We start from the raw sequence: 57,671 nt of genomic DNA on the forward strand, positions 1-57,671 counted from the left end.
CCTTTTCTACGCTTGTGTAGTTTTCCGTTAATCTGGATCGGTGCACGCAGCCATTTTCGGATAAGCCTCAGGGTGGTCGGGCATTTCACCCGCTGGTAGATCAATTGAAGTAAAACCGAATGGTCCACTTCGTCAAAGAATCCTTTCAGGTCGATATCCACAATGTCCTGGTAGCCATCATTCCTGCCTGTCGGCAGACAGGGATGTTTTTCAGGGCTTGTGTTAGAGCCTTATGGATGTTCTTTTCGGGACGGAAGCCATAGCTGTGATCTTCGAATGTGAGTTCATATTTTGTCATCAGTACTTGGCTTACCGCCTGTTGGAGCCATCTGTCTACCACTGTGGGAACTCCAAGTAATCTGGTCTTTCCATTACTCTTGGGAATTTCCACTCCCTTGATAGGTTTGGGTACATAACTATGGTTGAGGATGGAGGTCAGAAGGCTGTTCCTATTGCTTTCCAGAAAGGAAAACAGTTCGGTGACCATCATATCGTCCACACCTGCCGAGCCTTTGTTCTGCACCACCTTTCGGTAGGCTTTGAAGAGGTTCTTACGGTTAAGTACTTGTTCTATCATTATTAAAACTGGTAACCCTCCCCTGCATTCCGGCCCTTCGCTAAAATCTTCCACAGGAAGATTTATTAACGCTCAGTCCTGCTTAGGAAAAGGCTATTCCGCAGGACGGAACTCCTCATCGAATTTGGACGTAATCCAATGTTCAGTCCTTCGCCAGTTTCATGAGGCCTCCATAGTTCTTATGGCTCGTTTCTGCTAGCTACTATGACCTCTGCTGACTTCTCTTGAATGTTCTCGACATCCAGAGATCTCCCCAGGTAAGAGCATATTCCTTCCCCCAATCTCCACTGGATCTACCAGGCAGGCACTTGATGGTTCCCCACCCTTGGGACGTCAGTATGCTGTGCTACCTTATCCGACCTGTCAGGCCTCCTTATCCAGTTCCTGTTCGTTGGAACCGGGGTTTGCAGGCTCGCTTCCTTCAGTGCATGCCTTACGACAAACCACCTTGCGACTTGCTAATGCTTCAGGGCGTTACCCCCGCGCATAAGGGACTTTCACCCTCTGGAATAATTTGATATCTTCGATATCAGATGCCCATGCTGGGCACACACAAACACTAAAATAAATATGCGAACTGTGCCCTTTGATTTGATAGTTCAAAAGAGAAACTTTTGTGCTTCTAACAACTGAGGCGCATACTCATTTTAGTTGGACGTTGGGTGTAATTTAAAATGAAAAGGAACACATTCTTTTGCATATTTCTCATTGTAGGTATAGTAGTTTGTGAGACTAGCACGAATTCTTATCCCCAAAAAGAATACGTAATACAAGCATTTGACTCAATTGCAAAGTATTCGCTCTATAAGAAAACATTCAATTTTGACTCTCTTTAGAATGAAATATTAACACAAATTTCAGATTCCACACCGCAAAATGAAATTCACACTAAGCTCGAATATGCTCTAAGAATTATAGACAAACACAGCTACATCATCCGTAAGGAAAAATGGAAGATGATGAGGGACGGGAAAAACCCAGAAGTCCTTAAGAACCCCCCACCCGGGAATAGTAAAGCCAATTAGGACTAGGCGTATCCCGACAGCTGTACGGGAGCAACTACGCCTTTCTACCAACAAATTTGTAATTTGCTTCAATTAGAAAATTTTATTCACGGGAGAAGCCATCAGATATAAAAATCAAATGAAGATAACGCTAACAATTATACATACACTGATATGGATTTCTTTCTTTGGGCAAATTGGACAATCGGGTTTGTCATTTGACGGACTATATGAGACAAAGTGCTTTATTGAAGAAGATGACGATGAGGGATCGCAATTTTATTTACGGTTTTATCCAGACGGAAAAGTTATAAGCGTTGGAACTGACTGCGAAGGAAAATTAGACGAAATAACGGACTGGTTTCACATAAATGCAGGGCAAGTTAGTAAGGGAAATTATGTTGTCACTGGGACAAAAATCAAATTTTCAACAACTGGCCTGACTGGGACTGTTCATTATAAAGGAAGAATTACCGACAATGAAATAAAAATAACCTGGAAAAGTTCTGTAAACGGAGCGAAAGGACGTGACAATTACACGTTTGTTCGATTGACTGGACTGAAGTGAAAAAAAGCAGCTAATCAAATGTATGTGACCATTGCGGGGTGTGGTGTTAATTTGTAATTTCGGTTTCAAATAAGGTTCGGTCACGGAATACAGCTTCGGAGTAGTCGGATAAATCAGTCATTCCTCTTTCATTTGCCATCCAAGCCCTCAACGGCACATAATTAAACGGACAAAGTCCATTTTAAAATGTAGTAAAAAGGAATACTTAATTGAAAGATAAAAAATACATCTTTGGACTTACACTAATTATCCTCACCTTTTTGGTGTCAATAATCCCATTCTTAATAATTCAGGTTTTTCCTTTCTTTTTCATAGGTATTGGGTTTGTCTGGTTTAGTAGGGTAAAGGTTTTAACCAAGGTAATTTGCACAGTTTTGCCAGTAATACTTTGGTTTCCTTTTTTTAATTTATTTCTTTTTAGTACAAGCTTATTTTATAAGGAGACTGCTCAAAAGATTGATTTTAATTTTCCAGAGAATTTTGAGGGTAAAGCAATAGTTGTTCAACAAATTTCTTGTGGACAAGAGGTTTCAAAGAAAAATGGAAGGGAACAGTTAAATTTCCCTGAAAATGGAATTTTATTATATCAAGGCAGCATAGAAAAAACAGGATATAGAAACCACCATTTTTATTACATATCAAAAGGCGGAAGCAGAACGAAAATTGATGAAATAGATTACTACTCTGTTTTATTACAAGAGGATTCAATTAAAAGCGCACGAAGTTCAGAGATAGGTGCTTGGTATAAGGGCACAATTAGGGAAACAGACTCCCTGCCCTATGAAGTGACTGAGTATGAATTGGTGGAAATGTTCGTTTATTCCTTAAGCAATATGGAGAATTTCCTAAGTTTGGAATATAACAAAACGGTCGATAGTCTTATATATGAATCAATTAGGAGATGTAAATAAAGTAATTGAGCCCCTCTTGGAGTAGTAAAGTCAGTCAGGACTAGGCATAGTGTGCAATTACGCCTTCATATCATTAAGAATTTGCAATTCGCTAAACCCCACTGGGAGTAGTAAAGCCAAATAGAACTTGGCTTAGTACCCCCCATTGGAGTAGAAAAGGCAGTTAGGACTAGGCGTATCCCGACAGCTGTACGGGAGCAACTACGCCTTCATATCATTAAGAATTTGCAATTCTCTCAATCCTGAAATTCCCCTTACGTGCGGGACACTGGACTTCCCAGTTCATCGGGACCGGTTCATTGAATTGTAGGTAGTGGGAAGGCATTATTTCGTAACTTTTATTTGAACTTAGGAGGATAAGCCATAAGGAGCTTTTCACAAAAAAACTGAAATTAGCAATCAATGGGATATAAGGACATTTGCCTGACTTGTAGAAAAGCTTTCAGTAGAGGCACGGATTTCACAATACCAAGTTCTTCGAAATGTCCCGAATGCGGTGGACCAAGTATCACAGTAAGTCACCTTTTTCAACCACCAAAAAAGACAGAATTAAAAAAATGGAAAGTGGTTGAGTATTTAATCGAAAATGGATTTCGATACGATCATGCATTTAAAAAGGAGGATTCTCAGTATTATGGACGTTTTCCTGAAACCATGAAAGAGGCCATAGAATTTGTAAAGTATCAAAAGGAAAAATGATAAAGCCTGTTTCCAAACATCGCCTCGCCCGAACACAAAGCCAAAAACCATCACCTCCACCCCATTCCCCCAAAAACAAATACGGCAAATGACTTATAGCCTGATCAGGAATTGAGGGTTTATTTTGGATCAAAAATTCAGCATAGTCGTTCGAATTGATGAATCCGATGTCCTCCCAAACTGTTTCCGGAAAATACCTGCTGCTAGTATTGTTGACCTTTGCTCCGATTTCTAAGCGGATTTTTGCTCAGGAAATCATCCCGGAGGTCATCATTGGCCATCAGCTGTGGATGGGAGAAAACCTAAATGTGCACACCTTCCGAAACGGCGACTCCATCCCTCAAGCCCGATCCTACCAAGAATGGGCTCAAGCTGCCCGAAAAAGACAGCCTGCCTGGTGCTATTTTGAAAACAAGGAAGAAAATGGCGTTTCCTACGGCAAGCTCTACAACTACTTTGCGGTTTCCGATCCCAGGGGGTTGGCTCCTGAGGGTTGGCGAATCCCCTCTCAGGCAGATTGGCTGGATTTGATGGTCAGCCTGGGAGGAAAGGACTTGGTAGGAAAATTCCTAAAGCAAGAGTTTGGCTGGAACGAACAGGGCAACGGAACCAATTCCAGTGGCTTTTCAGCTTTGCCGGGGGGGATTTCGGGAGCTTTCCCTACTCAAACTAAACGAAGGCTTTGTGGCAGGAGGAAATTTCGGCTATTGGTGGAGCAGTACCGTGGATTCCCGCACCGAGTCGGTCTGGATCGTGAGTCTGAGCTTTAAAGATGATCGCCTGTTTTCCACCTTTGAGAGTTCATTCTCGGATGGATATTCGGTTCGGTGTATAAAGGACTAGATGAGATTTCTGGCTTTTGTTGATTTTTACCCCCCTCTCAAACACTCCCTCAAGGGAACAGGTTATCCAAGCAATTTAGTCCTGTCCCATGATCCCAACCGATAATTTCCAGAAAGTGGAAGTCACTTCCTCCTCCGAATTGCGCACTTGGCTGGAGCAAAATCACCAACAAAAGGAATCGGTTTGGTTGGTCACTTATCTGAAGGCTGTTCCCGAAAAGTACCTATCCCGAGAAGCTGTTCTGGATGAATTGATCTGCTTTGGCTGGATAGATGGGATTCGCAGGAAGCTGGACGATCGACGGACCATGCAGTTGATTTCTCCCCGGAGGGTGCAGCATTGGGCACAAACCTACAAGGATCGGGCGGCCAAGTTGATCGCTGAGGGAAGGATGCATGAGGCCGGTTTTCGTTCTATTGACTATTCGAAGCAAGTCGGTCTTTGGGATTTTATGGACGATGTGGATCGTCTGGAAGTGCCGAGGGATCTGCAGGATGGATTAGACCAAATCCCCGGAGCGAGTGATTTTTTTCATGGGATCAATGATTCGAGCAAGCGATTTGTGCTCCGTTGGCTTAAGCTCGCCAAGACCGAAAAGACCAGAAAGGCAAGAATTCAGCAGCTTGCCGAGTTGTCTGGGCGGGGGGAGAAATTGAAAGGGAGTTAAGGGTTTTTACCTTTTCTCCTAACCGGGGCAAAGGCACCTTAATATCCTAAACTTCCTCAATGGTTTAAAAATGATTTTACCTTCTCCGTTTCGCTGGCGATCGGCATCCTTTTCCAAATCGAAAATTATGCGCCAGCGAGGGATGATTTTGGGGTTGAACCTTTATCCAAGGGTTGAACCCTTGGCTGATATAGGACGCTCCGTTGGAGCTGCTATCACTATAAATCTAAACTCCGTTTCGCTGGCGATCTACGTCCTTTTCCAAATCGAAAATTATGCGCCAGCGAGGGATGATTTTGGGGTTCCATCTTTAACCATAGGTTGAACCCTTGGCTGAAATAGGACGCTCCGTTGGAGCTGGTATCACCATAAAATCTAAATTTCCAATATTAAAGCCAATTCAAAATTGGTTTGGATATTAGGGTGAAGTTGCAATCTTCGGCCAGCACTAGTTAATTCCCCTGACTAAAACAAAACTCTCCGATAGGGCTGATATTTCTCTTTACTTCCTACCCAACTTGATGTCATAGTTGTCCGGTGTGCCTGTCATCCGAAGGTTTACAAAGCGCACCCTGCGGTCCTCCGCCCTGCTGACGATGGCATCTTCCTGATACGGATCGATTTCGTTGCGATTTCTTCCACCAAACAAGGCCCGAAAACCCACTTGGGTGACCATACCGAGCGGAACACTTATCAGGTAATCCATCGTCAGATCCAAACCTTGCTTGCCGGACAATTCGATAAATCCCAAAGAGGAGTTGATATCCATCTTGGGAATAAAGAGGGTTCCATTTTTGAGTTCGAACGTATTACTGAGTGTATCAAACCTCACCCGGTTCAGATTTTTGTCTGCAAAATAGGACGACATGGCCTGCATGGGCGCAAAGTTGATCAAACTGCCATCATACACCCTCAGCTCCATTTTGGCTTCCGATTGATCCAAAATCGGAGTCAAGTCTGGGTAAACCTTGAATTTGCTGCTGATATTTCCGGAAATTCTTCCTTTCAGATTTTCATTGATCAAGTAATCCTGCCCAAAATTCTCCACCTTGAACAGCAGCCGATCGATGTCCATTTTTTCCGCCTTCAGGTCAGAATAAAAGTAAATATTCTCGGGGTCGGAACCGTTGAAATAGCCCTTCATTCCCAAACTCCCGTCGGCCACATTCATGGAAAGCGAATCCAGATAAAGCATATGACCGGGATCGGTTCGGGCCTGCAGGCGGATTTTCTCCAACCAATAGGTATGGTATTTCAACTTCCCGATCTCCGCGGCAAATCGCATTTCTGAAAAAGGCAGGGAAAAAATATTGAAGGCTTCCTGGTGATTCGTGTCTTTTTCGAAGCCCTCAAATCCTAACAAGGCATCCAAATCCAAGGCTTTTGCCCGAAGTCGAAATTCATTTTTCTTTTCGGTGCTGTCTTTTTCCTTTTTATACAAAAGATCGACCCTAAAGTCTGATTCGCCCATTTTCCCTCCAAAATCCCTTACATCCAGCCAACCGTTTTCCCAGTGTACCCGACCGGAGAAAGACTCCAGCTTCAGAGGATGGAGACTCAGTTTTCCCTTAAACTGCTCCAGATTAAGATCCATGGATTGAAGCCCGTTTTGGTAGTTGAGGTCAATCTTGGCTTTCAGGCTGAGGTTCTGAAGGGTCTCATCCCGATAGGATGCCGGTAGGTAATTCACCCCGTCGTAGGTCAGCAGATCGTTGACCCGAATCTGTCTGGAAATCAAATCGAGGGTAAAGCTCGATTTCCCTGACAGTTCTTCCCGAAACCACTTTCGGTAGTTTTCCACCTTGCCGGTAAAGAGGAAATCGGTCTGATCCACCTCTCCTTTAAAATCCCGAATGCTCAAATCATTCGCCCCAATCAGCACATCGGCATGAAAATCATGAAGGACATGGGGGAATTTCTCCAGCTTCATATACAGATCATCAATTAAAAAATTCCCCTTGGGCAGGTAGTCAAACCCAAACAAATCCTTGGCAATGGCATCAAAAGAAAGACTGACGGAAAGATCATGGACTATCTCTAGCGAGGAACTGTCCCCCAACACATCTTTCAGATCAAATAGCGTCGAATTGAGCTTCAACTTCGCCTCCACCGGCTCGTCCAACCGATGAAAGATGGCCGGAAAATCGCTCAGACTTCCCGACAAACTCAAATCGGAAGAGCCAATTCCCATATCAAACCGCTCAAGACTTAAGGCACCGTCTTTTAGGATTGCCCGAACATCCATTTTTTTAATCGGCTTAGCCAATCCTGGCAAAGAAAAGCTGAGATTGGAAAGAATCAGCTCGCTTTGAACGCTCTCTTTGAGCTGAATCAGGTCGGCCCGATCCATGGAGACGTCCTGAAGCTCATCAAAATCCATAGAAAGCTTGATCTCTCCAGAAATCCCCTCAAAACCCTCCAAGTCAAAAAACTCCCCCACAAAATCCAAGTCAAGCGCTGCAAGCATATTGATTTTGACATGGGGATCTTCAAAGTTTTTGATAATCAGATTGGCTTGAAAATCGCCTTTTCCGGGTTTTGCTTTGAAATTTTGTAAATGAAACTCCGAACTTCGAAGGCTCCGTTCTGCCCCGTTGGTGAAAAATCCGGTAAATCGAAGCTCGTCCAGTTTTTGGGCATTGGCTGTCTTTAGGAAAAAAGCATCCTCACACCCAAATTCAATAGTGATAGCCGGCATCTCCCCTTCACCGGCTTTTCCCAAGATAGATCCACGGAAAAAAACATCGCCCTGATTTTGATACTGCTTCAGCCCATCGGCCAATTCTTTGGGCAAGAAAGCTCCCAACAAATTAAAATCAGGCTTTCTCCCTTCGACTTTCAGGTTTAAATCCATCCCTGCATCCAGCACGGCCACTTTTCCTGCCAGTTCGAAATCAGCCTCCTCGAGTTCCAGTTGGGACTTATTCACCTGAAGCTCGCGGGATTCACTATCATAAACCAAGTCAAGTTTCAGCCCGGTTTTTTTCTGACTGAGAAAAGTTGGAAGACCTTTGGAAAGCACATCCAAGTCCATTCGGGTATCCAAACCTACCCGATAAACCGAATCCCGAAAGCTGATCGAGGCAGTGAGCTTTTCCACCTGAAGATCGGTCTCCAAGCTATCGCCAAGGTCCAGATAAGAAGCGAAGAAATCCCCCATTTGGAAGGAAGCCAAATCAAATTCCATCGACTCAGAAGCAAGCGTGTCCGATTCATCCGCCTTGACCAAAGCCTTCATCAGGTTGAGGTTTTGGTCGAGGTCTTTGACTGCGTGAAGATAGCCTCCTGAAATTTTGATTTTTTTGACGGTGTAGTCTCCTTGGAGAAGGTTCCAAAGGTTAAAGCCAAGATAAAAATCATCCACTTGGGCAATCGGTGTGCCTTTGGACTTGTCTTCGAAGAGGCGAAGACCACGTAGGTCAATGGAGATGTAAGGGAAATTCTCGAAAAACTCAGGCTGAGAAGAGTCAATTTGTATTTCTCCTGGGATACTTTGGTTGAAGGACTTCAAGGCACGGGCCACCACAAGCTCCTGATTTTGATCAACATACAGGAACAAGCCAACAATCAAAAGCATGGGCAAAAAAATCAGTCCGAGAAATATTCTTGATTTTCTGATACGCACGGGCAATAAACTTCGGGTTTGAAAAAGAGAAACTCAGTTTGGTGGATAAAGATACAACGGAAAAGTTGTCCAAATGGGACGAGAGGGAAATTGAAAAGGAGTTGAGGTTTTTTATTTATTCCCCAAACCGGGGCAATGTCACCTTAATATCCTAAACTTCCTCAATGGTTAAAAAATGATTTTACCTTCTCCGTTTCGCTGGCGGTCCACGTCCCGTTCCAAATCGAAAATTATGCGCCAGCGAGGGGTGTGAATTTGGGGTTTAATCTATATCCAAGGGTTTCACCCTTGGCTGATATAAGACGCTCCGTTGGAGCTACAATCACCAAAAATCCAAACTCCGTTTCGCTGGCGATCCACGTCCCGTTCCAAATCGAAAATTATGCGCCAGCGAGGGGGGATTTTGGGGTTGAACCTTTATCCAAGGGTTGAACCCTTGGCTGATATAGGACGCTCCGTTGGAGCTGGTATTAACATAAAATCTAAACTCCATTTCGCTGGCGATCCACGTCCTGTTCCAAATCGAAAATTATGCGCCAGCGAGGGGTGATTTTGGGGTTTAACCTATATCCAAGGGTTTCACCCTTGGCTGATATAAAACGCTCCGTTGGAGCTGCTATCACTATAAATCTAAACTCCGTTTCGCTGGCGATCTACGTCCTTTTCCAAATCGAAAACTCTGCGCCAGCGAGGGATGATTTTGGGGTTCCATCTTTAACCAAGGGTTGCACCCTTGGCTGATATAGGACGCTCCGTTGGAGCTGCTATCACTATAAATCTAAACTCCGTTTCGCTGGCGATCCACGTCCCGTTCCAAATCGAAAATTATGCGCGAGCGAGGGATGATTTTGGGATTCAACCTTTAACCAAGGGTTGAACCCTTGGCTGATATAAGACGCTCCGTTGGAGCTACAATCACCAAAAATCTAAACTCCGTTTCGCTGGCGATCTACGTCCCGTTCCAAATCGAAAACTCTGCGCCAGCGAGGGGTGATTTTGGGGTTCCATCTTTAACCAAGGGTTGCACCCTTGGCTGATATAAAACGTTCCGTTGGAGCTTGTTCTACTTGGGACATCGGACTTCAGTCATCGGTCTTTAATCAACTGTCTTCAATCCTCCACTTCAAAACACTGCTTTGCAATCTCCAACTCTTCATTGGTAGGAATAACCAGAATTTGAACGGCTGAAGTCTCGCTTTGGATAGCACGAGGGCCGAAATTGGGCAGCTTGTTCTTTTCTGAATCCAGCTTAATGCCCATAAAATCCATCTTTTCGCAGACCAAGGTTCGGGTGAGCTGGTCATTTTCCCCCACTCCTCCGGTAAAAACAATCGCATCCAGTCCATTCATCGCAGCAGCAAAGGAACCGATATACTTTTTGATCCGGTAGGCATAGAGCTGATAGGCTAAGATGGCTTCGGGCTGCCCCTGATGATACAGCTTGCCGATATCCCGCATATCGCTGTAGCCCGTCAGTCCCAGCATGCCACTCTTTTTGTTAAGCAGAGTATTGACCTCATCCAGGGTATAGCCCAGTTCATTGACCAGGTAAAAAATCACCGATTGATCGATATCCCCGGCACGGGTGCCCATAATCAGCCCATTCATCGGACCCAAACCCATGCTGGTATCCACGCATTTTCCATCCTGAATCGCCGCCATGCTGCAGCCGTTTCCAAGGTGAATGGTAATGAGTTTGCTTGACTTTTTCCCCAAGAGCTCCATCGCCGTTTCCGACACATACTTGTGGCTCGTCCCATGAAATCCATAGGCCCGAATCCCTTCTTTTTCATACAATTCATTGGGAATGGCCATGCGAAAGGCCACAGCGGGCATACTTTGATGGAAAGCAGTGTCAAACACGGCAATCTGTCTGGCCTGAGGAAAGATCGTTTCCGCCACTTCGATGCCCAAGTAATTGGCCGGATTGTGCAAAGGAGCCAAAGGGAAAAGGGACTTGATTTTGGCCTTGATCTCGGGGGTAATCACCTGAGTCGAGGCAAACTTTTCTCCCCCATGCACCACCCGATGGCCTACCACTTCCACCTCCGAAGGATCGGAAATCACGCCTACTTCCTTATCGGTCAGGAGTTGGGCTACGTTTTGAAGCCCTACCGAATGATTGGGAACTGGGATTTCCAGTACTTTTTTCAGTTCTCCTTGCTCCAAAAAGGACTTATGCTCCACTTTGGACCCTTCTAGCCCGATCCGATCCACCAAACCGGAACACAAGACCTTTGCCTCGGGCATGGAAATGAGTTGGTACTTGATCGAGCTGGAGCCGGAATTGATGACGAAGATGTTCATGTTTTGAAAGAGGGAAGACGGAAGAAGGAAGACCGGAGACAGAAGACTGGAGACGGAAGATTTTGCAGAATTATCAATTTTCAATTTTCAAGCTCAATTATCAATTGAACTTCCCTTGAAAATTGGTTTTTGATAATTGCTCATTGAAGATTACTCATTGAAAATTGCTCATTGCTTTTGCGCTTGTATCGCTGTAATCACCACAGTATTGAACACATCCACCACGGTACAGCCACGACTCAGGTCATTCACGGGTTTGTTGAGTCCTTGCAGCATCGGGCCGATGGCGATGGCACCGGTTTCCCGCTGCACGGCTTTGTAGGTATTGTTTCCGGTATTCAGATCGGGGAAAATCAACACACTCGCCTGACCGGCCACCTCGGAATTGGGCAGCTTTTGCCTGCCTACCACGGGATCCACCGCCGCGTCGTATTGAATCGGTCCTTCGATTTTCAGATCCGGTCTTCTGAGTTTGACCAAGTCGGTCGCCTTTCGGACTTTTTCCACTTCTTCTCCTTCCCCCGAAGTCCCGGAGGAATAGGAAAGCATGGCGATTTTGGGTTCTATGCCAAACATCATCGCTGATTCGGCCGAAGAAATGGCAATGTCTGCCAATTGCTCGGAAGTCGGATTGGGTACGACTGCACAGTCCCCGAAGACCGAAACCCGATTGGGAAGGCACATGAAAAAGACCGAGGATACCGTATTCACTCCCGGCTTGGTCTTCACAAACTGTAAGGCCGGACGGATGGTATGCTGAGTCGTATGCACCGCTCCCGAAACCATACCATCTGCATCTCCTCGGAAAACCATCATCGTCCCAAAATAAGACACATCCTGCATCAGGTCACGGGCCATTTCCGGGGTGATTCCCTTGCTTTTCCTTAGCTCGTAAAGCGTTTGGGCATAGGATTCATAGCGATCCGATGCCAGCGGACTTTCGATTGGTATTGCCTCCAAATCCAGAGAAAGATTCAATCTTTTAGCACTTAACTCGATAGCCTCTCGGTTACCCAAAAGAGTCAACTTCACCACGCCCTGCTTGATCAACTGATCTGCTGCCATTAGGATGCGGTCGTCCTCGCCTTCCGGCAAGACAATATGCTTGATGGCTGATTTGGCCCGCTTGACCAATTGATATTGAAACATTCTCGGAGTCAGAACTTCAGAATGGAAGCCAATCAGCTTGTCTGTCAAGGCCTTTTCGTCCACGGCCTCTTCGAAAAGCCGAATGGCAATGGCGATTTTTTCCTTGTCCTCGGCAGCAATTCTTGCCTTGATATTACTCACCTCGGTGACCACTTCGAAGGTGGCTTCTTCCACCTGCAGAATAGGCACCACCGTCTCCAGACCTTCGATCAACTGTACGATGGAATCCTCCGGAAGCATCCCTCCGGAAAGGATGAGGCCGGATATTTTACCGAAGTTTTTGGAAATATTTGCCTGCAAGGCTCCAATGATGATATCTCCCCGATCGCCCGGAGTGATCACCAGCGTATTGTTTTCTACCCGCTGAAGGAAATTTCTCAGCTGCATGGCACCCACGATGGTATGGTCGACCCGGTTGGTCAGGAGCTTTTCTCCCAAAATCACCTTGGCACCCATGGAATCCCTGATTTCCTCCATGGTTGGATTGCTCAGCTCCATGTGAGTGGGGATCGTGCTGATCAGAATGTCTTTGGACAGCACTTCTTGCAATCGGGCTTTGATCTCCCCTTCTTTTCCATGCTCTACCTTGTTGGCCACCAAAGTGAGCACCTGCACCCCTTCGGCCAGAAAAGAGTTGACCGTGGCGATGGCCTGCTCGACGATCTGCATGACCGTCTTTCGGGCACAATTGACGATAATCACCGCAGGAATTCCCAGATTTTTGGCCACCGAGACATTCCCGTCAAATTCCAGGTTGGTAGTAATCCCCGCAAAATCTGTCCCTTCCACCACGACAAAATCTGAGCTTTCCCTGATCCGCTGGAATTTATCGATTATGGTATCGATCAGGGCTGCTTCATTCTTTCGGTTGATTTCTTTAAATGCCCTTTCGATGGTAAAAGCAAACATGTCCTCGTAGGGCAATGCCAGATTAAAATGCTGCTTGATCAGCTCCAATCGTCGATCTCTATGCTCTTTTTGGACCGTGATGATGGGTTTGAAGTAGGCGATTTTATCGGTTTTGGATGCCAAAAGATTAACCAAGCCCAGGGCAAAGATGGATTTTCCTGAAAATGGCTCTGTGGTAGTGAGGTAAACTGCGTTGGTCATGATAAAAGCTGATTGGGAACTCAATGCTTACAAAAATCCGGAAAACTTCCCCCGAAAAGACTGATCAAAGTCAGTTTCCGAAAGGAAAAATATCCGAATTAATTCCGAAAAGACTGCAAATTTCCAAGCCCTAGTTGCAGGGTTTCCTGCTTCTTTCCATTTTAGCCAAAGATGAATCAAGCACCCCCTCACCTATCCCGCCAACTCGGGCTTTTGGGCTTGGCAGCCACAGGAATCTGCTCCATGATCGGGGCATCAATCTATGTGGTGCCGTTTATGATCCAGCGCAATGTCCCGGGAATCGGCCCCTACGTGCTTCCTGCTTTCCTGTTTGCTGCCATTCCGGCGGTGTTTGCCGCCTTGGCCTACACCATTTTGGCTTCAGCCATGCCCCGGGCGGGAGGATCTTACCTTTACGCCAGTCGGGCAATCCATCCCTATTTTGGATTTGCGGCTAGCTTTTCCCAGTGGTTTGGACTCTCCATCGTGATCGGAGTGATTGCCTATGTGGTGGTTCCCTTTTTTAGGGATGTGGCTCAAGCTTTGGCATGGACCGATGTGGCTGATTTTCTGGAAATAGGCAGCGTAAGGGTATTGCTCTCTCTTGCTTTACTCTGGGCTTTTGTGGGCATCAATATTTTGGGGGTGAAGTTTTATGAAAAAACCTTGATTCCGCTGATGTTGCTCATGTTTGGACTGGGAGCGATTGTGATTGTCTGCGGTTTACTTTACGATCAGGGTGATTTTCTTTTGGCCCTTCAGGAAAAAGACCAGCAAACTCAGGAACTCTATTCCGGAAGCTTCGATTGGAAAACCTTCCTCTCGGCAGCAGCCCTGCTTTTCTCCAGCTTTATCGGCTTTGATGCCATTGCTCAGGCGGGAGGAGAAGCGAAAAATCCGGAGAAAAACCTTCCCCGTGCTATTGGATTGGCCATTTTTGGGGTAGGCTTATTCTATTTTGCCTTCACCTACGCCGTGTATCATACCGTGCCTTGGCAGTTTGTGGCGGAGGAATCCCTGAAAAAGGACCTCACCGCAGCTGGATTGCTCAGCTATGTTTTGCCTTCGAGCTTGGGCGTATTAATCCTTTTGGGAGCCGCTATTGCGCTTCTGAATGACCTACCGGCAATGATTCTTTCCGTTTCCCGATTGGTTTTCTCCTGGGCTGAGGACGGGATTTTCCCTTCCCGGCTTTCCAGAGTTCATCCGAAATACCAAAGTCCCTATTTGGCAATTTTACTCAGTGGGATGATTTCTACTTTGGGGATTTTGGGGAGTCAATTTGCAGGGGATTTCTTTCTGGGGATCGACATCATGGTCACTTCCATGCTGGTAAATTTTCTCCTGATGTGCCTTTCTTTGCTGCTTTTACCCAAAGTAAATCCCACCCTTTATAAGCGGATTATCGTGCTGAAAAGCCAATTCCTTCAGCGTTTGGTGGGTTTTGCCGGGGTGATTTTCCTGAGCGGGTTTTTGATCATCCACGTGACGAAAGATTTGCAAAGTCCACTCTCGGAATGGTATTTTCACTCCACCTGGATTTGGCTGCTCGTGATGGGGCTGGCCTCCCTTTATTTTATTTTCCGATGGAAAACCAAATTCTCCCGAAATCCAGCACTCAAAAATCAATTCTCTCAATTACCTCCTGAATAAGATGTCAATTTCAACAACAATCCAACTTGCTCCCGGACTGACGATTTCCCGAGCATTGATCGGCCTCTGGCAGATCGCCGATATGGAGCGGGATGGCAAAAAAGTAGACCCCATACCAGCCGCCCAAGCCATGAAGTCCTATGTGGATGCAGGTTTTCATACCTTTGACATGGCAGACCATTACGGTTCGGCGGAGGAGATATCGGGAGTTTTCCGGAAAACTTACGGACAAAATTTGGCCCAACATTTCACCAAATGGGTGCCTTCTCCGGGCAATCTGACCAAAGCCCAAGTTCGCGAGGCGGTCCAAACTGCCCTCTCCCGCATGCAAAGCGAGCGCATCGACTTGATGCAGTTTCATGCCTGGCAATATGCCCATCCCAGCTGGCTGGATGCCTTATTTTGGCTTCAGGAACTCAAGGAAGAAGGCCTGATCGGGCATTTGGGGTTGACCAATTTTGACACAGCTCATCTGAATATCGCCCTCAATTCCGGAGTAGAAGTCGTTTCCAATCAGGTTTGCTATTCCCTTTTGGATCAGCGGGCTGCAGGAGAGATGACCGCTCTCTGCCAAAAGCACGGAGTCAAACTCCTGGCATTTGGAACTTTGGCGGGAGGATTTCTTTCCGAAAAATGGCTGGAAAAACCTGAACCTCAGCTGAATGACGCGCTGACTTGGTCACAGATGAAGTACAAGCGCTACATTGACGCAGCAGGAGGTTGGGAGAAGTTTCAAAACCTGCTCCGAGTACTCCAACCCATTGCCCAAGACCATGGAGTCAGCATTTCTACCTTGGCCAGTCATTTTATCATGACCCGCCCTGCAGTCGGTGGAGTGATTATCGGCGCAAGGCTGGGGCAAAGTCAACATCTGGAAGAAAATCGGCAACTGTTCTCTTTTTCCCTAAGTGAAAATGAAGAGGCCGCTATCCAAAACGCCTTGACCCAACTCCAGAAAATCCCCGGTGACTGTGGAGATGAGTACCGAAAACCACCTTTTCTGACTGCATCTGGAGACTTGAGTCATCATCTGGACAGTTTTCCAGCCCCCTACCCCACCAAAGCAGGTTCGGATGGAAGGACCAAAGCCCTTAGCGGAACGATCTGGGAGGATATCGCAGGATTCAGTCGGGCCATACGAAAAGGAAACCGGATTTTAGTGTCCGGCACCACCGCTACGCATGGTTCCAAAGTGATTGGAGGCAATGATCCCGCCGCACAAACCCATTTCATTTTGGACAAAATCGAAGGAGCTATCCTCTCTCTCGGGGGAAAAATGGAGGATGTGGTCCGCACCCGGATTTTTATCCGAAATGTGGAACATTGGGAGCCCATCTCCCGAGCTCATGGCAAGCGCTTTGGAGAAATCCAGCCTGCCAACACCATGGTCAAGGCGGAATTGATCGGAGATGAGTATTTGGTAGAAATTGAGGCGGAAGCTGTCGTAGAATAATCCAAAGACCAGGTAAATTTTCAGAAAAGGACCTAACTAGCAGTCTATTCCTTCCCCTCCTTTCGATGAAAAAGATCCTTACCCAAACTTTCAAAACACCGGTTGGAGAGCTGATTCTCGGAGCCTTCGAAAATCAGCTTTGCCTCTGTGATTGGAAGTACAGGAAAATGCGAAAATCCATTGATTCACGGATTCAAGCCGGGCTGAATGCAGAATTCATCGAGGAGGACTCCCCGGTTTTTTCCCAGACCAAACTTCAGCTTCAGGAATACTTTGATGGCAAAAGAAAAGTCTTTGACCTGCCTCTCATGCTGGTTGGAACCCCTTTCCAAAAACAAGTTTGGAGGGCTCTGCTTGAGATTCCTTTTGGACAAACCGCCTCCTATCTGGAACTCAGTCAGCAACTTGGCAATCCTGATGCCATTCGGGCAGTAGCCTCCGCCAATGGAGCCAATGCCATTTCCATTGTGATCCCCTGCCATCGCATCATCGGTTCGGACGGGAGCTTGGTCGGCTATGCCGGAGGGCTTGAGGCCAAGAAAAAACTGCTGCTTTTGGAAGGGGTAAAAGCAAGCTCAGCCAAAAACCAAATCCAGCTGTTTTAACTCCTAAGCAGGAAAAACTTCCGCTTTTTTGCTATCTTTTTCATGGTTTTGACCTTTTAACAAATCAAAGACAAGCATGAAAAATCTTCTTTTCTTCCTCTTTATTCTGGTTTTGGGTACGGGTACCCTTCAAGCTCAGGAAAAAATTGACCTAACCGGCACTTGGGTGGTGGATGTGAATACGGATATGGGCAGTGGCACTCCGACTTTTGTATTGAAACAAACAGGGGAAAATATCACCGGAACCTACACCGGAAGCTTGGGAGATGCCCCAGTCACAGGAACGCTCAAGGGAGATGTACTTCACTTGGAGTTTTCTATCCAAGGCAATAAAATCACCTACGACGGCACAGCTACAGCCCAGGAAATCAAGGGATCGGTGGACTTGGCAGGTATGGCCACGGGATCATTTCTGGGAAAAAGGAAATAACTCTATAATCACAAAATCAAGATCCGATGAGATATATATTAATTCTTTGCCTGAGTTTAGGAAGCCATTTGGCTTTTGCTCAATCTCAGGCTGAAGTCCTCACAGCCGTAGAAAGAATGCGTCAGGCCATGCTGGCTGAGGATGCCGAAACTCTTGCAAAACTCACCTCAAAAGACCTGAGTTATGGCCACTCAGCCGGGACAATAGAAAATCAGGAACAATTTCTCGCTGAATTCGCCTCCAAAAATGTGGACTACCAGCGCTGGGATATGTCAGGGCTGGAAGTCCGGTTTTATGGCAAGGAGCTAGCCATTGTGAGACATGAAGTGATTGGGGAAATTCTATCCAATGGAAACCTAAACACGCTAAATCTGGGACTGATGATGGTGTGGGTCATAGAGGATGGAAAATGGAAGCTCCTGGCCCGACAATCCTTTCGAAAGCCGTAATACAAAGAATCCCGGATCGCTCTCGCCATCCGGGATCTTTTCTTTAGCTGATATGCTTAGAATTTTCGATCAATGCCAGGCATTTCTACCCCACTTTCCTCCCCAGACAAAATAGCCTAGGGTAAAGCCAAAGTATTGATTGGTAGCCTCCCCGACGATATCTCCGTCAAAGTTTTGAAGGTCGCTTTTTGGAACGAAGTTGTATTCCAATCCCAATCGGAACTTACCCAATTCTACCCCAGCCCGAACCATAGGAGCCCAGGCAAAGGAAGCTCTCAGTTCCTGGAGCTCTTCCCAATCCGAGTTATTGCCTTCTACATCAAGGTTGCTGATCGTGTAGTACCCAAATCCACCCCCTACGTAAGGAGCAATACGGGAATTCCCCTTGTTGAAATAATAGTTGGCCGTAGCCGAAAAAGAGAAATTGGCGCTGAGCTCTCCCTCGTAATCCTCAGGAATTTCATAGTAGATGACGTCTTTTGCCATACCAACTGCCGCAAACCGCATCCCTAAGGCCAGGTTGTTTTTCACCAAAACCTGAGGTTCCAAATTCACCAAGGCTCCGATTCCACCGCCTTTAGGAGCTGCTGCACCCAAATCCATTTGAAACCGAAAAGAATCCGCCCGCTGGGCAAAAGCCAATTGCACAGAAGCAAAGAAGGCCACAAGAATGAATATTTTTTTCATCGTATTTGATTTTTGGGACAGCTGACCAGCCCATTTATAGGACTGATCTGACTGTCTCTGGTTTAGTTTTCAGGTATAGGACAATCGGAAAGGATTTTACCCCTATGCTTGGGTGAAAAAAAATTTCGAAATGAAGGAAATCAGAAAAAGAGAGCTTTTTTACTGATCAGAAAAAACGGAAACCGGCCCTAAACCCCATCCAAAGTTGGGACGCTAGGCCCCTTTCTGCATTTTCAGATTCATGAAAAATAGAGGGATCGGTGTAGGAAAAAAGCTCCGGATGGCCGGAAAATCCGGTATCATACCGCCTCCAATTAAGAGTAGGTCCGGCAAAAAGCCCAAAGTTCTTCTGGAGTCGAAACTCAATTCCTGCATAAGCTTTGGAAACCAGATTCAGGGCCTGGACAGAACCATTGGATATTTGGTCCGCACTTAGTTCCAGATTCAGGAAAGAATTTTTTCCCAGCCTGGGAGACGTGCCAATCCCATACCCAAAAGACCAGGTAGGTGTATCCAAACTCTCGGGTCTGAACCCTGCCTGAAAAAAGTTGTAAAGCCTCCGGGTTCCCGATCGAAAAGAAAGGTTCAGAGGAAGCATTTCATTTGCACCGAATTCCAAAGTTCGGTAGCCATTTCTCACCCAATTGATCAACCCTAAAGATACCCCCGAGAGGCTGTCTGCCACGTTGACCAACCCGAGTTGCAAACCGGAAACCTTTCTCCCCCGATTTAGAAATGCACTCATCTGTACTCCTTGGACATCCTGATGGGCGTAATTAATAAATCCTGCTGCCTGCACTCCCTGAAGCGATTCTGTAGTCAAATTGATCAAGCCGGCCGCTTGAAAAGCCTTGACTGAATCCAAAGCCATATTTACCAATCCTGACCACTGAATTCCCCGGGTCTGACCTCCCACTTGATTGTAAAGTCCCGCAAGCTGAACCCAACTGACATTACCCCGATCGATATTGAAAACCCCTCCCAGTTCTGCCACTCGGGTTCCTCCAGAATAGCCTCCGATTAGATTGAATGAAAAATCATTGACAACAGCCCCGGAGATTTTCTTGTTGCTGCCGACAAATGGAACCAAAGTAAACTGAACTTTGCGACTGAGCGTGGAGTCCAAATTTTGGGAATTCCGAACCCCTTTAGAGTCTTTTGTCCAAAACCAAACCTCCTTGGCTGACTCTGATACGCTTTTCCCCAATTTCTGCCAATCAATTTCATCGGCCTTCAGCCGGATTTTTTGAAAAGCAGATTTCCGTTCCAGCAATAAGGTGTCGGAGTAATTCTTCTTGTTTACAATGAGCTGAAAATTCTCCTCCGCAGGATTTTTCACTTCCAGCTCGAAATACCCAAACTGATCCGTAGTGGAAGACTTTAGTGTGATTGGGTCATAAATAGTGGCATTTCGGATTCCCTGCCCTTTTTCATCGACCACATAGCCACTTATAACTACTTCTTCTTTTTTTGGTTTTGGGGTAAGGATGACATAATTCCCCTTGGTCTTGAACTGCACCTCCCCACTGAAAACAGTCTCCAAAACCTCCCGAAGGGGGCGATTTTCAAAATTTCCCGAGAAATTCCGCTTGACCTCTAGGACAGAGGGACTGTAAGAAAACCTGCAAGCCGCTTCCTGTTCCAGCTTTTTCAATACAGACTCTACCGGCTCCTGATCAAAGGACACCGTCAGCTTCTTTTCCAAAAAGGGAACTTCTTGGGCCTGACTTGCAAAAGAAACCAGCCAAGCTGCCAAAACAACAAACAGCAAGCGACTGAAGCCACAAAAACTACTATTGACAGCCTTCACCCCGAATAAAAATTTGATCTGAGTCGTACACCACCTCCAGAAACAAGGTTTCGGAGATGATTCCAAGGATGGTATCCAAGTCTTCATTTTCAAAAGTCACCGTCAGCCTGCAATCAGATAAGTTAGGATCCAATAGAATCGTTTTCCCAAAGCCGGCAGACAAATCTTCCACCACTTGCTCCAAGGAACTTTCATTGAAAAAGAATTGCCTGCTTCGGAAGGCCGCCACATTCGGATTGGCTGATTCCTTGGTGAATTTTTGGGTCTTTTTGTCAAAAACCCCTTTTTCACCGGCTATCAAGTCGATTCCTTCCTTGTCCGTGAGGAAAAATCTCACTTCTCCTTCCTGTACGGAAACCTCCACGGTCTCAGCATCGGCATATCCCCTGACGTGGAACACCGTACCGATATCCAAAATCCTCAATTCACCCACTTCCACCAACCACTTAACTTTTTTGGTATCGGGGATAGATACCAGCGCCTCCCCGTCCAGTTGGATCAATCCCGTCTTTTTTCGCTCATTGTAATCCACTTTCACTTCTGTCCCCTGCTTCAGAGCCAATTCCGTCTGATCGGGCAGGATTTCGGTAAGATTTTCTCTTTCGCTGACGAAAGTGAATTCTTGGGAAGGAAGATTCTGGTAAAACACATAGGCCAAGGCAAACACCAAAATCAAGCCTGCTGCAATCCCCCATACGGGTATCAGGAAACGGGATTTCCTTTCATTTCCCCTTAATTTCTGATTGACTTTTTCCCAAGCAGCATCCACATCCACTTGCAATTCTCCCTGAACCTGTGCTTTCTCAAAAATCAAGCGGGCATTATCCAAGTATTTTTGATTTTCAGGTGAGAGGGCGCACCACTCCAATAGCTCAGACCTTTCGCTTTCTGAGGCTTCACCGACCAGGTACTTACTGATCAATTCTTCGGTAGCTTGCTCAGGAAAATTCATGGTTCCAAAAATCGATTCATTAGTAGTGCAATCAGGGGTAAGTAGTCCTTGAGTTGACCTCGCATCAGCCTCAGAGCCTTTCCCATTTGATTTTCAACAGTTTTGATGGAAATGCCCAACTGATCGGCAATTTCCTGGTATTTCAGCTCCTCAAAGCGGCTCATGGTGAAAATCAGGCGGCATTGCTCGGGAAGCTTTTCGATGGCCTGATGAATTTTCCTTTCCAATTCACCTTCCAAAGTCAGATGATCGGCAGGAGAGGAAAAGGATTCATCCATGGCCAACTGTTTGGCCTGATAAGCCTGCTTGACCCGCTCGTGTTTGAGTTCGTTCAGGCAGGAGTTGCGTACAGCCCGGTAGAGATAAGCCTTGAGGGAAGAGTCGATGCTGATTTCTGCTTTTTTCTCCCAAATACCTATAAATGCAGCCTGAACCACCTCCTCTGCCCAATCGGGGTCCTTGAGATAAGTGCCTGCAAATCGGCATAAAGAAGGGTAATGAGTTCTGAACAGCATCTCGAAAGCAGGGATTTGGCCTGACTGAATCTGAAAAAAAACCTCCTTGTCCGTGATTTGCATGGGTTCAAAAAACAATCCCTGCAAGATAGGCTTTTTGGTTTCTTTTTTCAGAAAAGACAATCAAGGAAGGCCTTACCCCTATTTGGAAAAAGACTTTTTTACAGCATGGCAAAAAAAAGGGGGAAAATCCCCCTTTGTTTAATTCCATCCCCCACCCAAGGCCCGGTACAGCTGCACGTGGGACTGCAGTCGGGAAGCTTTGAGTTCGGCCAGTTCGATAGCCGATTCCAAAGCTCGACTCTGAGCAGTGATTACCTCCAGATAGTTGGCATAGCCTACTGAAAACAGGGTATTGGAGTTTTCGATGGAGCGCTCCAAAACCGATACCTCGTATTGCTTCAGCTTGAGTTGGTTGTCATAGGTTTGAATCTGATTGACCAGATCGAGGACTTCCAGATAGGCGTTGAGGGTACGTTTTTCGTACTCGAGCAAGGCAATCTGCTGATCGGTTTTTGCCAGTTCAAATTCGGTTTTGATCACCCTGCGGTTGAAAATGGGTGCGGTCAAACCTGCTCCAAATTGGTATACAGTAGATGCCGGGCTGAAGAAGAGTTTCGAAAACTCAAAAGCATTAAATCCTGCCATACCAAATAGGGTAATGGAAGGATAAAAAGCCGCCTTGGCAGCATTCACATCAAACTTGGTCGCCTGCAGGCCGAATTCCGCTTCCCTGACATCCGGTCGGAACTGCAAAAGCTGGGCAGGCAATCCTACTTCCAGTATTCTTGGACGCTCCACAGCACTGTCCAGCTCGATCCGCTCAAGAGGAATATCAATAGAACCCACCAGGCGGGTCATTTCATATTCGGCGGACTGCTGCTCTCGGAGTTTGGCTTCCAGCTGGGACTTGGAGTTGAGCACCAAGGCCTCAAATTGATCAATAGCCAGCTGATTGGCTCGTCCGCCTTCCTTAAGCTCCACAATCAGCTGAAGTGCTAATTCCTGAAGGCGAATATTTTCATTAAGGATTCCAATTTCAGCATCTACGGCCAGCAATTGATAATAGGTAGAAGCCACCTCGGAAATCAACCAGGTCCGGACGCTTTTGGAAAACTCCTCCGAAGCTAGGTAACGGGCAGCTGCTGCTTTTTTGCGATTTCTCAGCTTGCCCCAAACATCAATTTCCCATTCAAAATTAGCCCCGATTATGAAATCCTTGTAAGGATCGGGAATCAGCTGATCCTCGGTCAAGTCTTCAGAGAGATTGGTATCGAAGTTGCCTACTCCGTCCATGGTAAAGTCGCCAAACTTACGCTGGGCGGCTCCTGCTCTTCCGGAAATTTCCGGGAGAAGACCGGCCTTGGCCCTCATCATCGATGCCCGGGCTGCTTTGATCCGCTGCAGGGTGATGAGGTTGTCTTGATTGTGAGCCAAAGCAATGCCGATCAAGCCCCTGAGTCGGGGGTCGGCAAAGTAGTTCTCCCAAGCGATTTGAGCCATGGTGGCGGTGGAGTCTGCTTCTTCTTCAGAGAATTGGTCAGGTAGCTGAAGATCAGACTCGGGATGAGTTACATTCAATGATTTGCAACCTGAGAATGCCAGCATTCCCAAGAAGCTCAAAATCAACAACTTTTTCATGCGTGTACTTCTTGGCTTGTTGTGGTAACCTGGAGTCTTTTGGCTTTCTTTTCCTTGAGTCGGGTATCGATGGTCTCAAAGACCACATACAATCCCGGAATAAGAAAGACTCCTACCAAAGTGCCGATCAGCATGCCTCCTGCTGCAGCAGTTCCGATGGTTCGGTTTCCGATCGCACCGGCACCGGAGGCTAAGGTCAGGGGAATCAATCCACAGATAAAGGCAAAGGAGGTCATCAAGATCGGACGGAGACGCTCCACCCCGCCGTTGATGGCACTTTGCAAAATGGAAAGTCCTTTGGCTCGGTTTTGAATGGCGATTTCTATGATCAGAATGGCATTTTTACCCAGCAAACCGATCAGCATCACCAAGGAAACCTGAGCATAGATGTCATTTTGCAAGCCTACCAGATTGAGAAAGAGATATGAGCCAAAGATCCCTGCAGGAAGGGAAAGAATGACAGAAAGAGGCAGCATGTAGCTTTCATACTGGGCCGAAAGGAGCAAATACACAAAGACTAAACAAATCAGGAAGATGTACACTGCCTGGTTTCCCGACGCAATCTGCTCCCGGGTAATCCCCGACCAATCGATATCAAACCCTCTTGGCAAGGTTTCCAAGGCTACTTCTTCTACTGCTTTGATGGCATCCCCTGAGGAAAAGCCGGGAGCGGCATCCCCGGAGATCAAAGCCGAGTTGAACATATTGTATCTTGTCAGCTGCTCAGGACCGTACACCCGCTCCAAGGTCACGAAGTTGGAATAAGGAACCATTTCTCCTTCCTTATTTTTGGCATACATCTCCAAGAGAGACTCAGGAGAGGTTCTGTACTCAGGTGATGCCTGTATCATTACCTTATACATCATCCCATACCTGATGAAGTTGGAGGCATAATAGGACCCAATGTAGCTTTGCAAAGTCTCCATGGCATTATCCACGGATATCCCCAGCTTTGCGGCCTTGTCGTGATCTACAGTCAATAAAAACTGGGGAAATGTTGGGTCAAAATTGGTAAATGCACCGGAAATCTCAGGTCGTTCATTGAGCGCCGCGATAAACTCCTCATTGACCAAAGCCATATTATCCAAAGTCCCCCCGGACTTATCTTGAAGTCTTAGCTCAAAGCCTGATGCATTTCCGAAACCGGGAACAGGAGGAGGAGCCAAGAATTGAATATCCGCTCCCTTAATATGGGATGTACGCTCGGTGTACTCAGCCATCAATTCGTTGACATCTTTCTCCCGCTTGTCCCAAGCTGCCAAATTAATCATCCCCATCCCGTAGGAAGCACCTGCTGTTTCGGTGAGGAGAGAATAACCAGCCAAAGTGGAGACGGTCTCTACCTCCTCCAAAGGAAGCAAAGCGGCCTGAACCTGATTCATGATTTCGGAAGTCCGGTCCACTGTAGCACCAGGAGGGGTAGTCACATTGACGTAAACCATTCCCTGATCCTCATTGGGAATGAATCCCGTCGGAGTGATCGCCAACATGCCATAAGTAAGCACGAAAAACAAAAGCAATGAACCGTAGGTGACCACTTTTCGGTTGGCAATTCCTTTGACCACCGTGGTATACTTTCCGGCAAGGGTTTCATATCGGGCATTGAAGCCATTGAAAAACTTCTGCAGCCAGCTTTCTTTTCCTTCACCGGCATGATGCATGGGTTTGAGCATCATGGCACAAAGAGCAGGTGAGAGGGTCAAGGCATTGATCCCCGAGATGACGATTGCAATTGCCAAAGTCAACGAAAACTGTCGATAAAATATCCCCACAGGACCTGAGAGAAAACTCACGGGGATAAACACCGCAGACATGACCAAAGTGATGGCCACTATGGCACCTCCGATTTCTTTCATCGCAGCAATCGTCGCATCCAAGGCATTGAGTTTCAGCTCATGCATTTTGACGTGTACGGCCTCTACCACCACAATGGCATTGTCCACCACAATCCCAATCGCCAAAACCAGTGCGAAGAGGGTCAGCAAATTGATGGAAAAGCCAAAAAGCTGCATAAAGAAGAGCGTTCCAACCAAGGATACCGGCACCGCGATCGCCGGAATAAGGGTAGAACGGAAATCCTGAAGGAAAATAAATACCACGATAAACACAAGGAGGAAAGCCTCTACCAGAGTTTTCAATACTTCGAAAATAGAGGCGTCCAAGAATCGGCTGACGTCATAAGACACATTGAAGGTCATTCCCGGAGGGAAAGAGGAACCCTCCAGCTCGGTCATTTTGGCCTTGATATTGGAAATCACATCTCTTGCATTGGAGCCGGGCCGCTGCTTGATCATGATAGAGGCGGAAGGTTTTCCATCGGTCATCGAGACCATGGAGTACTCCAACGCGTCAAACTGAATATCGGCCACATCCTTTAGTTTGAGTAAAGATCCGTCAGGAAGGGCTTTCAGGGTGATGTTTTCGTAGTTTTCTTCCTGATTAAACTTCCCGGTATATTTCAATACATACTGCAAAGCTTGGGGATCTCGATCGGAGGAAATCCCCGATTTGCCTGGAGCAGCCTCTACGTTTTGGGCACGGATAGCTTCAGTGACATCCTGAGGGGAAAGGTCATAGGCTGCCAGCCGGTCCGGCTTCAGCCAAACCCGCATTGCATAATCTTTCATCCCCATAATCTCAGCCCTGCCCACTCCATCGATCCGCTTGAGTTCGGGAAGGATATTGATGTCCGCAAAGTTGTAGACAAACTTCTCGTCCTGAGTGGAATCCGAAGTGGTCAGATTGAGGTAAAGCAGCATGGAGTTGACCTCCTTTTCCGTTTGCACACCAGCCCGGATGACCTCCTCTGGGAGTTCATCAAGCACAGTGGCCACCCGGTTTTGGACGTTTACAGCCGCCTGATCAGGATCTGTTCCTACTTTGAAGACAATATTGATCAGCGTGATCCCATCGTTGGTATTGACCGAAGTGATGTATTCCATTCCGGGAACCCCATTGATGGCTCGCTCCAAAGGAGTAGCCACTGCTTTAGCCAAAACTTCCGCATTGGCACCGGTATACCTCGCGGTGACAGTCACTGCGGGAGGTACGATATCTGGAAACTGGGTAATGGGCAAGGAGGTTAAGGCCAAAATACCCAATAGCGTGATAAACACCGAAATGACCGTAGAGAGAATCGGTCTTCGGATAAATAGCTCAAACATGTCGTGGAATTTTTTAAAGCCTCAGATCAACGGGCACTCAAAAGATTGTGGTACACGTCCGCGGCTGTAATGGCCTCAGGAACTACCTTGGATCCGTCTTTGACTTGCTGAATTCCCTCCAGAACAATCCGATCTCCCGGCTCAAATCCATCAGCGATGTAATAAATATCGTAGCGCTGAATCGGCTTGAAGCTTCTTACCTTCACCGTATTCTCCTTATCCACCACATAGACATAGGTAAAATCTTGGATCTCAAAAGTAGACTTTTGAGGGATCAGAAATACATCTTCGAGTTTGGAAAGCATTTCTATCTTTCCAGAAGCCCCATGTTTTAGTAAATTGTCCGGGTTGGGGAAGCGAACCCGGAAGCCGATCGAGCCTGTACCTGACTCGATATCCCCTTCTGTGGTTTCAAGCTTTCCTTTTTCAGGATATTTTTCCCCATCGGACAAGATGAGGGTCAATTGCTCAGAAAAGGTTTCTACGTTACCTCCTTCAATCTTGCTTCTCATGAAATTGAGGTATTCATTTTCATTCACTTTGTAGTAAGCAAATACAGAGGAAATGTCTGTGATGGAAGTCAGAAGGTCATTTTCTGTGACCAAGCTTCCGATTTTATGAGGTATTCGGTCCACGATACCATCAAAGGGAGCCTTAACGGTGGTGTAAGAAAGTCCCGTCTGGGCAGCTTTGAGTAAGGATTCCGCCTCTGCGATTTGGGAGTCGGCCACGGCTTTTTTGGATTTGGCCAGTTCCAGTTCGGAGGATGAAATAATTTTTTTATTTACCAAAGTCTGCAAGCGCTCCATCTCCACTTTTGCGGCAGTTTGCTCGGCTTTGGCACGGGCCAAACCTGCCCGGGCGGAGTTGACCATTTCATTGTATTCAGCCGAGGAAAGCTGGAAAAGCTTTTGGCCTTTGGAGACAAACTGTCCCTCATCCACGAAGATTTGATCCACAAAGCCCTCCACTTTTGATCGAACTTCGACAAATTGGATTGCTTGTATATCCGCAATATAGGTCTGGGGTACTTCTACGGCTCGAGGCTGCAGTTCCAAGACCGGAACGCTGACGGCCTCAGTTTCTTTGTTGTTTTTTGAATTTCCTTCTGTGCAGGAGGCAATGATTCCGGATCCCAGTACCAAAGAGGAAAATAGGACCAAAGAGGTATTGGCAAATGTTTTCATAGCAGAAAACACGGATGTTTTTTCAGTTTTCATGGAGTTAAGAATAGAAGATGAAGCCTAACTTCCGATCGGAAGCAGGAAAAAGAATCAGGCAAAAAAGATCAAATCAGGGTGCATTGACCTGAATGGCAAATTCAATGAATAATCTGAAATATCGCTGTAAGTGAATTTTAGAGTAGGACTTGGCAATTTTACAGGTTAAAAAGAGTAGCCCCTGAGCAGGAGAAAGATCTTCACTTCGCTCATTTTTTATTCTTTGGGAAGAAGATTGAGAAGCTCGAATGCGGGCCTCGGTAGGCACATGATCTGAAAAGTCCGACTCAAAAACACTGAAGGAATCCAGGTCCGAAATAATCGGGGAATCTGGCAAAACCTTGACCGGTGCATAGTCCCGGACGGAATAGGCGCCTAAAAACAGCAAGAAAACAATAAAACCGAATATCCTTTTCATGGTCTAGTTAAGCAGGCTGTAAACAAGGGTAAATGCTAGGCAATCCAAATTTTATACAAAGCAAAGAATAAACCGGGTATTATTTCAATAAGTTTCAAAATTATCATTATCATTTTTTATTTAAATGGTAAAAATGATTGATCATTTGAAAATGATCCTGTCCATTAGATGCGAAAATCTAAACTGATCTGGAATTCTTTTAGCAAATAGAAAATCAGGAATTAATGGCGGAATGCCTCTCCCGGGTGTGATCCTCAAATCTTTTGGTGAATCCGGCATCTTCTGTTTTCATCCACACATCCCAAAAAGTGAAGTAGAGACCATAATTGCAGCGGTATTTCAAATGGTGCTGATCGTGATGGGTAGCACCGACCATCCATCGAAAAAAAGAGTTGGATTGCGCTCCTTCAGGGTAAACCTCAATTCCGGAGTGATTAATAACGGCAGTGATCGACATGGTAAGAAGTAGGGCAATCAAAACAAAAAAGTGCATCGGCAATACCAAGATCAAGATCGGAAGGAAAATTGCCTGTAGTCCTGCTTCTATTGGATGAAAAGAAAAAGAGGTAAATGAACTGGTGTAAAGGCTATTGTGGTGGATACGGTGAAAATGCCTCAGCACTTTAGGTTGATGCATCCAACGGTGAAGCCAATAATAATAAGTCTCATGGATAAACAAGGCCAAGAAATAGGAAGCCGGAATCCAAATCAAATCCCACCAGCTCAATCGGGTGTACAACTGAGTAAGACCGGATTGCCAAAGAATAAGCAATACCACTCCTGCAAAGGCGAAGATCAATCCTCCCAAAAAGGAATACCGGATTTCCTTTTTCACCTGAGGCAGGCGAACCTGCTGATGAAGCCTCCGATAGGGCATAGTATCTCCCAACTTCTTATAAACCCACTCATGGTAAATCCAGGCCAAAGCCAAATACCGTAGAAAAATCCCTACAAATAGGATGACGAAAATCAAAAGAAAGTTTCCCGGTGCTTTGTAATCAGGAATTAGTAACCAATCGAGATTGAAGTCCATTTCTTGAAGCTACGAATGCGCAAAATTAGCAAAATAACCAGCTATGAACCTTGTGAAGAGTCTGATATTTGACCCTTGGTAAGGAAATAGAAAGTCCAGACTGATTTTTCAATCTGGACTACTCTTAAAACTCCTCGGTGGAGGTAAATCTTTTGCTGACCACCCTATTCGGAAAGAGACATTTTTCAATCAGGACTTATTGAGAAGGTCGGGAGAAAAACATCCGGGTAATAAAAATTCCCTGACCGTCTTCAGCCCCTCCATCACTTTCCACTCCGCTCGTTACAAACCGGAGATCCCAGCCTTCTGCCATCAGTTCCATGATTCGTGCCCCAATCATGGCATCGTTGCTGGCAATGTTTTGAAAGTTGATTCCTCCGATGGAAAAGAAGTTGAGCAATTTGGTTTCGTCAAATTCATCTACTTTGATATCCTTACGTCTTACTGACCCCTGATTGGATTTGGTTCCGTTAGTTCTTGAGGTCCGATAATCTTCAGTATTGATTTCAGTCATGTTTTCGATCATCCGGCTACGCCCGATTCCGGCCGGGACGATGGATTCGACCACAGTGACGACTTTCCACTCGGGAATATCCTGAGCTTGGGATTGCTGGTAAATGGCAAAAACAGCCAAAATTGCGAGCATTGTTTTTTTCATAGGATAAAATAGCTTGTTTTGATTTTTCTTGAACGAGACAAAATAAGAAAAGGCAACAAAACTGAGATTTTTCCCCATTTATTTTCTTGGACTTCTTCGAAATATTCAGGAATGATGGAGAAGAGGTTACTTTTCTTCTATCATAGTTGAAATCACCGATGCCGCTTTCTCATCAGGATACTCCAAACCCAAAAGCTTAAAAATTGTCCTTGGCAGCATGGCTGAGTACCACTGCCCGGTAGTCTTAAGCTCACCCAGTGCAGGGGTATCCGGCCCGATGGCCATCATCCAGATTTCTCCAGCGTCCGGCACTGAGGAACCATGGCTTTTCCAGCTGCTTTTATTTGTACCTCTACCATGGTCTGTAGTCAGAATTAGTGTAGTCTTTCCTGCGTAGTGAGGGTCTGCCTTTACCCAATCCCAGATTTCCCGAATATAGGCATCCGTTTGCCGGGCTGACCAGAGGTATTCATCGTATTTGCCACCATGAGCCCAATCATCCGTTTCGCCATAGCCAATATATAGGACTTTAGGACGATGCTTTTTCAAGCCTTCCAGAGCAAAATGATGGGTAAAAGGATCGAGACGAACCGAGCCCCAAGGACCTCTGATTTCACGCTGCAGGCGATTGATCATTTTCTCTGCCTCCGTGAGATTTTCTCCATCTGCCAAATCAAATCCTGCATTAACTGGAATTCCACTTCTTTCTTCATTGATGATGGAAGGAAAAACGTCCCAGCTACCAAAGGACATTACCTTTCCCCTATAGTCAGGCATTTGATTCAGGTGCTCCAAGAAAGTCACATTCGGATTGGGGATTTTATCATTCGAGTTGATCCGCTCATCATCGGCAAAACCACTCAAAAGCTCATTATATCCAGGATAGGAAAACCACATCTTGTTTTGATTATCCACCTTGTTGCCAAAAGCCCGATTTCCGTAAATCTGCCCCTCTTTGGCAATGACATCCCAAATAAAAGGAAACAGCATTTTCCGTCTGACCTGTGGATTTGGATCCCAAAAATCATCCAAAAGTGAACCTGCCGCAGAGATCATCCCTGTATCATCCACAAACAGTGAATCTGCTCCTGTGAATAGCTCCTGCCAACGCAGACCATCAAATGTAATCAGGATTATATTTTCTGTTTGGGTCTTTTTTTGAGCAAAAGAAGACCCTGTTGTAAGTAGTATAAGGCAAAGGAATCCGACAAACTTTCTCATACGGGAAAATCAAAGTGAAGGCCTGGTAGAATTCTCCTCCAAGGCTTAAGACAAGGTAAGGAGGAATAATCTGAATTTCCCTCCTTTTTATCTGGATAGCTTCTTCTTTGCACTCTGGAGAATGAATTTTTGCTACATCAAATTAAACCCACCCTTCACCAAAATCTTGGTCTCCGGAGTCATGCCCTCCACTGGCTGAATGGAAATCATTCCCTGATTTGGGGCTCCTGGATTGACCTCGATCTGCTCCAATTCATAGCCTTCCTCTGTTTTGGACTTTTGGATGAGGATAAAATATTTCCCATCCACCTCGGTGATTGCCTCCTCTGGAAGGCTCCATCCGTTTTCAGTTTCCAAGTTAATCCTGGCCTGTACAAACATCCCGGGAATCAAATTTTTCCCCAAAGACTCATCCACCAAATCCGCATGGACATTGATCTGACGCTGCTCATTTACAGTTTGACCCACCACATGAATTTCTGCTTCGTAGACTTGATCTGTCTGATCAGGGAGAGAAAAAACCAGCTTCTGACCTATGTAGACTGAGGCTGCATCCTTTTCAAACAGCACCAATTCGATATGCAGGTGATCTTTGTTCAACAGGCTGATGGCTTTCCCCGAAGCAGGCAAAAACTGACCGGGAACCACATGCACCTCCTCCACAAACCCATTGATCGGAGAGACCACAGGCACCTTGGAGCGAATGGTTTCCGGGGTCAGTTGATCGGCTGATATCCGTATCAAGCTCAGTTGCTTTTTCAGTCCCTGGCTCTTGGCTAAAGCTCCCCGGAAATCTGCCTCCGCTTTCAGCAGATTTTTTTGCGCAGAAATCTGTTCTGCAAAAAGCGTCTTCTGTCGCTCATACTCCGCTTTCAGGTAGTCCAGCTGACTGGAGGTCTCCAGATAATCCTGCTGTAGGCGGACAAAATCCGGATTTTCAAGATTGAAAAGGACCTGCCCTTGGCGCACGGCCTGCCCTTCGATCAAAGTCAAGTCGCTCACATGCCCGCCAAAGTAGGCTGAGATTTCCTGCATGCCTTCTACAGGAATTTTCACGGTTCCTTGGACAGTAAGCTGTGAAGAAAAGTCTCCCGTCTTGATGCTCCCCCATTCCATTTCCATGGTGGAAAATTGGGTATTGGAAAGGAAAATCAACTCCTTGGATTCCTTTACTTCCGTGACTTGAATTCCTTCTTCCTGGGATGATTCTTTTTCCCCACAGCTGAAAAGCATACTGACGCCAAGAGCCTGCAGAAGAAAAAAACGTGGTGTGATTGGTAGCGATTTCATCAGTTGTTGAGGTAAATGAGTTCTAATTGATTGAGTTGATAGTCCAGTTTTGCCTGGAGGTACTGTAAGGTGATCAAGCGGGAATTTTCGATTAGCTGTACATATTGGAGAAAGTCAATTTCCCCTTCTTTGAAAGAGCGAACGGCCTGTTCTCTCAGCTGCGTCGAAAGATTTTTTCCCTCCGATTCATAGTAGGAAATGACCTGCTGGTTTTGATCCAATTGTTTTTGGATTCGATCAAAATTGGTTTGAAGTCGTTGACTGTAAGCCTCAGATTCCAGCAGAATCTGTTCCTGCTGAAATTTACCGGCTTTGATTTTGGCGCCTTGACTGCCAAAGAAAAGCGGAATCCCCACACCGGCCTGAAAACCGGGATAAACCCTCGCATCCGGTCCTGGATTGGTCCCGCGAAATACATCCAATTGAAACTCCGGAAGGAGAGTTCTTCGCTCGGCTTTGGTCTGACTTTCGGCCTGAAGATACGCCGCCTGATAAAGGAGTGTAGATGGATGATTTTCCCAATCCATCGGTTCAGGAAGTGAGATCGGAGAATTTTCCAATTCAAATTCAAAATCAATATTCAAAAGCTGTCGGATTTGACCTTTGGCAATTTCAAAGTTTCGTCTTGCCTCTTCTTTTTTCAGGGCAATTTCCCTCTGCTTGCTTTCAGCAGTCAATTTCTCCAGCAAGTTACTTTCTCCTGTCTCCAACCTACGGGTGGCAGCTCGGGCAAACTCCCCATACAGACTATCCAAGAATGAATAATTTCGGGCCAGTTCCTCCCAATAAAGTGCCGTGACAAAAGCTTGGCTTACTTGTTTCTTGAGCTGCATAGTGCTTAACTGAAATCGGGCAGACTCCTGTAGCTCTGCTGCCTGAAGTACCTGCTTCTGTGCGGAATAAACGGACGGAAAAGCAAAACTTTGTCTCAATCCCCACACCCGGTTGTAAATTCCGTTTTCGGCAATGTCATTTTCATCCTGAGCGTAATACAGCTCCGTTTTACCCAGAGTCCAACCCGATTTACTCCTTGCAGCAGCTGACTCCAGACCTTTTTGAGCGGCTAGGATACCTAAGTTTTGTTCTTCGGCAAGTTGAAGAGCTTGATCCAAGCTAAGCTTTTCTTTTTCAGTTTGAGAAAAAGCAGGTAGAGTAAGAAATAAAGCCAAAATGACAAGAGTTACGCTCTTTTTGGAACCGGTAGATTCCTCCTTGGGACGATTAAACAGGATATACAGGACGGGGAGTACAATCAGGGTAAGCAGAGTAGCAGAAATCAATCCGCCCACCACCACGGTAGCCAAAGGTCTCTGAACCTCGGCACCGGCAGAAGAGGATATAGCCATAGGCAAAAAGCCCAAAGCGGCAGCTGAAGCGGTCAACAATACCGGACGAAGCCGCTCTTTGGCCCCGTGAACCACCATGTCCTGAAAAGAGCTGAATTGATTTTTCATCGATTTGAAGTGTTCAATGAGTACGATCCCATTAAGTACTGCAATCCCAAACAGCGCAATGAATCCTACTCCCGCAGAGATACTGAAGGGCATATCTCTCAGCCACAAAAGAACCACACCACCAATTGCTGAGAAAGGAATGGCGGTAAAAATCATGATAGCATCCCTAGAAGAGGAGAAGGCAAAATACAGCAGGATAAAAATCAAAATCATTGCTATGGGAACCGCAATGAGTAATCTGGAGCGGGCCTGCTGAAGATTTTCAAACTGTCCTCCGTAGTCCACCCGATATCCTTCCGGGATATCGATTTTGGCTACGATCGCCTGAATATCATCCACCACAGACTGCAGATCCCTGTTTCGCACATTCACTCCGATTACTATTCTTCGCTGGGTATTGTCCCGGGAAATCTTCGCAGGGCCTTTGGTATAGGTGATGGTCGCCAGTTCATTGAGAGGTACACTTCCTCCAGTGGGTAACTGGATGGAGGCATTTTCCAGATGAAAAATGTCCTTTCGGAAGGGCTCAGCGAATCTTACCACCAAGTCAAATTGCTTTTCCCCCTCAAAGACCGTCCCGGCACTTGACCCAGCGAAGCCCATGGTCACCACCTGATTGAGGTCTTCCACATTGAGCCCATATTTGGCGATTTTGCTCCGGTCATATTCGATTTTCATCTGAGGAAGACCATCCACTTTCTCCAATATAATGTCCGCAGCACCCTCAACTCCCTGAATGGAGGCTTCTATCTTCTCAGCCGTTTCCAAAAGCACATCCAAATCCTCCCCAAATACCTTGATGGCCAAATCAGCCCTCACTCCAGTGATCAATTCATTGAAGCGCATCTCAATAGGCTGGGTAAACTCGTAATCCAATCCCGGAATGGCCGTAAGCGCCTCCTTAAACTTCTCTGCCAATTCATCCTTGGTCTCAACTGTGGTCCATTCTGAAGGAGGATGAAGAGTCACGATCACATCACTCTCTTCCATGGACATGGGGTCGGTGGGGATTTCGGCTGCTCCGATACGCGTCACTACCTGATTGACTTCGGGAAACTGAAGCAGGATTTTCTCCATCTTGGTGATGGTCTCCACGGTTTTGGAAAGGGTGGTCCCAGTCTTCAAGACAGGCTGTATCACAAAATCTCCCTCATCCAAAGTGGGCACAAACTCAGCCCCCATGGTAGAAAAAAGAAGAATCGCTCCAGTCAAAATCCCCGCTGCTCCAATCAGCACCACGCGTGTATGACGGATCGCCCATTGAAGGGAAGGTTCATAGATTCGATTCAGAAAACCGATCAATCGTACAGAGATATTTTTTGGTCCGGGAGGGTCGGATTTAAGAAAAATAGAAGAAACAACAGGTACATAGGTCAGCCCCAAAATCATCGCTCCAACCAAGGCGAAGCTAAAAACCTCAGCCATGGGACGGAACATTTTCCCTTCTACTCCGGAAAGGGAAAGAATAGGAATGAATACGATAATGATGATAATCTGCCCAAAAATGGCCGAATGCATCATTTTTGAAGCTCCGGTAAAAGCGATCTTGTCTTTTTCTCCCTGCTTTTCGGCCTTGGATAATCCCTGAAATACCGAGGAAGATTTGGAAAACTGATAGGCGATAAACTCCACGATAATCACCGCCCCGTCAATGATAATCCCAAAGTCTATCGCCCCCAAACTCATCAGGTTGGCATCTACTCCGAAAATATACATCATCGACAAAGCGAAAAGTAAGCTCAAGGGAATCACCGAAGCCACGACCAAGCCTGAACGGAAATTTCCCAACAGCAAAACCACGACAAAGACCACGATCAAACACCCGAGAATGAGATTTTCGGCAATAGTGAAGGTAGTCCTTCCGATCAGATCCGAGCGATCCAGAAAGCCGTTGATTACAATCCCTTCCGGCAAAGTGTTTTCCATTTTGGCAATGCGTTCCTTGACCCGGTCTATGGTCCTTTTCCCGTCTGCCCCTTTGAGCATCATCACCTGCCCGAGGACTTTTTCTCCCTGTCCGTTGGCAGTGATTGCCCCGAAGCGATTGGCATGGCCAAAACCGACTTGGGCAATATCTCGGATATAAACAGGCGTACCCCCTCTCACCTCCACGACGATATTCCGGATATCTTCCAGATTGGCAACTAGCCCTTCTCCCCGGATAAAAAAGCTTTCATTGGTCTTTTCGATATAGCTACCCCCTGCAATAGAATTGTTTTTGGCCAAAACCTCATAGACAGCTGCCAAATTGATATCCATAGCTTTCAACCTCTCCGGATTGATGGCTACTTCGTATTGCTTGAGAAATCCTCCCCAAGTATTGATCTCCACCACGCCTTCGATTCCGGCGAGCTGTCTACGGACTACCCAATCTTGAATTGTCCTTAAATCAGTGATAGAATATCTGTCTTCATAGCCAGGCTTGACGTCGATGATATATTGATAAATCTCCCCCAATCCGGTAGAAATCGGACCCATAAACGGAGTCCCAAATCCCTGTGGAATCCTCTCCTGAGCCATAATCAAGCGCTCGGATATCAGCTGCCGAGGGAGGTAAGTCCCCATATCTTCCTCGAAAACGATGGTGACCACCGAAAGTCCAAACTTGGATACCGAACGAATCTCCTTGACCCCGGGAAGATTGGCCATTTCCAGTTCTACGGGATAGGTCAGGTATTTTTCCACATCCTCCGTGGCAAGATTTCTGGAAGTAGTAATGACTTGAACCTGATTGTTGGTGACATCAGGGACCGCACCGATGGAAAGTCTCGACAGGGAAAAAATCCCAAATCCTATCCAAAAAGCAGTAAAAAGGAAAATCAGGAGCTTATTGTGGATACTCCATTGGATAATACGGTCAAGCATGAGCTGGATTATTTTACCCAAAGGTCAATATCCAGCATTAGCACTGTCTTAGGCTATTCTTAAGATTTGCTTAAGATTGGGGAAAGTCCAGGCGGAAAACGCTCCCACTTCCGGGATTGCTTTGGACAGAAAGCTGAATTCCTGATTCCTGGGCAAGTTTTTTGACAATAGCCAATCCTAAGCCTGAACCGGGAATCCCTTCATCCACAGCCTTCTTTTCTCTGAAAAAAGGATCAAAAATCTGCTCCAGATTCTCCTGATCGATTCCCTTTCCAGAATCGACCACTTCAATAAACGCCCCTTGCTCAGACTTCCCGGTTCGAAGGATCACAGGGAAGGTTTTTTCAGAGTATTTGATTGCATTCTGCAGCAGGTTGTCCAGAATCATTTGGAGGGTCTTCTCATTGGCTTTGATATAGATGGGCACAGTTACCAAGGATTGAAAGCTCACTTCCCTTTGCTGGTCATTGGCAGTCTGATCAGCCAATTCCTCCAAAAAAGTGATCAATTCCAACTCCTCTTTCACTAAGTTTTTCGAGCTCTCTACCCTAGCCAAAGCCAAGAGCTGATCAATCAGCGCACTCATTCGGTCAATGGTCCCTAGAGCTGTTTTGATTTTTTGCTCATATTCATCCGGTGTTCTAGACTTCCTAATCAGTACTTCTAGAGTACCTCGAAGCACTGAAAGCGGAGTTCTCAGCTCATGGGAGGCATCCGAGGTGAATTGCTTTTCTCTTTTCAGTGACTGTTCCAGTCTGCCCAAAAGTTCATTGATCGAGCGGGTGAGTTGTCCGATTTCATCATTCAATTCCGGCTCAGAGATCCGTTCATTCAGATTTTTTTGAGTGATCTGATTGGTTTTGGCAATGATCTGCTGGATTGGCTCTATACTTTTCCCGGCCAGATAGCGCATGGTGAGAAACAGAGAAACCAAAATCATGGGATAAAAAATGAGCAGCACATTCCTCAGATTGTCCAGGAGCTCCCGGGCATCCTGAAAGGACTTGGCCAAGAGGAGGTAGCCTTCAGGCTTCCCATCATTATAAAGTGTAATCTGCCGCTGACGGACTTCCTGTGCCCCCAGCTTTTGAGTCCAAGCTTCATTTTTACGGGACTTCTCAGGAGAAAAGCTCAAGTGATTTTCTCTGAGATTAGGGGAACGATCCATGGAATTCCCCTCGAGATCCACGATTTCTATAAAAATCGGATTGAGCTGGATCTGACTGTGTTCCATCTCCTCCCACTCGTCTTTGTGAAGAAAACGGATTTCTCCATTGACCAAAAAAATCTGATCCTGATGTTTTTCTGTCTCTAGCTGAAGGTCCCGGTCGATATTTTGGATCACGGTGAGTCGGGCTACCCCATAAATCAACACGAAAACCACCAAGATGATCAAAGCCGTAACCCAAGTCAACCGGCGGGCAATCCGCTCTTTGTAGGCTGTTTTCATGCGTCCTTGGCCATATATCCCACTCCACGGATGGTCTGAATCCAATCCTCTTCTTTGGCGATATCCAACTTCTTTCGAAGAGAATTGATAAACACGTCGATCACCCCTGTATTGTACTCAAAATGAATATCCCAAACACTCTCGATGATTCGGGTCCGACGGCAAACCTTGTTTTTGTTGCGAATGAGGTATTCCAAAAGAGCAAATTCCTTTTGGGTTAGCTGAATTTCCTTTTCATTCCTAAGGACCAAATGCCTGTCGGGAAATAAGCTGATCGGCCCGAGAGTGAGTTTTTCGTCCGAAGGACTTTTTCCACGGAGCTGAACCCGAATTCGCATGAGCAGCTCCTCGAAATGAAAGGGTTTTTTGATGTAATCATTGGCCCCGCTTTGCAAGCCAAAGATGGTCTCATCCAAGGTGTCTTTGGCAGTGAGAAAAATAATCGGGGTGTCCGGAAAATCCTTTCTGAATATCCGCGTCAATTCTATCCCGCTGATTCCTGGAAGCATCCAATCCAGGAGAAGCAGGTCATATTCCCCGGAAAGAGCCAATTCCAAGCCCGACTTTCCATTGTCGGCTGTATCTACGGCAAAACTTTCCTCCTCCAGCCCCTGCTTGAGAAAGTTGGATATTCCGGGTTCGTCTTCTACTACTAGGATTCGCATCGCTTAGGCAATATCCTATCTATCGGGGAGGGAAAGAAAAAAGAAGGCTTAATTTTTTCTTAAAAAAAAGACTCCCCGATTGGAGAGTCTGAATCTTAGACGGCTTCAGCCATTCTTGGCTCTTTTATTTTCTTCTTGGCTGTCTTTTTCTTTCGCTTGTTCCACCAAATTAGGGTGCCTGTGATCGGCAGAGAAGTAGCTACCAAGCAAGCCAAAAACCACAAGAACTTGGTAAACTGACCAAAAATCTCTCCGGTATGCAAGGCTTTTACCGAGCGTCCGATCTGCTGACGGACCGGCAAATCCCCAAAAAGGTTGGCTTCTTTAACCTCAAGATTCGCCGGATTCAACTTCAGTTGATCTGCCCCGGACCGTGCAAAGAAACCCGTTCTGTATTTGCTGATTTGAATGTCATCGACGGGTTTTTCAGGCAGGCTGATTCGAATATTTCCCTTATAGTCCAGGGAAGCATTCCCTGCCAAAACTACCTCGTCCAAAGAGATGGTACCCAAAGCAGCCATTTCAACCGGCTCCTCAACTTCCTTTTTGACTTCGGAGGATTCATTACTTTTTGGCGCCTGGTAGGTATCCCATGTCTTTTGCCAGCCTTCGCGATACCACTGATAAGACCAGAAGGGTCCGGTCACAGCCATCAAAAAAAGGAAGATCAAAGAATAAAAAGCCAAGGTATTGTGCAAGTCATGGTTGACTCGCTTCCAGTTGCCTGACCACTTGACTTTGAGCCCCTGTTTCCAGTTTTTCACCTTCTGGGGAAACCAGATCACGATTCCGGTCAAGACACCCAAAAGAAAAAGTAAAGTCGCCACTCCGTTGATGAATCGACCCAAGTCCCGATTGCCCATGCTCTCCAAAATGGGACTTTCTACCCGATCCAAAAGCAACCATCGATGCAGGGAAAACACATAGCCCATAAACTCCTCGGTAGCTGTCTTTTCGGAATTATCGGCCAAAATAGAAGCATTGTAAGGATTCACGAAGTAAGAAACGGCTCTTTCTTCTCCTTGCTTTTTGGCACTGATCTGCACCGTTCGATTCTCCCTGGAATACACCTGAATCCCAGTAACTTCTGCATTCAATTCTGCTTCCACCCGAGCTCGAAGTTCATCCAAACTTAGCTTTGAACCCCCAGCTTCTACAAAATAGCGCTCCGAATCAAAAAATTCACGGATTTCGGTATTGTACACATAGATAGTACCACTGAGACAAACTACAATCACAATCAGCCCACAGGTCAGTCCTGCATAGAGGTGAATATCGTTGAAAACCTTCCGGATGGACTTCCACATGGAGCGTTTATTTTTATTTGGAACAAATCTAAAGAGATGAATCTTTATTTAGAATTAATCCATGGAAAAATTGTGGAAATATTTTTTTGAACGGTAGGCAAGTGAGCAAAAAACAAAAAGTGTCTTTACCTTAAGCGCCAAATCTGGTCCTTTTCCTATGAATAATCTTTCCATTCTCCTTCTCTTTTGCCTATCGTCACTGCTTATCGCCTGTGACTCCAAACCCTCCGAGCCCGATCCCCGCTTGGAGCAGTCCGAGGAGTTTAAGCAGCTATTGGATGCCCATGGAGAATGGGAAAAGTGGATCAATGCCAAGGCTTTTTCCTATGCCATGATTCATGAGACCAATCTGGCTTGGGAAAATCACTACATCGATTTGGTAGGAAGAAAAGTGAGAATTGACGCAGATACTTGGCAAATCGGCAATGATGGAGAAAAAGTATGGATCAGTCCCAATCGTCAGGCTTTTCAGGGCCGATCCGTGCGCTTCTACCACAACCTGTACTTTTACTTTTTCTCAATCCCCTACATATTCACAGACCCGGGAGTTACCGTAAAAAAGACCGAAAACAAACTGCTAAACGGAATTTCCTATCCTGCTTTTGAGGTGAGCTTCGAAGCCAATGTGGGAGACAGTCCGGATGACAAGTACTTTATGCTGGCTGATCCCGAAACTGGCCGCTTGGCTTGGGTGCTGTACAAGGTGACCTTTTTTGACAAAAACAATTCATCCATGAATGCCCTCAAATACGAGGACTACCGGGATGCAGGAGGTTTGGTTTTTCCGAGATTGATGACAGGCTATGAATACGAAAATGATTCTACGAAGAAGATTCGCTATCAAGTGAGTTTTGCGGATGTGTTTTTGGTAGACAAGGCCATGGATGATGAGCTTTTTGCCATGCCGGAGAAAAATGCTGTCGTAGCCAACTGATCACTTGGGGCGATGAAGTAGCTTGATATCCACCCGAGCCTTGAGTTGGGATTTTCCATTTCCCGCAAAGGTTCCCTGCACGGGCAAGGTCCGCTGCGGATCTGGATGTGTGGCCAAAGGAATGTAGTAATGATCGGTAAGCAAACCCAGGCTAGGGTCCAAACCAATCCACCCTGCCCCAGGCAAAAAGACTTCCAACCATCCGTGGAGTTCATGACCGGATTCGAGTTCAGGATTGAAAGCGTAACCACTGACAAAACGGGTAGCCAGGCCCATTTCCCGAAGCATTTCCATTTCCATCAGTGCCAGATCCCTACATGAACCAGACTTCAGATCATAGGTGTAAGTAGCTTCCCAAATGTCTTCCTCCTCACGGATTTGATGGGTCCAGTTTTGATAGATTTTTTGGGTCAGCCTTACCAAAAAATCGATCAAGCCATTGGATTTGGATTTGACCTCTCTGAGAAATTCGGTGAAGTGCAATTCCTCCGTGGTGGAAAGAAAAGGGATCAAAAAAGAGGTTTTTTCTTCGTAGGAAAACTGAAAGAGCGGATTGCTCCAACCTTGCTCTTCGAATGACCGATCCAAGATAAATCCAAAGGGATTAAATTCCTTCAATTTGAATATCCACTCCGAATGGATTTCCATCTGCTCGGTCTGTGCTGAAAACCAGCATTGGCTATACCAATTCCCTGCCAAGTCCTGTCGGAAGTTTTGTCCATCAGGCGTGGGCAAAACATCAAATTTCTGGTGCTCAATACGGAAATATGGGCGATGCTGGGGCTGAAGATAAAGCTTATGAATCCCCAAAATAACTGGGGCGGAATAAGTGTATCGGGTATGATGCCAAACCTGAATCAGCATGATCAGGTATTTTCCAGGATTTGTTCGAAATCCTCAAATGCACTGCTAAGCACCTGAGAAGGCAATTCTTCTATAGCTTTTTTGAGTCGGTTGTTCCAGAATGCAGAGATATGCTCTAATTCCCGCTGTTCAAATCTTCTTTCTTTGGTGAAATACTCGTCATTTTTAAGAACCACCGTATCGATCGGGAAGTCCACATCGTTGGCTGAAATCCGGGTAGCATCGAAGGCAAGGAAGGCACATTTCAAGGCATAGTCCAAAGAGTCCTCAAAATGAAAGGAGCGCTTGAGCACCGGATGTCCAAAACCTGTATTTCCGATGATTACAAAAGGGGTCCCCTTACGGATTTCGATCCAGTTGCCTTGAGGATAAAGCAAATATAGCTTGGGCTCGGGATCATCTTCCAACTGCCCTCCGATGATGGAAAACAGGTTAAACTGAAGCCCTGACTCTTCGAGATTGGCCTTATCTTCTTTGGCAACTATTTTCACCTGATTGCCAAACTCATTGACCGCCTGATACAACTTTGAAAAGGAATCATCCTGATGGGCGATCACTTCAGAGAAGTAGGTGATGGCCTTGTCCCGCACTGAGCGCAGCCCTGAAGTCATGATGAAAAAGGAGTGCTTGCGCTTATTGACCGTATAGACTTTTTTGGAGGTAGTAGTCTCACTGCCGGAAGTAATCCGGGTATCCGAAAGGCCTACGAGGCCATGTTTGGTTTTTATTCCTAGACAAAAGGTCATCCGTATGATCAGGGGTTTTCGGTGAAATTCACTTTCAGCTGAAAGAAATTTTCTGAGATGAGATCCGAAATATGGTTAATTTTTAATTGGAGTCCATCCAAATATTCATGAAGTCCCACAGAAATTATATCATCGACCTCTGAGTATTCCAGACGGGACTTCATCTCTCCGATGGCTTTCTCCGCTGAGTTTTTGAATCCATCCCCAGTATTGTCCGAGATACAATGCAAAAACCGCTCGGCTTCCTTCAGGCAATAATAAATCGACCTGGGGAAGTATTTGTTCAGCACGAGAAACTCAACCACTCCGGATGGATCAATATTTCCATACAATCTTCGGTAGGTATTAAATCCGGTGACGGACTTCAGCAAGGCTGTCCAATGGAGAAAATCCAGCGGAGTACCTACCTCATTGGGAGAAGGCAGAAGAATATGGTATTTGACATCCAAAATCCGGGAAGTCTTGTCGGCCCGCTCCAGCATCTGCCCCAGCTGCCGGAAATACCAGCCTTCTGTCCTTGCCACCGTGGCATCAGCCAATCCGTAGAGCAATAGAATCTGATTTTTCACCATCTCGAAAAACTGCCGGGGATCCTCTTTCTTCCACACCTTTTTTTCCAGACCAGTCTGAAGCATGTAATAGAGCTCGTTAGCTTTTTCCCATGTCTCCTTACTTAGATTTTCCCGAATGATGCGGGCATTTTCCCTCGCCTTGGTCACTGCAGAAAACATGGAATTGGGATTGTCCGGATCAAAGGCAAGGAAATACATCACCTGATGGCGTTCAAAGTCCTTATGCTTGGACACATACACATCCAAATCTCCTGTGGCAGCTACCAAAGGCTGCCACTGCTCCTTCAGGTCCATGGGCAGGTCCTGCATCAGATTGAAATTCACATCAATAAATCGGGCATAGTTTTCTGCCCTTTCAAGATATCTTCCCAGCCAGTAAATATGGCTTGCTACGCGGCTTAACATATTTTTTCTCTGTTATTTGTACAAAACCCAAGTATCCTTACTTCCTCCACCCTGCGAACTATTGACCACGAGAGAACCTTTTTTGAGAGCAACTCGGGTCAGTGCCCCGGGGATTACCTCTATCTCTTCCCCATATAAAATATAGGGCCTAAGATCCACATGCCGGCCTTCTATCCCTTCTTCCGTGAGGCATGGAACTGTAGAGAGGGAAAGCGTAGGCTGTGCGATGTAATGTTTGGGATTGTTACGAATCAATTCCCTGAATTTTTCGTGTTCTTCTTTGGTCGCTTTGGGACCGATGAGCATACCGTAGCCTCCGGCAGCATTGGTTTCTTTGACCACTAGGCTTTCGATATTTTCTAGGACGTATTTTCGGTCTTTCTCCTCCCGGCACAGATAGGTAGGGACATTGTTCAGAATGGGCTCTTCATCGAGGTAGTATTTGATGATTCGGGGGACGTAGGCATAGACAGCCTTATCGTCCGCCACACCGGTGCCCGGAGCATTGGCCATGGCTATATTCCCGGCTTTATAAGCCTCAAATATTCCCGGAATACCCAGCATGGATTCAGGATTGAAGGTCAGGGGATCCATGAATGAGTCGTCAATTCTTCTGTAAATCACATCAATCTGTTGTAAACCTTTGGTGGTCTGCATGTAAACCTTCTTGTCTTTGACAAGCAGGTCCACCCCATTGACCAGCTCCACACCCATCTGAAGAGCAAGGTAGGAATGCTCAAAATAGGCCGAATTGTAAATACCCGGTGTCAAAACCCCGACCACGGGCTTGGGTTTGTCCGAGAGGAATTGAAGCATGCGCAGCAGCTTGGTGGGATAGTTGGACACGGGCATCACTCCCTCATCATTGAAGAGTTGCGGGTAGGCCCGTTTGATGATTTCTCGGCTTTCCAGCATATAGGATACTCCTGAGGGACAGCGGAGATTGTCCTCCAGAATGCAATATTCTCCATCCTTGTCTTTGACCAAGTCCGTCCCCGTGATATGGCACCAAATCCCTTTGGGCGGAGTCAGCCCGATGCAGGGCTTGAGGTAATCTTTGGACCCCAAAATCAAATCCGAAGGCACTACTCCGTCTTTCAGGATTTTTTGCTCATTGTACACGTCCTGAAGGAACAGATTCAAGGCATGAACCCGCTGCTTGAGCCCTGCCTCCAGTTTTCTCCATTCAGAATTGGGAATGATCCGAGGAATGATATCCAAATGGAGAATCTTCTCCAATCCCTGATTGTCATGGTAGACATTAAAAGTCATACCCATGGCTTTTTGGGTCTTATTTGCCGAAAACTGAAGCTGATGCATCTTTTTGGATGAGGTTTTGTTCAGAAACTGTTGGAATTCCTGATAATGCTCCCTGATTTGACCTGAGGAGTCAAACATTTCATCGTAATGCTCTCCGCTTTGATATCCTTCTGTTTTCATGCCATTAAAAATTTACCTTAAGTTAAAAAAGAAACCCGAAAATCAAATTTTTTCAAAAAACTCTGAGTTTTTTGGAGGATTTAGCACCAGTTCAGGCATTTTGTTTTCATTTCTTCAGTAACATTGAGCGAAAAAGAATTCAGGACGTTTTAGAATCTATATTCCAAAAAAAATCCTACACTTCCTCATACTTGGCTAAAGCCATCTCTTTGATCTACCTTTAACTATGCCAAAAAGAATCATTGCTTTAGGAAATACAGCTTGGGCACAGAAAGTGACCCTTTGGAGAAAGGTGAAAGACACACTCTTTATTGGGATCGGCGTGGTCATGGCGAGCATCGGATTGAAAGGCTTTCTCCTTCCCAATAATTTTTTTGACGGAGGAGCGATGGGAATGTCCCTTTTGCTGGAAATCGTTACGCCATTGGATCTTTCTCCTCTTATTGTTTTGGTCAACTTGCCATTTATTTACCTTGGCTATAAACAACTTAACCTTCGGTTTGCGATAAAAAGTACCTTAGCCATTTTTGCCTTGGCACTTTTGGTGCATTATATCGAACTGCCCATGATTACTTCAGATAAGCTACTGATAGCCGTTTTTGGAGGATTCTTTTTGGGGAGTGGGATTGGTTTTGCCATCCGGGGTGGTGCGGTGATAGACGGGACAGAGGTTTTGGCTATTCAGGTTTCGAGAAAATCCAGTCTGACAGTCGGGGACTTTATTACGGTTTTCAATGTCTGCCTCTTTATCGTCGCAGCCATCTTGGTCAACCTCGAGACAGCGATGTACTCTATGCTGACTTATTTCTCAGCTTCCCGTACCGTGGATTTTCTGATCAATGGTGTGGAAGAGTACATCGGGGTGATGATTATCTCCGAATACAATGAGGACATCAAGGCAAAAATTACCTATGACTTAGGACGTGGAGTGACGGCTTTCAAGGCTGACGGGGGATTTGGAGAAAAGGCCAAAAATCCGGATCGAAACGTGCTATTCTGTGTGGTCACCCGGCTGGAAGTAACCCGGGTATTGACCGAAATCGAAAAAATAGACCCCAAAGCTTTTGTGATTCAATATCCAATCAAGGATACCAAGGGGGGAATGATTAAGAAAAGGCCGCTGCATTGATTTTAAAAAACGAGACGTTAGACATTAGACGCAAGACATTAGATTTTAGAATTCCGGCAAAAAAGAAAGCCATTGGCAGGTTTCCAATGGCTTTCCTCATTTAATAGCCTCTTGATTCTTGGCTCTTGTCTCTCGCTTCTAGTCACTTGATACTAGATACTTAAATCTTGATTCTCAAGAAATCGTCGATCCACTCGCTGTTTCCTCGTGTGGCACCAGCAGCTTCAGTTTTCCGTCTTTATCCTCGGCCATCAGGATCATCCCCTCAGAGTCGATGCCCATCATTTTTCTGGGAGCCAAGTTGATCAACATGGTCACCTGTTTACCTACCAGAAACTCCGGTGCAAAATGCTCCGCTACTCCGCTCAAAACGGTTCTATGACCCAATCCGGTATCTACTTTTAGTTTCAGGAGTTTTTTGGATTTGGGCATGGGCTCGGCTTCCAAAACGGTGACAACTCTCATGTCCAACTTGGCAAAATCATCGTAAGAAATTATCTCCTTCATTGGAGTCACTGGGGCATTGGCAGCTTCATTCATCTTTTTGGCGTCTAGCAGTTTTTGAACTTGTTTTTCTACAGTCTCGTCTTCGATCTTTTCAAATAAAAGGCCCATGGGACCCAAGGCACGGTTGGCTCGGATCAATTCTCCATTGCCGGCCTCAGCCCAATTTCCTTTTTCTATTCCAAAAAGGTCAAACAGCTTTTTGGCCGTAAACGGAAGAAAAGGCTCAGACACAATCGCCAAGTTAGCGGCGATATTCAGCGCAATGTTCAGGATAGTTTGGGTTCGGGGTTCGTCGGTTTTGATTTCCTTCCAAGGCTCGGTATCCGCAAGGTACTTGTTCCCCATTCGAGCCAAATCCATCACCAAACTCAAGGCTTCCCGGAACCGGTATCGCTCGATGGATGCTTCGATTTTGGCAGGAAACTCCGCCAATTCCTTCAGCACTTCCTGATCGATTCCTCTCAGTTCACCCCGGACAGGTACGATTCCCTGGAAAAATTTCTGGTTCAGGACCACGGCCCGATTCACAAAGTTGCCATATATGGCAACCAGCTCGCTATTGTTTCTTCCCTGAAAATCCTTCCAAGTGAAGTCATTGTCCTTGGTCTCAGGGGCATTGGCGGTCAAAACGTACCGAAGGACATCCTGCTTGCCCGGAAACTCTTCCAGATACTCATGCAGCCATATTGCCCAATTCCGGGAGGTGGAGATTTTGTCCCCCTCCAAATTCAAAAACTCATTGGCCGGCACATTATCCGGCAGCACATAGCCTCCGTGCGTCTTCAAAATCGCCGGGAAAATAATACAGTGAAAGACGATGTTGTCCTTACCGATAAAGTGCACCAGCTTGGTATCCTTATCTTTCCAGTAGGGTTCCCAATCGATTCCTTTCTCAGCTGCCCATTCTTTGGTAGAAGAAATGTAGCCGATCGGCGCATCAAACCATACATAAAGCACTTTTCCTACAGCATCCTGCAGAGGCACTTTGATCCCCCAGTCCAAATCACGGGTCATGGAGCGGGCCTGAAGGCCATCTCCTGCTTCCAGCCAGGATCTGCATTGGCCTAAGACATTGTTTTTCCAATCTTCTCCGTGCTCTTCGAGAATCCATTTCTTCAGGAAACTCTGATATCTCGCCAAGTCCAAAAACCAATGTTTGGTTTCTTTCAGGACCGGAGTTCTTCCGCTGAGTTTGGAGCGTGGATTAATCAGCTCGGTGGGAGAAAGGGAAGTTCCGCACCTTTCACACTGATCTCCATAGGCGTGTTCATTACCGCACTTGGGACAAGTACCCTCTATGTATCGATCTGCCAAAAACTGCTTGGCTTCCTCGTCATAGTATTGCTCGGTGGTCTGCTCGAGAAATTCCCCTTTTTGGTACAAATCCATGAAAAATTCCTGAGAGGTCTCGTGGTGGACTTGGGCAGAAGTGCGGGAATAATGATCGAAGCTGATTCCGAAGTCCTGGAAGGCCTTTTTCATCATCCCATGGTAGTGGTCTACCACTTCCTGAGGAGTTTTACCTTCCTTTTGGGCCTTGATGGTGATGGCCACCCCGTGCTCATCCGAACCGCAGATGTAGGCTACATCCCGACCTTGGGAACGCAAATAGCGCACATAGATATCCGAAGGCACATAGCAACCGGCCAAGTGACCAATATGCAAAGGTCCATTGGCATAGGGCAAAGCCGAGGTGATGGTGTATCGTTTGAATTGTTTATTGCTCATGGGTGAAATAGATGGAAGCTAGAAGACTGAAGACCGGAGTGGACTATGTTAAGCCTTCTAAAATCGAGGCCAAAGATAGGAAAATCAGGTGAAGGAGCCTTTAGGCATTTTGAAATTCACTTCGGGCTTCTTCCGTCAAAATCCCGTTGTAGATGATGCTGATGGCCTGATCATAGATATCCGAAGGAGGAATTTTGATTCCTTTTTGCATGTCATCCGGAAATTGGGAGTAAAATTTGGGATCCAAAAGACTCTGTACGGCCGCAGCATAGAGCAAAACCACCAAGCTGATATTGATCCTTGGGTTGACCAGACCTTGGGCGATTCCCTGTTCGATAAGCTTGGCAAAGCGTAGGTAAGCGGACTCATTAATATAGGAAGTCAAGTCTTCCCAAATCTCCGGAGCAAACTCTCTCAAGTCTTCAAACAACTCCGGATTGATCGGTGCCAAATGGGTAGCGACCACGGTAAGGGAGGACTTTAGTTTGAGAGGAAAGGAAATGTACCGATTGTCAAGAATGGCCTCAACTTTGGCTGTTAGCTTGGTTTTCAGGATTTCAAAAGAAGCGGATAGCAACTCCAATTTACCGTCATAATACTTGTAGAGGGTTTTTTTGCTCATGCCCAATTCTGCAGCTATATCATCCATGGTGGTATGCCGATAGCCTTTCTGCAAAAAAAGGTGATAGGCCGCATCCAAAATTTTACCCTCAACCGAACTTTTTTTACTCATTTCCTAAATTTTAAGAATTTCAATCCTTTGACTTCACTTAGCCTCGGAGTGCGAATTACGACAATTTTATTTACGAAGTACGAATTACGATTTACGCCGTCAAAAGGATCCTCAACCTTTATTTCCCTACTTTAAACTCCAGTCTCTCCTCTCTACTCCTCGGTCTCCTGATCCCTCTGTCTTCCGTCTCCGGTCCCCATACTTTGCAACCTTACAACTTTTCCACTTTCCAACTTTACAACTTTCCCCCCTTCCAACTTCCCTACTTCCCCCATTCCTCTTACTTTTACTCTGATTAAGTTTTTACCTATGACTCACGCGGAAGCTGCACTTCGTATTGCCCAACTCGCCCAAGAAATCAACCACCACAATCACCTGTACTACCAGGAAAGCCGGATCGAAATCACTGATTATGAATTCGACCAACTTCTGGCTGAACTCGTCCGTCTGGAAACCCAATTTCCGGATCTATTGAAGTCGGATAGTCCCAGTCAGCGGGTTGGAGGTACGATTACCAAGGAATTCCAGACCGTGGAGCATGAATACAAAATGCTTTCTCTGGGAAACAGCTACTCGATTGAAGAACTTCAAGCCTTTGACGAACGGGTGGCAAAAGGCTTGGGACACAGGAATTACGAATATTTCTGCGAAATGAAGTTTGATGGAGTGGCCATTTCCTTGGTCTATGAAAACGGAACCCTTGTCAGAGCAGTGACCCGTGGAGATGGCACCAAAGGTGATGATGTGACCGCCAATGTGAGAACCATCCGAAACATCCCTCTCTCGATCAAAGCGGCAAATGTCCCTGCCAAATTCGAAGTACGGGGAGAGATTTTTTTACCTCTCAAGGAATTTGAAAAAATCAATGCCGAGCGGGAAGCCAAAGGAGAAGCCTTGCTGGCCAATCCCCGAAATGCAGCTTCGGGAACACTCAAAATGCAGGATAGCGGAGTGGTAGCCAAGCGCAGGTTGAATTGCTATTTCTATCAGCTTTTGGGAGAAAATATCGGAGTTTCGGGACATGACGAAGCGATCCATTTAATCGAAAGTTGGGGATTCAATGTCTCCCCCACCTACAAAAAGGCAAAAGATATCGAACAAGTCCTGGACTATATCGAAGAGTGGCGTGACCGCAGGTTTTCCCTTCCCCTCGATACCGATGGGGTGGTGCTGAAAATCAACGACTACGAGCAACGGGAGGAATTGGGATTCACTGCCAAAAATCCAAGATGGGCAATTGCCTATAAATACAAAGCCGAAAGTGCGGAGACAGAATTACTCTCCATCACCTATCAAGTAGGTCGGACCGGCGCAATCACTCCCGTAGCCAATCTGGCACCGGTGCAGCTAGCCGGCACCACAGTCAAGCGGGCTTCCCTTCACAATGCCAACGAAATTCTCCGACTGGATATTCACGAACGGGACTTTGTTTTTGTAGAAAAGGGAGGAGAAATCATCCCAAAAATCACAGGTGTAAATACCTCAAGAAGAAAGCCCGGAGCACCTCCTATCCACTACATCGAGCATTGTCCTGAATGTGGCACTGAATTGATCAGAAAAGAAGGAGAAGCCAAGCATTATTGCCCCAATTCCCAGACTTGCCCTCCCCAGGTACTCGGCAAAATCGAGCACTTTGTCAGCAAAAGGGCCATGGATATCGACTCCATGGGGACCGAGCGAATCCGCGCCCTGATTGATCAGGGTTTTATCCGAAGCTATGCGGATATCTACGATTTGGACCAAAAGCAAAATGAGCTGCTCGGATTGGAAATGAGCCAGGACCAGTACGAACGGGAGGCCACCGGACTGCTTTATATTTCTTTGGAAAAGGCCCTCTTTTCCCTGACAGAAGGCATTTCTTTCAAGCAGATTCAGGATTTTCTGGCTGAAACAGCCCACTTGACCCTTAGGGAGCAACTTAGAGCATTCCAAGGTCAGATTAGGGCTTGGAAGAAAAAAGTCCCCTCCAACGTGGGGATGATCGACTACCTCTTGCAGAATCTGGATCAGCATGCCGAACTGATGAAAGTAGAAGACTACGTGCCGGTGGCGGTGGTTTTGGAGATTTTTCTTGGCAGAAGAGTTTCCTTCGAGCAGATTTTGGAGGCCAGCAAAAAGCACGGTACCGTGCATATGATTCTGCTGGAACTAGACTTGGATTTGCCTTCAGAAATTCTGGAGCGGATCAAAAAACTCAAAGCCAACACCTTTCAGGAAGGCGTCATTTCCAATATGATGGAAGGAATTTTCAAGTCCAGGGAACAGCCTTTTGAAAAAGTGCTTTTTGCCTTAGGTATCCGCAATATCGGGGAAAATACGGCCGTGCTTTTAGCTAGGCATTTTGGAAGTATTGAAAAATTGCAGGATGCAAGTGACGAGCAGCTACTGGAGATCAATGGTGTAGGGGAAACTCTGGTGCACAGTATCCGGGAGTTTTTTGCGCAGCAGGAAAACTTGGACCATATCTCCAGACTGAAAGCCAATGGACTGAATTTCGAGATCGAACAGCGGGAGGAGAAAGTACTTGGAAATGCCCTGGCAGGGAAGCGGATTTTGGCTTCGGGCAAGCTTCAAAACTTCAAGCGGGACGAGATCGTGGACTTTGTGCAGGCCCATGGAGGGCAATACCTCTCCTCAGTCTCCAAAAACCTCGATTTCATCATCGAGGGGGAAGAAATGGGCCCCAGCAAAAAAGAAAAAGCCCAAAAACTGGGAATCCCTTTGATTTCGGAGGAGGAGTTTATGAGGATGGTGGAAAGCTAGCAACCAAAAAACACAGAGCACCAAAAAGAAAAAGTTTCCTATTGATCCTCTGGAGCCGGCTCCTTCACATTGCCTGGAAGGGTAACGAGGATTGCCTGACCCCAAAACATCAGGAAAAGTCCGGAAAAAAAACAGGCTGCTGCACCTATTCTTCATAAAAAAGCAAGCAAGGGAGGAGGTATCCATGGGCAATCAAAAGGAGGTGAAAGTCTCCAGTTGGAAATAAATTCACAGGTCAGAAAACTCTTCTTTTTTTATTCCAAATATTGACCAAGGAATCGTCTATTTTTGGGACAAAATTAAACCCCTTTCATTTTGGAAATTCTGGTTATTCTTCTTCTCGTATTGCTTAATGGGGTTTTTGCGATGTCAGAGTTATCCCTGGTTTCTTCCAGAAAATTCAAACTTGAAAGCCTAAAAAAACAAGGAAAGACCGGGGCAAAAGCTGCCTTGGAACTTTTGGAAAACCCCAACCGGTTTCTTTCCACGGTTCAGATCGGCATCACTTTGATCGGTGTATTGTTGGGGGTTTTCAGCGGCGAAAATCTGACCGATGATGCAGTTAATCTGATTTCTTCAGTTCCTTTTTTACAGCCCTATGCCAATACGCTTGCGGTAGCTCTAGTGGTTATTTTGATCACCTATCTTTCTATAGTCTTGGGAGAGCTACTTCCCAAGCGGATAGGGATGACATTTCCAGAGCCCATTGCCATGTTTCTGGCAAAGCCGATGAACATTCTGTCAAAGTTCACCAGTCCTTTTGTTTGGCTGTTGACTTTTTCAAATGACCTTTTACTCCAAATTCTCGGCATCAAGAATAAAACAGACAGCAAAATTTCAGAAGAGGAGCTCAAAGCCCTTATTAAAGAAAGTGCCGAGGGAGGGGAAATCATGGATATCGAACAGGATATTGTGGAGCGGGTGTTTGAGCTGGGAGATCGAAGAGTCAATACCCTTTTTACACACAGAAGTGAAATAGTGTATTTCAATCTGAATGACTCCGAATCTAGTATCCGTGCAAAAATCAGGAAGGAAAAGCACTCTGCCTATCCTCTTTGCGTCGATGGCAACTTGGATGATATTGTAGGTCTTGTTCTTGTAAAAGACCTCTTTGATATTTTGGAAGATGAAGCCTTCGACTTGAGAAGAGTAGCAAAAAAACCACTTTTTCTCAATGAAAGCATGTTTGCTTATCAAGCTATGGAGCATTTCAAAGCAAAAGGGCTTCATTATGGTATTGTGATAGATGAGTATGGCACCACGGTAGGCATCATCACGATGGACGACGTGGTCGATGCGCTGGTAGGAGATTCGACCGAACAGGATCAATTCGAATATCAGATCGTACCTCGGGATGAAAACAGCTGGCTTGTTGACGGGCAGTATTCCATGATTGATTTCTTAAAGTATTTCGGCCTGGAATACCCTATAAAGGTTCAGAATTTCACTACTGTTGCTGGTCTGATCCTCCACAGAAGCCAATCCATCCCGGATGTCGGAGACTTTGTTTTGTTTCAAAATTTGAAATTGGAGGTAGTGGACAAAGATGGCCAACGCATAGATAAAGTCATGGTCACCCGTATCTAAGCACCGATTCCGGACCAAATCGGTGATTTTGTCAGCAAGTTCTGTCTACAGAGAAGGGACTTTTTACACTCGTGGACTGTCAAAGACAATCCTTACCCTTATCTTTGTCCTCCAAATCAAAAATTACCCATGAACGCATTTAAAGGTACCGGAGTGGCCTTGGTCACTCCATTCTTAGACGATTATTCGATTGACTTCGATAGCCTTAAAAAGCTGATAGACCATGTGGTAGAAGGTGGAGTGGACTACTTGGTTGTGTTGGGTACTACAGGTGAGGCTGCTACTTTAACCTCCTCCGAAAAAAAGGAAGTCCTGAAGGCCTCTCTCAGCTACAATCAAGGAAGAGTGCCCGTAATGCTGGGTATAGGAGGAAATAATACCCATGCTGTGGTCAACGAAATCGACAACACGGATTTTTATGGGGTAGCCGGCTTACTTTCCGTCAATCCCTACTACAACAAACCTACTCAAGAAGGGATCATTGCCCACTACACGGCCATTGCCAATGCTTCTCCTGTCCCGGTCATGCTGTATAATATTCCGGGCAGAACCATGTCCAACATGAGCGCAGAGACCACCTTGGCCCTTTCCCACCATCCCAACATCATTGGGATGAAGGAGGCAAGCGGTAATCTCGAGCAATGCATGCAAATCGCTTCTCAAATGCCTAAGGACTTTCTTCTTCTTTCCGGAGATGACCTGCTCACCAAGGCAATTCAAAGTATAGGAGGAAGCGGGGTGATTTCTGTTTTGGCCAATGCTTTGCCTCAGACCTTCAAGCTACTGACGCATGGAAATGAAGAAGAGGCACTAAAAGCCGCCTTCTCTCTCTTGAAAATAAACGGCCTGATGTATCAGGAAGGCAATCCCGTCGGGATCAAAAATCTACTCTTGCATCAGGGCATCATCCAGAGCGATCAGGTGAGATTGCCTATGCTGAGAGCGAGTCTAGAACTTAGCAATCGGATCAAAAAAGCATTTCCAAAATAAGTTGAAATGAGCCATCTCTCTGTTTCTCAACTGACTGAGCAGATCCGGTATATCCTGGAATCTTCTTTGGAGCCCCTGTATTGGGTCGTTGGAGAGCTGGCAGACTTCAGGCAGGCACCTCAAGGGCACGTTTATTTTGAATTGGTTGAAAAACAGGGCAATCAGATCCTGGCAAAAATCCGGGCCAATCTCTGGCAGTTTACCTATCGGTCTGTCGCGGCTAAATTTGAATCGGTCACGGGCACTTCTCTGAAAAACGGAATGAAAGTCCTCGCTCAGGTGACGGTGACCTACCATCAGGTATACGGACTGAGCATCAATGTGAAAGACATCGATCCTTCTTTTTCTTTAGGAGAAAGAGCAAGACTGAGACAGGAAACTATCGACCGGCTGACCCGGGAAGGCTTACTCAGACTCAATGGGAGATTTGAATTGCCGGCAGTTGTGCAAAAAATTGCAATCATTTCCAGTCCAAGCGCGGCTGGATACGGAGATTTTATCAATCAGATCCAGAACAACACTTACGGATATCACATTTACCATCGTCTTTTCCCCTCTCAAATGCAGGGCAATGAAGCAGTAAATGGCTTGATTCAAGCCTTAAAGCGAATCAAAGACGAATCAGACAGCCTGAATCCGGATGCAGTGATAATCATTCGGGGAGGAGGATCCCAGCTGGACTTGGATTGCTTCGATGAGTATCGATTGGCAGTGGAAATCGCCAATTTTCCTTTGCCTGTTTTTACCGGCATCGGGCATGAACGGGATGAGACAGTCGCCGACTTGGTCGCCCATACCCGCCTGAAGACGCCCACAGCAGTGGCCGAGTTTCTGCTTGCCGGCTTCAGGGAATTTGAGGAAAATCTGGGATTGATGCTTCAGCGACTGGATCGGGCTACCCGGAATACCTTGAGAGAAGAGGAAAATAAAATCCATCAGTATAGTCTACGAACCAAGTCATTGGCGGGAAATCGACTGAACTTGGAGTCTCAAAAGGTCAATACGGTAAATAACCGGATTATCCAAGCAGGAAAAAACCTGAGCAAAATTCAATCAATCGCTTTGGAAAATCTGGAAAAAAGCCTGAAAAAGGCCACCGGTTCCTTTCTGCAGTCCCAAAACGAAAACTTGACTAAAATTGAACTTCAGCTTCGTCAACTCGACCCTCAAGCCATACTAAAACGAGGCTACACCCGTTCAGAGTCAAATGGAAAGCCGGTCCATCTCCAGCCCCCTGATATCGGAGCGGAATTGATTACTTACTCCTTTCAGCAAAAGATAAAAAGTAACATCACCGAAATAGTAGATAAAAATGAGTGAAACCAGCTATACCCAAGCCATGCAGCGACTGGAGTTGATCCTTTCCCAACTGGAGGAAGGCAATAAAACCGTCGATGAATTGTCAGACTTAGTCAAAGAAGCGGCAGCCTTGGTGAAGTTTTGCAGGGAAAAACTACGCACCACAGAAGTTGAAATTCAAAAAGCCTTTGATGGAGAATAGTTTTTCATCCAGCTGAAAAAACCCGCTTTGGCACATTTGTTGAAACTGAGCCAAAATCAAAACCACCGCATTTGCAGTCTATTACTTTATGTTCTCTATTCCCCGTTTGATCATTTTCATTTTTATGCTCGGTACTTCGAGCTGGGTATCTGCACAAAGCTTTTACAAGGAAAGGATATCCAGAGACAACATTTTGACATTAGGGATAGGTCCATCTTTTGCCTATCTGGACAATGGAGGACAATACCGAAGTTTCAATTTTGCCATCAAACCTGCTATATCAGTGGCTTTGACCAAAAAAATGGCGCAAAACATAGAGTTGAGAACTACTGCAGGCATCCAATGGATCAGCAGTGGCGGAAATCCCAGCACGGCGGCAACCGACGCTTGGTTTTTTTCCAATGCTTCCTACACCGCCAAAGGGCCAGCCTACTTTTTTGACATAATGCCCAGCTTTTATCTGATCCCCTTTTCCAATCACATGCACCGAACCAAATTCAACCTTTACGGAGGAGTGGGATTGGGAATCATGCAAGTTAATACCAAGCAAACCAAGTCATTCAGCCCAGAAGAAACTCCTATTTCCAGCAATATCACTACAGGCTATGTCCCTGTACGGGCAGGCTTGAGCTACCGAATCGGTCCCTACTCTGATATTGCCGGCGAAGGCACCATGCTTTGGACTTTTTCGGACAATCTGGATGGAAATGTGGGGTTCAATCGCTTCGGAGACCACCTGTTCCAGGCACAAATTGTATTCAGAAGATACTTCGTCCCCAGAAGTCAGGATTAATCAATCCATTAAACTTTCTGTGATTCGATGACTTGGAGAAATTTGCGGGGAATGCTGATCAGCATATTTTGATAAATTCCCGGGATTCGGATCATAAAATAGTCCTTGTTGCCTTTCTCTATGCACTCCCCTACCATATCCTGAAGCGGGCCGCCCATGACTTTGACTTTCTCTCCCGGCTCGATCTCCGAACCGTCCGTTTCTACGGCTACTCCGGTGGTGACTACACGCTGGATCAGTTCGATTTCCTCCTCCCTGACAGTGGCATGCTGACCCGAAAAGTGAACAAACTTTACCGCTCCTGGGACCTGAAGGCATTCCCAAAGCTGGTTTCTTGAGGTTTTTACGAAGACATACCCGTTAAAAAGTGCCCGCTGTACCTTCTTTTTCCGGTCAGACCATTGGCGAAGCTCCTCTACAATAGGCAGATACACTTCCCAGCCACGCTCTCTTAACCGATCTGCCACTTTCTTTTCTGACCGTGATGCAGTATACATCACGTACCATTTCATTTCTTGCATCGCTCAATGTTCTATTTGGGAACTTAAAAATACAAAATCCATACCTAACGAAAGCTTT

Annotated in this window: 44 protein-coding genes; 17 read left to right on the plus strand and 27 right to left on the minus strand. The window is 46.0% G+C overall.

What is annotated here, in order from left to right; genetic code table 11:
- Positions 1-145 precede the first annotated feature (145 nt).
- Entirely contained in the window at positions 146-577 is a 432-nt protein-coding gene (locus tag AAA943_RS17585; protein WP_338225597.1) for a hypothetical protein, read from the minus strand.
- Positions 578-1,720: 1,143 nt separating this feature from the next.
- Between AAA943_RS17585 and AAA943_RS17590 the strand changes: the two genes are divergently transcribed.
- From AAA943_RS17590 to AAA943_RS17605, 4 genes are all read left to right on the plus strand, one after another.
- Positions 1,721-2,149 carry a hypothetical protein gene (locus tag AAA943_RS17590; RefSeq protein ID WP_338225598.1) on the plus strand — a complete coding sequence of 143 codons (429 nt, stop codon included), beginning with the start codon at positions 1,721-1,723 and terminating at the stop codon, positions 2,147-2,149.
- Positions 2,150-2,358: 209 nt separating this feature from the next.
- The gene (locus tag AAA943_RS17595) at positions 2,359-3,060 is read left to right on the plus strand and encodes a DUF6843 domain-containing protein (protein WP_338225599.1); all 702 of its coding nucleotides are present in this window, start codon (positions 2,359-2,361) and stop codon (positions 3,058-3,060) included.
- A gap of 866 nt (positions 3,061-3,926) precedes the next feature.
- The gene (locus AAA943_RS17600) at positions 3,927-4,529 is read left to right on the plus strand and encodes a fibrobacter succinogenes major paralogous domain-containing protein (RefSeq protein WP_338225600.1); all 603 of its coding nucleotides are present in this window, start codon (positions 3,927-3,929) and stop codon (positions 4,527-4,529) included.
- Positions 4,530-4,690: 161 nt separating this feature from the next.
- Entirely contained in the window at positions 4,691-5,269 is a 579-nt protein-coding gene (locus AAA943_RS17605; RefSeq protein WP_338225601.1) for a YdeI/OmpD-associated family protein, read from the plus strand.
- A gap of 502 nt (positions 5,270-5,771) precedes the next feature.
- Here AAA943_RS17605 and AAA943_RS17610 read toward each other — a convergent pair.
- From AAA943_RS17610 to pta, 3 genes are all read right to left on the minus strand, one after another.
- Positions 5,772-8,846 (minus strand): AsmA-like C-terminal region-containing protein, encoded by a 3,075-nt coding sequence (locus AAA943_RS17610; protein ID WP_338225602.1) that lies wholly within the window; start codon positions 8,844-8,846, stop codon positions 5,772-5,774.
- 1,158 nt (positions 8,847-10,004) lie between these two features.
- On the minus strand, positions 10,005-11,201 hold the full coding sequence (locus tag AAA943_RS17615) for an acetate/propionate family kinase (RefSeq protein ID WP_338225603.1): 1,197 nt from the start codon (positions 11,199-11,201) through the stop codon (positions 10,005-10,007).
- 168 nt (positions 11,202-11,369) lie between these two features.
- A complete protein-coding gene (gene pta, locus AAA943_RS17620) occupies positions 11,370-13,460 on the minus strand; it encodes a phosphate acetyltransferase (protein ID WP_338225604.1) in 2,091 nt (696 codons plus the stop codon).
- 171 nt (positions 13,461-13,631) lie between these two features.
- Between pta and AAA943_RS17625 the strand changes: the two genes are divergently transcribed.
- From AAA943_RS17625 to AAA943_RS17645, 5 genes are all read left to right on the plus strand, one after another.
- Positions 13,632-15,113 (plus strand): APC family permease, encoded by a 1,482-nt coding sequence (locus AAA943_RS17625; RefSeq protein ID WP_338225605.1) that lies wholly within the window; start codon positions 13,632-13,634, stop codon positions 15,111-15,113.
- A 1-nt stretch (position 15,114) separates the two neighbouring features.
- The gene (locus tag AAA943_RS17630; RefSeq protein ID WP_338225606.1) at positions 15,115-16,566 is read left to right on the plus strand and encodes an aldo/keto reductase; all 1,452 of its coding nucleotides are present in this window, start codon (positions 15,115-15,117) and stop codon (positions 16,564-16,566) included.
- Between the two features lie 65 nt (positions 16,567-16,631).
- The gene (locus AAA943_RS17635; RefSeq protein ID WP_338225607.1) at positions 16,632-17,171 is read left to right on the plus strand and encodes a methylated-DNA--[protein]-cysteine S-methyltransferase; all 540 of its coding nucleotides are present in this window, start codon (positions 16,632-16,634) and stop codon (positions 17,169-17,171) included.
- Positions 17,172-17,247: 76 nt separating this feature from the next.
- Positions 17,248-17,601 (plus strand): hypothetical protein, encoded by a 354-nt coding sequence (locus AAA943_RS17640; protein WP_338225608.1) that lies wholly within the window; start codon positions 17,248-17,250, stop codon positions 17,599-17,601.
- Between the two features lie 26 nt (positions 17,602-17,627).
- Positions 17,628-18,050, plus strand: coding sequence for a nuclear transport factor 2 family protein (locus AAA943_RS17645; RefSeq protein WP_338225609.1), 423 nt, complete (start codon positions 17,628-17,630; stop codon positions 18,048-18,050).
- Positions 18,051-18,119: 69 nt separating this feature from the next.
- Here the strand turns inward: AAA943_RS17645 and AAA943_RS17650 are convergent, their stop codons facing one another.
- The 16 genes from AAA943_RS17650 to AAA943_RS17725 form a co-directional block, all read right to left on the minus strand.
- Positions 18,120-18,737, minus strand: a complete 618-nt coding sequence (locus AAA943_RS17650; protein WP_338225610.1) for a hypothetical protein — start codon at positions 18,735-18,737, stop codon at positions 18,120-18,122.
- A gap of 166 nt (positions 18,738-18,903) precedes the next feature.
- Entirely contained in the window at positions 18,904-20,547 is a 1,644-nt protein-coding gene (locus tag AAA943_RS17655) for a hypothetical protein (RefSeq protein ID WP_338225611.1), read from the minus strand.
- Positions 20,531-21,499, minus strand: coding sequence for a FecR family protein (locus AAA943_RS17660; protein WP_338225612.1), 969 nt, complete (start codon positions 21,497-21,499; stop codon positions 20,531-20,533). Before AAA943_RS17660 ends, AAA943_RS17655 begins: the two co-directional genes overlap by 17 nt.
- On the minus strand, positions 21,496-22,137 hold the full coding sequence (locus AAA943_RS17665; RefSeq protein WP_338225613.1) for an RNA polymerase sigma-70 factor: 642 nt from the start codon (positions 22,135-22,137) through the stop codon (positions 21,496-21,498). Before AAA943_RS17665 ends, AAA943_RS17660 begins: the two co-directional genes overlap by 4 nt.
- Before the next feature lie 78 nt (positions 22,138-22,215).
- Positions 22,216-23,655 carry a TolC family protein gene (locus tag AAA943_RS17670; protein ID WP_338225614.1) on the minus strand — a complete coding sequence of 480 codons (1,440 nt, stop codon included), beginning with the start codon at positions 23,653-23,655 and terminating at the stop codon, positions 22,216-22,218.
- Positions 23,652-26,819 (minus strand): efflux RND transporter permease subunit, encoded by a 3,168-nt coding sequence (locus AAA943_RS17675; protein WP_338225615.1) that lies wholly within the window; start codon positions 26,817-26,819, stop codon positions 23,652-23,654. The genes AAA943_RS17670 and AAA943_RS17675 overlap by 4 nt, the downstream gene beginning before the upstream one ends.
- Before the next feature lie 26 nt (positions 26,820-26,845).
- On the minus strand, positions 26,846-28,039 hold the full coding sequence (locus AAA943_RS17680; protein ID WP_338225616.1) for an efflux RND transporter periplasmic adaptor subunit: 1,194 nt from the start codon (positions 28,037-28,039) through the stop codon (positions 26,846-26,848).
- A 73-nt stretch (positions 28,040-28,112) separates the two neighbouring features.
- Positions 28,113-28,457: a hypothetical protein gene (locus AAA943_RS17685; protein ID WP_338225617.1), complete on the minus strand. Its 345-nt coding sequence runs from the start codon at positions 28,455-28,457 to the stop codon at positions 28,113-28,115.
- Positions 28,458-28,671: 214 nt separating this feature from the next.
- Positions 28,672-29,490: a sterol desaturase family protein gene (locus AAA943_RS17690; RefSeq protein WP_338225618.1), complete on the minus strand. Its 819-nt coding sequence runs from the start codon at positions 29,488-29,490 to the stop codon at positions 28,672-28,674.
- A gap of 196 nt (positions 29,491-29,686) precedes the next feature.
- Positions 29,687-30,148, minus strand: a complete 462-nt coding sequence (locus AAA943_RS17695) for a hypothetical protein (RefSeq protein ID WP_338225619.1) — start codon at positions 30,146-30,148, stop codon at positions 29,687-29,689.
- A gap of 126 nt (positions 30,149-30,274) precedes the next feature.
- Entirely contained in the window at positions 30,275-31,369 is a 1,095-nt protein-coding gene (locus tag AAA943_RS17700; protein ID WP_338225620.1) for a phosphoglyceromutase, read from the minus strand.
- A 132-nt stretch (positions 31,370-31,501) separates the two neighbouring features.
- The gene (locus AAA943_RS17705) at positions 31,502-32,659 is read right to left on the minus strand and encodes an efflux RND transporter periplasmic adaptor subunit (protein WP_338225621.1); all 1,158 of its coding nucleotides are present in this window, start codon (positions 32,657-32,659) and stop codon (positions 31,502-31,504) included.
- Positions 32,659-36,978, minus strand: coding sequence for a CusA/CzcA family heavy metal efflux RND transporter (locus AAA943_RS17710; protein ID WP_338225622.1), 4,320 nt, complete (start codon positions 36,976-36,978; stop codon positions 32,659-32,661). The genes AAA943_RS17705 and AAA943_RS17710 overlap by 1 nt, the downstream gene beginning before the upstream one ends.
- Positions 36,979-37,048: 70 nt before the next feature.
- Entirely contained in the window at positions 37,049-38,428 is a 1,380-nt protein-coding gene (locus tag AAA943_RS17715) for a sensor histidine kinase (protein WP_338225623.1), read from the minus strand.
- A complete protein-coding gene (locus tag AAA943_RS17720; RefSeq protein WP_338225624.1) occupies positions 38,425-39,093 on the minus strand; it encodes a response regulator transcription factor in 669 nt (222 codons plus the stop codon). Before AAA943_RS17720 ends, AAA943_RS17715 begins: the two co-directional genes overlap by 4 nt.
- Positions 39,094-39,188: 95 nt before the next feature.
- A complete protein-coding gene (locus AAA943_RS17725) occupies positions 39,189-40,400 on the minus strand; it encodes a PepSY-associated TM helix domain-containing protein (RefSeq protein WP_338225625.1) in 1,212 nt (403 codons plus the stop codon).
- A gap of 157 nt (positions 40,401-40,557) precedes the next feature.
- Between AAA943_RS17725 and AAA943_RS17730 the strand changes: the two genes are divergently transcribed.
- Positions 40,558-41,334 (plus strand): DUF6503 family protein, encoded by a 777-nt coding sequence (locus AAA943_RS17730; RefSeq protein WP_338225626.1) that lies wholly within the window; start codon positions 40,558-40,560, stop codon positions 41,332-41,334.
- On the opposite strand, the gene AAA943_RS17735 is transcribed toward AAA943_RS17730, so the two are convergent.
- The 4 genes from AAA943_RS17735 to AAA943_RS17750 are packed head-to-tail and all read right to left on the minus strand — an operon-like array spanning position 41,335 to position 45,361.
- On the minus strand, positions 41,335-42,198 hold the full coding sequence (locus AAA943_RS17735) for a transglutaminase family protein (protein WP_338225627.1): 864 nt from the start codon (positions 42,196-42,198) through the stop codon (positions 41,335-41,337).
- A gap of 2 nt (positions 42,199-42,200) precedes the next feature.
- On the minus strand, positions 42,201-42,944 hold the full coding sequence (locus AAA943_RS17740; protein WP_338225628.1) for a proteasome-type protease: 744 nt from the start codon (positions 42,942-42,944) through the stop codon (positions 42,201-42,203).
- An 8-nt stretch (positions 42,945-42,952) separates the two neighbouring features.
- Positions 42,953-43,921, minus strand: coding sequence for an alpha-E domain-containing protein (locus AAA943_RS17745; RefSeq protein ID WP_338225629.1), 969 nt, complete (start codon positions 43,919-43,921; stop codon positions 42,953-42,955).
- Between the two features lie 12 nt (positions 43,922-43,933).
- Positions 43,934-45,361, minus strand: a complete 1,428-nt coding sequence (locus AAA943_RS17750; RefSeq protein ID WP_338225630.1) for a circularly permuted type 2 ATP-grasp protein — start codon at positions 45,359-45,361, stop codon at positions 43,934-43,936.
- A gap of 226 nt (positions 45,362-45,587) precedes the next feature.
- On the opposite strand from AAA943_RS17750, the gene AAA943_RS17755 reads away from it, so the two are divergent.
- On the plus strand, positions 45,588-46,490 hold the full coding sequence (locus tag AAA943_RS17755) for a YitT family protein (RefSeq protein WP_338225631.1): 903 nt from the start codon (positions 45,588-45,590) through the stop codon (positions 46,488-46,490).
- Positions 46,491-46,664: 174 nt separating this feature from the next.
- Here AAA943_RS17755 and metG read toward each other — a convergent pair whose 3' ends face one another.
- Together metG and AAA943_RS17765 are read right to left on the minus strand one after the other, a co-directional pair.
- Positions 46,665-48,725, minus strand: a complete 2,061-nt coding sequence (gene metG, locus AAA943_RS17760) for a methionine--tRNA ligase (protein ID WP_338225632.1) — start codon at positions 48,723-48,725, stop codon at positions 46,665-46,667.
- Between the two features lie 100 nt (positions 48,726-48,825).
- Entirely contained in the window at positions 48,826-49,458 is a 633-nt protein-coding gene (locus AAA943_RS17765) for a TetR/AcrR family transcriptional regulator (RefSeq protein ID WP_338225633.1), read from the minus strand.
- Positions 49,459-49,767: 309 nt separating this feature from the next.
- Here AAA943_RS17765 and ligA point away from each other — a divergent pair, with 309 nt between their 5' ends.
- The 6 genes from ligA (at position 49,768) to AAA943_RS17795 (ending at position 57,092) form a co-directional block, all read left to right on the plus strand.
- Positions 49,768-52,221: an NAD-dependent DNA ligase LigA gene (gene ligA / locus AAA943_RS17770; protein ID WP_338225634.1), complete on the plus strand. Its 2,454-nt coding sequence runs from the start codon at positions 49,768-49,770 to the stop codon at positions 52,219-52,221.
- Positions 52,222-52,536: 315 nt separating this feature from the next.
- The gene (locus tag AAA943_RS17775; RefSeq protein WP_338225635.1) at positions 52,537-53,808 is read left to right on the plus strand and encodes a hemolysin family protein; all 1,272 of its coding nucleotides are present in this window, start codon (positions 52,537-52,539) and stop codon (positions 53,806-53,808) included.
- A gap of 129 nt (positions 53,809-53,937) precedes the next feature.
- Entirely contained in the window at positions 53,938-54,798 is an 861-nt protein-coding gene (dapA, locus tag AAA943_RS17780; RefSeq protein WP_338225636.1) for a 4-hydroxy-tetrahydrodipicolinate synthase, read from the plus strand.
- Positions 54,799-54,804: 6 nt separating this feature from the next.
- Complete coding sequence (gene xseA / locus AAA943_RS17785; RefSeq protein WP_338225637.1) at positions 54,805-56,118, plus strand: exodeoxyribonuclease VII large subunit; 1,314 nt, start codon at positions 54,805-54,807, stop codon at positions 56,116-56,118.
- Complete coding sequence (gene xseB, locus AAA943_RS17790) at positions 56,111-56,299, plus strand: exodeoxyribonuclease VII small subunit (protein WP_338225638.1); 189 nt, start codon at positions 56,111-56,113, stop codon at positions 56,297-56,299. The genes xseA and xseB overlap by 8 nt, the downstream gene beginning before the upstream one ends.
- A 124-nt stretch (positions 56,300-56,423) precedes the next feature.
- Positions 56,424-57,092 carry a hypothetical protein gene (locus AAA943_RS17795; protein ID WP_338225639.1) on the plus strand — a complete coding sequence of 223 codons (669 nt, stop codon included), beginning with the start codon at positions 56,424-56,426 and terminating at the stop codon, positions 57,090-57,092.
- 8 nt (positions 57,093-57,100) lie between these two features.
- Here AAA943_RS17795 and AAA943_RS17800 read toward each other — a convergent pair whose 3' ends face one another.
- Complete coding sequence (locus tag AAA943_RS17800) at positions 57,101-57,613, minus strand: UpxY family transcription antiterminator (RefSeq protein WP_338225640.1); 513 nt, start codon at positions 57,611-57,613, stop codon at positions 57,101-57,103.
- Positions 57,614-57,671: the final 58 nt, after the last annotated feature.

The sequence above is a fragment of the Algoriphagus confluentis genome (genome assembly GCF_036245625.1).
GTDB lineage: Bacteria > Bacteroidota > Bacteroidia > Cytophagales > Cyclobacteriaceae > Algoriphagus > Algoriphagus confluentis.

Excerpts from the sequence above, each read along its gene's own strand:
- AAA943_RS17610 (WP_338225602.1), bottom strand. The coding sequence starts at position 8,846 with ATGCTTTTGATTGTTGGCTTGTTCCTGTATGTTGATCAAAATCAGGAG.
- AAA943_RS17585 (WP_338225597.1), bottom strand. The coding sequence starts at position 577 with ATGATAGAACAAGTACTTAACCGTAAGAACCTCTTCAAAGCCTACCGA.
- pta (WP_338225604.1), bottom strand. The coding sequence starts at position 13,460 with ATGACCAACGCAGTTTACCTCACTACCACAGAGCCATTTTCAGGAAAA.
- AAA943_RS17755 (WP_338225631.1), top strand. The coding sequence starts at position 45,588 with ATGCCAAAAAGAATCATTGCTTTAGGAAATACAGCTTGGGCACAGAAA.
- AAA943_RS17590 (WP_338225598.1), top strand. The coding sequence starts at position 1,721 with ATGAAGATAACGCTAACAATTATACATACACTGATATGGATTTCTTTC.
- AAA943_RS17645 (WP_338225609.1), top strand. The coding sequence starts at position 17,628 with ATGAGATATATATTAATTCTTTGCCTGAGTTTAGGAAGCCATTTGGCT.
- AAA943_RS17680 (WP_338225616.1), bottom strand. The coding sequence starts at position 28,039 with ATGAAAACTGAAAAAACATCCGTGTTTTCTGCTATGAAAACATTTGCC.
- AAA943_RS17660 (WP_338225612.1), bottom strand. The coding sequence starts at position 21,499 with ATGAATTTTCCTGAGCAAGCTACCGAAGAATTGATCAGTAAGTACCTG.
- dapA (WP_338225636.1), top strand. The coding sequence starts at position 53,938 with ATGAACGCATTTAAAGGTACCGGAGTGGCCTTGGTCACTCCATTCTTA.
- AAA943_RS17685 (WP_338225617.1), bottom strand. The coding sequence starts at position 28,457 with ATGAAAAGGATATTCGGTTTTATTGTTTTCTTGCTGTTTTTAGGCGCC.
- AAA943_RS17640 (WP_338225608.1), top strand. The coding sequence starts at position 17,248 with ATGAAAAATCTTCTTTTCTTCCTCTTTATTCTGGTTTTGGGTACGGGT.
- AAA943_RS17700 (WP_338225620.1), bottom strand. The coding sequence starts at position 31,369 with ATGAGAAAGTTTGTCGGATTCCTTTGCCTTATACTACTTACAACAGGG.
- AAA943_RS17765 (WP_338225633.1), bottom strand. The coding sequence starts at position 49,458 with ATGAGTAAAAAAAGTTCGGTTGAGGGTAAAATTTTGGATGCGGCCTAT.
- AAA943_RS17745 (WP_338225629.1), bottom strand. The coding sequence starts at position 43,921 with ATGTTAAGCCGCGTAGCAAGCCATATTTACTGGCTGGGAAGATATCTT.
- AAA943_RS17625 (WP_338225605.1), top strand. The coding sequence starts at position 13,632 with ATGAATCAAGCACCCCCTCACCTATCCCGCCAACTCGGGCTTTTGGGC.
- AAA943_RS17730 (WP_338225626.1), top strand. The coding sequence starts at position 40,558 with ATGAATAATCTTTCCATTCTCCTTCTCTTTTGCCTATCGTCACTGCTT.
- AAA943_RS17635 (WP_338225607.1), top strand. The coding sequence starts at position 16,632 with ATGAAAAAGATCCTTACCCAAACTTTCAAAACACCGGTTGGAGAGCTG.
- AAA943_RS17690 (WP_338225618.1), bottom strand. The coding sequence starts at position 29,490 with ATGGACTTCAATCTCGATTGGTTACTAATTCCTGATTACAAAGCACCG.
- ligA (WP_338225634.1), top strand. The coding sequence starts at position 49,768 with ATGACTCACGCGGAAGCTGCACTTCGTATTGCCCAACTCGCCCAAGAA.
- xseB (WP_338225638.1), top strand. The coding sequence starts at position 56,111 with ATGAGTGAAACCAGCTATACCCAAGCCATGCAGCGACTGGAGTTGATC.
- AAA943_RS17750 (WP_338225630.1), bottom strand. The coding sequence starts at position 45,361 with ATGAAAACAGAAGGATATCAAAGCGGAGAGCATTACGATGAAATGTTT.
- AAA943_RS17710 (WP_338225622.1), bottom strand. The coding sequence starts at position 36,978 with ATGCTTGACCGTATTATCCAATGGAGTATCCACAATAAGCTCCTGATT.
- AAA943_RS17720 (WP_338225624.1), bottom strand. The coding sequence starts at position 39,093 with ATGCGAATCCTAGTAGTAGAAGACGAACCCGGAATATCCAACTTTCTC.
- AAA943_RS17715 (WP_338225623.1), bottom strand. The coding sequence starts at position 38,428 with ATGAAAACAGCCTACAAAGAGCGGATTGCCCGCCGGTTGACTTGGGTT.
- AAA943_RS17800 (WP_338225640.1), bottom strand. The coding sequence starts at position 57,613 with ATGCAAGAAATGAAATGGTACGTGATGTATACTGCATCACGGTCAGAA.
- AAA943_RS17725 (WP_338225625.1), bottom strand. The coding sequence starts at position 40,400 with ATGTGGAAGTCCATCCGGAAGGTTTTCAACGATATTCACCTCTATGCA.
- AAA943_RS17695 (WP_338225619.1), bottom strand. The coding sequence starts at position 30,148 with ATGAAAAAAACAATGCTCGCAATTTTGGCTGTTTTTGCCATTTACCAG.
- xseA (WP_338225637.1), top strand. The coding sequence starts at position 54,805 with ATGAGCCATCTCTCTGTTTCTCAACTGACTGAGCAGATCCGGTATATC.
- AAA943_RS17615 (WP_338225603.1), bottom strand. The coding sequence starts at position 11,201 with ATGAACATCTTCGTCATCAATTCCGGCTCCAGCTCGATCAAGTACCAA.
- AAA943_RS17675 (WP_338225615.1), bottom strand. The coding sequence starts at position 26,819 with ATGTTTGAGCTATTTATCCGAAGACCGATTCTCTCTACGGTCATTTCG.
- AAA943_RS17735 (WP_338225627.1), bottom strand. The coding sequence starts at position 42,198 with ATGCTGATTCAGGTTTGGCATCATACCCGATACACTTATTCCGCCCCA.
- AAA943_RS17600 (WP_338225600.1), top strand. The coding sequence starts at position 3,927 with ATGTCCTCCCAAACTGTTTCCGGAAAATACCTGCTGCTAGTATTGTTG.
- AAA943_RS17670 (WP_338225614.1), bottom strand. The coding sequence starts at position 23,655 with ATGAAAAAGTTGTTGATTTTGAGCTTCTTGGGAATGCTGGCATTCTCA.
- AAA943_RS17795 (WP_338225639.1), top strand. The coding sequence starts at position 56,424 with ATGCTCGGTACTTCGAGCTGGGTATCTGCACAAAGCTTTTACAAGGAA.
- AAA943_RS17705 (WP_338225621.1), bottom strand. The coding sequence starts at position 32,659 with ATGAAATCGCTACCAATCACACCACGTTTTTTTCTTCTGCAGGCTCTT.
- metG (WP_338225632.1), bottom strand. The coding sequence starts at position 48,725 with ATGAGCAATAAACAATTCAAACGATACACCATCACCTCGGCTTTGCCC.
- AAA943_RS17605 (WP_338225601.1), top strand. The coding sequence starts at position 4,691 with ATGATCCCAACCGATAATTTCCAGAAAGTGGAAGTCACTTCCTCCTCC.
- AAA943_RS17740 (WP_338225628.1), bottom strand. The coding sequence starts at position 42,944 with ATGACCTTTTGTCTAGGAATAAAAACCAAACATGGCCTCGTAGGCCTT.
- AAA943_RS17650 (WP_338225610.1), bottom strand. The coding sequence starts at position 18,737 with ATGAAAAAAATATTCATTCTTGTGGCCTTCTTTGCTTCTGTGCAATTG.
- AAA943_RS17630 (WP_338225606.1), top strand. The coding sequence starts at position 15,115 with ATGTCAATTTCAACAACAATCCAACTTGCTCCCGGACTGACGATTTCC.